This is a genomic window from Pantoea septica (assembly GCF_002095575.1).
Classification (GTDB): domain Bacteria; phylum Pseudomonadota; class Gammaproteobacteria; order Enterobacterales; family Enterobacteriaceae; genus Pantoea; species Pantoea septica.
In genome coordinates, this window is the sequence record NZ_MLJJ01000033.1 from 1 (window position 1) to 45940 (window position 45940).

Sequence of the window (45940 nt, forward strand, 5' to 3'; positions counted from 1 at the left end):
GTTGGGACCATTACCCAAATACTGAACCTGCAACTCACCGGCTTTAAATCAGGCTTTGGCTAAAAATCGCGCCCGCCAGGGCTTAAGTACCCATATGGCAAGTAAAGCACAGGCAATGTCCAGAGTAATGGCGCTACCAAATACTATGCTCCAGTTATGCATATGCTGATAAAGCAATGCCGCTACGGGACCACCGAATATAGAACCAATACCCTGAGAAATATAGAGCCAACCGTAATTCTCCGTAGCGAAGCGAGTGCCAAAGGTGTCCGTTAAGGTTGCCGGGAATAAAGAAAATATCTCTCCCCAGCCAAAGAAAACTACGCCGGAAAGTAAAACAAATAACACAGGATCACTTTTACATAACAGCCACAACGTCATAGCAATGCCTTCAAGACCAAAAGCAAAAAACATCATTTTTTCACGACCAATACGATCGGAAATGTAACCACAAAAGGGCCGTGTAAGGCCATTCATCAAGCGGTCTATGGTCATGGCCAAGGGTAAAGCCGCCATCCCCAAAATTGTTATTGAAGTGATGCCAAAGTCTTCAGCAAATATAGCCATCTGTGACGTAACCATAAGTCCTGATGTAGACATCATGGTCATCATGATAAACATCAGCCAGAATATGGGCTGCCGTAGCATTTCTTTTGAGCTGAAACTTTTGGGAGCGTCAGCTGATCGCTGCCCTGCGCGCGATTCAATACTATCTTTTGGCATCCTTAGCCCCTGGCTGGCAATAAATCCAACGGATGCCATCATAATGCCAAACTGCCAAAACGTCTTTTCCAGTCCTGCTGTAGCGAGCGAGGCGGTGACGGGAAAGGTTGTTAAAATGGCCCCCATTCCATAACCTGCTGCCACCATGCCCGTTGCAAATCCTCTTTTTTCAGGGAACCAGCGAACCATTAATCCGACCACACCGATATAAACGATGCCCGTGCCAAGACCACCAATTACTCCATAATAAAGGTAGAGTTCAAAAAGCGAGTCAAGCCGTGAGACGAGCATCCAGCTAATACCGGCCATCAGCGTCCCGATGGTGATAAGCACGCGCGGGCCAAAACGGTCAATTAATTTTCCCTGAAGCGGGGAGAAAAACGTCTGAAGGATGATTAAAAGTGAAAAGGTGATCTGAATTTCTGCCAGTGGCGCGTGTAATTTTTCCATCAAAGGTCGGGTAAAAAGCGCCCAGACATATTGCGGGCTGGAGATTGAAATCATACACACCAACCCCAAAAAGAGTTGCGCCCATTTCTTTCTGTAGTGGGAAACCTCTACCTCTGATAATACTGAACTTGACATCATCACACTCCGGCTTAAACGCATTTTACTTTTTAAAGCATTTACCGTGCCATGCCTGATCAGAACGCTAATATCGCTGTTTTATAGAAATTTAATATACATGAGGAAGATTCTTGCCCTAAAATGTGGCGTCTCGCATCAAAAATGTGCGAGTGAATATATTTACAGCGTTACCAGAGCTCATCTCCCCAAACAAACTGTTACGCAAAGTGATGGTTTACATGTTTATCTATTTTTTTGCGCGAAAATATTGCACATTTTAGCTAGCAGATTGTGATTTATTTTTTTACAAATACCTTACTTCAGCGTTTAATGTAGTTGTTACAAGGAAAAAATAAATTTCACTTTTGCTGACTTGCTTTTGAACAATTTGCACCCCTCCCAATCCTCTCCTACGCTTTTCCCCCTGAACACATAAAACCTATTGCGACTACGATCGCCTTTTTAAGCTGTAAAGGAGGAAAGTAAATGCAATACCGTAAACTGGGCCACTCGGGCCTGCTGGTCTCGAAATTCGTGCTGGGCACCGTGCCGTTCGGCGGCAAAGCCGGCTTTGAAAAAACCGGCAACGTTAACGCCAGCGAAGCGCGCCGCTTTATCGATATCGCGCTAGATCACGGCGTTAATATGATCGACACCGCCGATCTCTATTCGATGGGCGGCGCGGAAGAGGTGGTCGGCGAAGCGCTCGGCGATAAACGTGACAAGGTCATTCTGGCGAGCAAAGCGCGCAGCCCGCTGGGCGATGGCCCGAATGAGAGCGGCGCCAGCCGTTACCATCTCGTCAAAGCGTGCGAAGCGAGCCTGCGCCGCCTGAAAACCGACCACATCGACCTTTATCAGATCCATAACTGGGATGGCGTCACCTCGGTTGAAGAGACGCTGCGCGCGCTGGAAGATCTGGTGAAAAGCGGCAAAATTCGCTACTTCGGCACCTCCAACTACACCGCTTGGCAGATGATGAAGACGTTAGGCTGCGCCAGCGAACAGCAGCTGCTCAAGCCCGTCAGCCAGCAAATCTACTACACGCCGGAATCGCGCGAAGCGGAGTTCGAGCTGCTGCCGATGGCGATCGACCAGCAGATCGGCACGCTGATCTGGGGGCCGCTGGGCGAAGGCCTGCTGACCGGCGCGGTCAGTCGTCACGGTAAAGCGCCGGAATCCACGCGTCAGGGCAGCGGCTGGCCGGAACCCTACGTGCACGATATGGAGCACGCCTATAACGTTATCGAGGTGCTGGAGCAGGTCGGCAAAGAGATTAACGCCTCTATCGCGCAGGTCTGCCTGGCCTGGCTGGCGGAGCGTCCCGGCGTCAGCGCGCTGATCGTCGGCAACCGCAGCGAAACGCATCTGCGTGAAAACCTCAACGCCTTCGAGCTTACCCTGAGCGATGAGCAGCGCCAGCGCATTGAGCGCGTGACGCGTCCGGCGCCGCGCTATCCCTACTGGCACCGCTTCACCAGCGGCATGGACCGTATCGATCCGGCAGAGCAACCCTTCCTGAACGAGTACCGTCAGACCCTCGACGAACGTAAAGATCAGGCGCAGAAATAAGCCGCACGCTGGCCGCGCGATGTGGCCAGCCTTTATCTTTATGCCGTAAGCACCTCTTTCAGCACAAATAAAAACGGCGGCCCGAAGGCCGCCAAAAACCCTCAACTATGGTTAGTATTGAGGAAGCAGTGGCACTGCAATGATGAAGAGATTAGCCCTTAACGCCGCCCGCCGTCAGGCCGCTGACCAGCCAGCGCTGCGCCAGCAGGAATACCAGCGTGATCGGGATGGCGGAGAGCACGGCGGCGGCGGCAAAGTCGCCCCACAGATAGTTCTGCGGGTTGAGATACTGCTGCATCCCCACCGCCAGGGTATAGCTGTTGACGTCCCGCAGCAGCAGCGAAGCAACCGGCACTTCCGTTACCGCGGCGATAAACGCCAGAATAAACACCACCGCCAGGATCGGCACCGACAGCGGCAAGAGCACCAGCCGGAACGCTTGCCACGGCGTCGCGCCGTCCAGCGCGGCCGCCTCTTCAAGCGAGCCGTCGATGGTTTCGAAATAGCCTTTAATCGTCCAGACGTGCAGCGCGATACCGCCCAGGTAGGCGAAAATCACGCCGCCGTGCGTATTCAGCCCCAGGAAGGGCAGATACTGCCCCAGCCGATCAAATAAAGCATAAAGCGCCACCAGCGAAAGCACAGCCGGGAACATCTGAAAAATCAGCATCCCTTTCAACAGGCTGGCGCGTCCGGCGAAGCGCATGCGAGCAAAAGCATAGGCGCAGGTGGTGGAAAGCGCCACTATGCCGAGCGCGCTGATGCCGGCGATCTTCACCGAGTTCCACAGCCACAGCAGCACCGGGAACGGCGGCGGCGTGACGCGGCCGTCGGCATGGGTCACGCTGATGCCCAGCGCCAGCCGCCAGTGCTCCCAGGAGATTTGCTCCGGGATCAGGCTGCCGGTGGCGAAGTTGCCCGCGCGCAGCGAGATCGCCACCACCATCAGCAGCGGGAAAAGAATCGCGGCGATAAACGCCAGCAGCAGCAGATGGGTCAGCAGCAGACGCAGCTTCTGCGATTTAGGTTGTACTATAGCCATAACGCCTCCTTAGTCGAACTTCATCCGCACGGCTTTCAGGTTAATCACCGCCAGCGCGCCCACCAGCAGGAAGATCAGGGTGGCGATCGCCGCCGCCAGACCAAAGTCCTGTCCGCCGCCGCCCTCGAAGGCGATGCGCCACGTATAGTTCACCAGCAGATCGGTATAGCCCGCCGGCGTGGTGGTGCCAAGGCGATCGGGGCCGCCGTTGGTCAGCAGCTGCACCAGCACGAAGTTGTTAAAGTTAAAGGCGAAGCTGGCGATCATCAGCGGCATCAGCGGCTTCAGCAGCAGCGGCAGGGTAATCAGAAAGAAATTCTGCATCGGCCCCGCGCCATCCATCGCCGAGGCTTCGTAGAGATCGTCTGGAATCGCCTTCAGCAGCCCCATGCAGAGGATCATCATATAGGGATAGCCCAGCCAGGTATTGACGATAACCAGCATGGCGCGCGCCAGCAGCGGGTCGCTGAACCAGGCGGGCTGCAGGCCGAACAGGGCGTTGAGCAGCACGTTGATCTCGCCGAAGCTCTGGTTAAACAGCCCCTTGAAAATCAGTATCGAAATAAAGGCCGGTACGGCGTAGGGCAGGATCAGCATCACGCGATAAATCGCTTTGCCTTTCAGCGCCTCCCACTGCACCAGACAGGCGAGCACCATGCCGACGGCGACGGTCAGCGCCACGGTCAGCAGGGAGAAGAGCAGCGTCCAGCCGAAAATCGCCAGGAAGGGCTTCTGGATGCCTTCGTCGGTGAAGACGCGCACAAAGTTCTTCCAGCCTGCGCCAACCGTAAAGCCCGGGCTGAGCTGCTCGCTGCCCCAGCTGCCGTCGGCGTTGACGCGCTGGAAGAAGCCGGTTTGATCGTTCGCCTGATAGATCTCGCCGCTCTGCTGATTTTTCAGCCGCTGGTCGGCGGTGAGCTGATAGAGCGGCCGCGTGCCGGAGAACTGCCGCAGCGAACTCATCACCAGTTCGCGGCCGTCCGGCAGCCTGGCGCGGAGTTGACTGAGCGCCTGCCGGTTGCCGGTGACGACCTTCAGCGTCGCGCGCTGGCCCGCCGGCGGCGCGGCAGGGGTCATGCTGAGCTGCTGTTCGCCGCCAAAAGCGAACGGCGGCGAGACATAGCTCTCGCTGTCAGCGGAGAGCACCAGCTGCCAGCGATCGCCCGCAGGATAGAGCGCGAAGTTCATTCCCGCGCCGTCCTGATACTGACGGCTCAGCAACACCTGCTGCGCGCGCGCCTGGGTCAGCTGGTTGGTGCTGCTGTAGTTGGTAAAGGCGATCGCCACGGTACAGGCGAGGGGAAAGAGCACAAACAGCGCCATCCCGGCGAGACCGGGATAAACGTAGCGCCAGGCGTAGGCGCGCCGGTTAGCGTAGATCCAGATGCCCGCCGCGCTAACGATCAGCGTCAGCAGCGCAAACAGATATTCGCCCTGCGCATACATCAGCACCAGAAGGTAGCCGACCAGCAGACAGCAGATCCCGACGAGAACGCGCTTCAGCAGCTGGCCCGCGCCTCCTGTTTTCGGTTTTCCTGACATGATTCGGTGTTCCTTAACAACCAGTGGTAAGCCGGCGCGAACCGGCTTTGGGAGAGGCGTTACTTGTTCAGGCGCGCCTGCGCGTCTTTCAGTGCGGCATCGACGCTCTGACGTCCGCTCAGGGCGTTAAGCGTGGCGGTGCGCATCGCATACCAGAAGGCCGCCATCTGCGGGATATTCGGCATGATGTCGCCGCTGCGCGCGTTGTTCATGGTAGCGGCGATGCGCTCATCTTTTTCCAGCGCCTGCTGGAACGACTTCAGCGTGACTGCGCCCAGCGGTTTGTCTTTATTCACCGCGTCCAGACCGGCATCGGTCAGCAGGTAGTTCTCAAGGAACTCTTTCGCCAGCTCTTTATTCGGGCTGGCGGCGTTGATGCCCGCGCTCAGCACGCCGACGAAGGTTTTCGACGGTTTGCCGTTCAGGGTCGGCAGCAGCGTGACGCCGTAGTTGATGCCGCTCTTGTCGATATTGCTCCAGGCCCAGGGACCGTTGATGGTCATCGCGGTCTGGCCTTTATTGAACGCCGCTTCGGCGATGGAGTAGTCGGTGTCGGCGTTGAGGGTTTTGGCTTTAACCTGATCGACCAGGAACTGCATGCCCGCTTTCGCGCCGGCGTTATCTACGCCGGTATCTTTGACGTCGTAGCCGCTGTCGCTCTTTTTAAAGGCGTAAGCGCCGCCTGCAGCCAGCAGCGGCCAGGTGAAGTAGGGTTCCTGCAGGTTGAACATAATGGCGCTCTTGCCTTTGGCGCGCAGCTGTTTGTCGACGGCCGCCATCTCTTCCCAGCTTTTCGGCGGGTTAGGCAGCAGGTCTTTGTTGTAGATCAGCGACAGCGATTCCACTGACACCGGGTAGCCGATCAGCTTGCCGTTAAAGCGCACCGCGTCCCAGGTAAAAGGAAAGAGCTTCTCCTGGAAGCTTTTATCCGGCGAGATCTCCGCCAGCAGCCCCGACTGGGCATAGCCGCCGAAGCGGTCGTGCGCCCAGAAGATAATGTCCGGGCCGTCGCCGGTGGCGGCCACCTGCGGATATTTCTCTTCCATTTTATCCGGATGCTCGACCGTGACTTTAATGCCGGTATCCTGCTCGAACTTCTTACCCACTTCGGCCAGCCCGTTATAGCCTTTATCGCCGTTGATCCAGATAACCAGTTTTCCCTCTTCGATCTTCGCGATTGCCGAGGCCGAAAACAGCATGGCCGTAAGGGCGGAAAGGGCAAAAATGCGTGCGCCGGTTTTCATTGTCATAACTCCATCCTGTTAGCGGAAACGGAAATCGTTTTCCCGCACATTGTGACCATCCGCCGCTGCTTCTCATCCTCCCGCGCTCTACGCCTGCCGACGCTAAGCCGTGATCTCCGTTGCAAAACCGGGCGGTTATCACGGTCTGGCGCACACTCCGGTCGCCGCGACTCTGCGCAGTCGATCACAAAAAACCGCGCGCCGCTGCCGTTGCAGGGAGAGGCGCGGCGATCTCCTCCTCCTCTCTCATCCCCCAGCTAAAGCGCCTGCGGCGGAGGATGCGCGCGCCCGGAACCTTTCCCATAGTGGACGCCGGAGTCTGCCTGCGGCGATGCAGGCAAGAATGAGCAAGCGGAGAGGAAAGCATCATGGCGAGCGTCGCGTTACGCAATGTCACCAAGGCCTGGGGCGACACCCTGGTCTCGAAGGACATCAATCTGGAAATCGGCGAAGGAGAGTTTGTGGTGTTCGTCGGCCCGTCGGGCTGCGGCAAATCCACGCTGCTGCGCATGATCGCCGGTCTGGAGACCATTACCCGCGGCGAGCTGCTGATCGGCGGCCAGCGAATGAACGAGGTGCCGCCCGCCGAGCGCGGCATCGGCATGGTGTTTCAGTCCTATGCCCTCTATCCGCATCTGTCGGTGGCGGAAAATATGTCTTTCGGCCTGAAGCTGGCGGGCGTCAGGCGTGACGAGATCCAGCATCGCGTTAATCAGGTGGCGGAAGTGCTGCAGCTGGCGCATCTGCTCGACCGTCGGCCCAAAGCGCTCTCCGGCGGTCAGCGCCAGCGCGTGGCGATCGGCCGTACGCTGGTCGCCGAGCCGCGCGTCTTTTTACTCGACGAGCCGCTCTCCAACCTGGACGCCGCGCTGCGCGTGCAGATGCGCATCGAGATTTCGCGCCTGCACAAGCGCCTGAAGCGCACCATGATTTACGTCACCCATGATCAGATCGAGGCGATGACCCTGGCGGACAAGATCGTGGTGCTGGATGCCGGGCGCATCGCCCAGGTCGGCAGGCCGCTGGAGCTCTATCACTATCCCGCTAACCGCTTCGTCGCCGGATTTATCGGCTCGCCGCGCATGAATTTTCTGCCCGTCAAAGTGACCGCTACCGCTATCGATCAGGTGCAGGTCCGCCTGCCTAACGATCAGCGCATCTGGCTACCGGTCGAGAGCGCAGGCGTCCAGGTGGGCAGCAATATGTCGTTAGGCATCCGACCTGAACACCTGCTCTCCAGCGATATCGCAGACGTCACGCTCGAGGGCGAGGTGCAGGTGGTCGAGCAGCTCGGCAACGAAACGCAAATCCATATCCAGATCCCCGCTATCCGTCAAAACCTGGTTTACCGCCAGGAGGACGTCGTGCTGGTAGAAGAGGGCGCCCTGATGGGCATTGGCCTGCCACCGGAGCGCTGTCACCTGTTCCGCGAGGACGGGAGCGCCTGTCGCAGGCTGCATCAGGAGCCTGGTGTTTAGCCCTGCAAAACAATAAAAGCAATGATCTCAGGAGATAGAAAATGATAACTCTGCGCAAACTTCCCGTCGCTATCGCCATCGCGGCGGGCACGATCTCTGCCTCGTCGATGGCGGTCGACTTTACCGGCTACGCCCGTTCCGGCATCGGCTGGACCGGCAGCGGCGGCGAACAGCAGTGCTTTCAGGCTACCGGCGCGCAAAGCAAATACCGTCTGGGCAACGAATGCGAAACCTACGCCGAACTGAAGCTGGGCCAGGAAGTGTGGAAAGAGGGCGACAAAAGCTTCTACTTCGACACCAACGTCGCCTATTCAGTGGCGCAACAGAATGACTGGGAGGCGACATCCCCCGCCTTCCGCGAGGCGAACGTCAAAGGCAAAAACCTGATCGACGCCCTGCCGGGCTCCACTATCTGGGCCGGTAAGCGCTTCTACCAGCGTCACGACGTGCATATGATCGACTTCTACTACTGGGATATCTCCGGCCCGGGCGCCGGTCTGGAAGATGTGGATCTCGGCTTCGGCAAGCTCTCTTTCGCGGCGACGCGCTCCTCAGAGGCGGGCGGCTCCTATACCTTCTCCAGCGATCGCATCCGCGATTACGCCACCAGCACCGCCAACGACGTCTTCGACGTGCGCCTGGCCGGACTGGAAACCAACCCGGACGGCGTGCTGGAGCTGGGTGTCGATTATGGCCGCGCCAACGCGCGCGACGGCTACCGTATCGAAGACGGCGCGTCGAAAGATGGCTGGATGTTCACGGCGGAGCATACCCAGAGCATGCTCAAAGGCTACAACAAATTCGTGCTGCAGTACGCCACCGATGCGCTCACCTCGCAGGGCAAAGGGCTGCCGCAGGGCACCAACATCAACAACAACGGCAGCATGTACCGCGTCCTCGATCACGGCGCCATCTCGCTCGCCGATCGCTGGGACCTGATGTACGTGGCGATGTACCAGAACACCGATCTGGACAACAACCGCGGCACCGAGTGGTACACCGTCGGCGTGCGCCCGATGTACAAATGGACGCCGATCATGAGCACCCTGCTGGAAGTGGGCTACGACAACGTGAAGTCGCAGCAGGTCAGCGAACGCAACGGCCAGTACAAAATCACCCTCGCTCAGCAGTGGCAGGCGGGCGACAGCATCTGGTCGCGCCCGGCGCTGCGCCTGTTTGCTACCTACGCCAAATGGGATGAGAAGTGGGGCTACAGCAAAGATGCCTCCGGCGATCTGACCTCGCTGGCTTCCGCAGACAGCACCGGCAACGGTCTCTTCACCAACAGCCGCGGCGACAACGATGAGTGGAGCTTCGGCGCGCAGATGGAAATCTGGTGGTAAACCGTACCGACCTGTAACGCAAACGGCCGCCGTGCGTTCAGCGCACGGCGCTTTCTGAGCAGCCGCGGCCATTGCCTGGCTTCAGCGGCTGTCCGACAGCCTGTTGAGAATATAAAAAATGAAAAAGAAAACGCTTACCGCACTCTGTCTGAGCGCCGCGCTGCTGACGAGCCTCGCCCTGCCAGCGCATGCTGAAATTAACCTGGTGCCGCAGGATCTCTCCGCCGCGCCGACGATCCCGAACGCGAGCCTGCAGCGACTGAGCTGGCAGCCCGTCGACACCTCGCGCCCGCAGAGCATCTCGCTGTCGCAGAGCGGCACGCAGCTTGACGTCAGCGGCATCACCGGTCCGGTCGCCGCGTTTAGCCTGCCTGCCAGCCAGGGCGAGCTGACGGTGACGCTGAGCAGCGAAGTGGCGCACAATCAGGTATTCGCCCCCAATGTGCTTGTGCTCGACGAGAACCTGCGTCCCGCCGCCTGGTTCCCGAGCCGCTTTTTTACCTATCAACAGCCGGGCGTGATGAGCGCCGACCGCCTGGAAGGGGTGATGAAGCTGACGCCGGCGCTGGGCCAGCAAAAAATCTATCTGCTGGTATTCACCACCGCGCAGGATCTCGGCCAGACCACCACGCTGGTGGATCCGGCGAAAGCCTACGCCGGAGGCACCGGCCATGCGGTGCCCGATATTCCCGATCCGGTCGCGCGTCACGGCGTGGACGGCAAAATAAAGCTGAAAGTCTCCACCAGCTCCGCCTCCTCGATTCTGGTCGGCCCGCTGTTCGGCTCCTCAGGTCCGGCGCCGGTTACGGTCGGCAGCACCCAGCCGGTTGCGCAGGCGGCGGCACGCACCGCGCCCGCCGCGCCGTCGGCGCCGCTGGTGGACGATACCGAAAGTTACTTTAATCAGAGCATCCGTCAGGCGGTGGATCAGGGCAATATCGATAAAGCCCTCAAGCTGCTGGACGAGGCGGAACGCCTGGGTTCGACGTCGGCGCGCAAAACCTTTATCAGCAGTGTTAAAGGCAAGGGGTGAAGCTGCCCCGACAGTGCTGAGTTGCCCCACCTGGTGCGCTACGGCGCACCTTTTTTTATGGAAAAATAACGTATGAAGGGCGGTTATACATCACGCCTTCCTCGGCATATACTTGGCATATGTAAGGATGGGAGGACAAAAAAATGCGTACGGTATCGATATTCAAAAACGGTAATAATCGGGCGATTCGCCTGCCGCGCGATCTCGATTTCGACGGCGTAAACGAACTGGAGATTATTCGCGAAGGCGACTCTCTGATCCTGCGGCCAGTCAAGCCGAGCTGGGGGTCATTTCGCGAGCAAGAAAAGGCTGACGCCGATTTTATGACGGAGCGTGCAGACGTTTTCAGCGATGAAGGGCGATTTGAGCTGTGATTAAAACCTATATGCTCGATACAAATATCTGCTCTTTTATTATGCGGGAACAGCCGGAAGCCGTACTCATGCGGCTGGAGCAAGCTGTGCTGCGCCGTCATCGAACTGTTGTGTCAGCGATAACCTATGCGGAAATCCGGTTTGGCGCTGTTGGCAAGAAAGCGTCGCCTCGCCATGTACAGCTGGTTGAAGCGTTCTGCGCGCGCCTGGATGCCATTCTGGCCTGGGATCGCCATGCAGTGGACGCAACCACAGAAATCAAGCGTGCGCTGACCGCTATTGACAGGCCCATTGGCCCGAATGATACCGCCATTGCCGGGCACGCTATTGCGGCTGACGCCATGCTTGTTACCTATAACGTCAAGGAATTTGAGCGCGTCCCAGGGCTTGTTTTTGAAGACTGGAGCAAATGATCGCCTGACGGTGATGGAAATAGCGCAGTCCATAATCGTCAGCCCGCGCGCGGCGGGCTAACGTCTCTCTTCTATTTCATTCCCTTTCTGCCGCGATCCACCGCCGCCAGCAGCGCATCGACCGCCGGATCGCTGAACATCTCCTCCAGCGTCGCGCTGAGCTTGCGCCGCCAGTTAGGCCAGGCGTCGACGGTGCCGGGCACGTTTACCGGCGTCGTCATATCCAGCCACTCTTCCGGCTGCAGCCCGAGCAGGGCGCTTTGCGTGTCGGCCAGATAGCCCAGAATCGCCTGGCTGAGCGCGCGGGTCATACGCGCGCCGCCCCGCTGAAAGCGCCGGCGCGGGGGCAGCGCGCCGCTGCGCAGCAGGGTCTGCAACAGCGCTTTCCTTGCCGCCTGCCTGTCGCGATACAGCCCCGCCAGGACGTCCTTATCGGGATAGAGGCCCAGCTTGCTGCCCAGACGAAGATCGTCGCTGCGCCACCAGCCGCGCAGCGTCGGCATATCGTGCGTGGTGGCGACCGCCATCGCCTGGCGCGGCCACTGCCCCGGCGCGCGGAACGCCTGCTTCGACGCCTGCTCGAAATAGAGCACCTTGTAGGAGTAGACGCCCGCGTCCCGCAGTTTGTCGACGATCGCCGCCGGCACGGTGCCTAAATCCTCGCCGATCACCATACAGCGGTGGCGCTGACTCTCCAGCGCCAGAATTGCCAGCAGCGCGTCCACCGGATAGTGCACATAGGCGCCTTCCGCCGCGCTTTCGCCCTGCGGGATCCACCAGAGGCGCAGCAGCGCCATCACATGATCGATACGCAGCGCGCCGCAATCCTGCATGCTGGCGCGCAACAGGGTGATCCAGGGCTCAAACGCGCGCGCGGCCATCACCTGTGGATCCATCGGCGGCAGCCCCCAGTTTTGCCCCAGCGGACCGAGAATATCGGGCGGCGCGCCGACGCTCGCCTCAAGACAGTAAAGCTCCCGCTCGCGCCAGGTTTCCGCGCCGTCGCGCGCCACGCCTACCGCCAGATCGCGGTACAGGCCGATCGCCATCTCATGCTGCCGACAGCGCTGCCAGCACGCCGCGAACTGCCGGGCTGCCAGCCACTGCAGCCAGAGATAAAAGCGCACCTCATCGCTCTGCTCAATGCGAAATGCCAGCACGGCGGCGCTGTCGGGATGCTGAAAGGCGTCCGGCCAGCTTTGCCAGCCGTGACTGTCACCATCCTGCTTACGTTGCTCGGCATGCAGGGCGTCAAACAGGCCCTGGCAGAGCAGGCTGTCGCCGCCCGCCTCGACAAAATCCTCAAACGCCGCCGCCTCCGCGTCATCCGCGTCGCGCAGTCGAAACGCTTGCCAGGCCAGCCGTAAGCCCTCCAGCTTCAGGCGCGTCACGGCAGGGTAATCTACCCATTCCGTGCGGCGCGCCGCCTGCAACGCCTGCTGGGTCGCCTCAAGACGCCACCAGGCCCGCGCCGCCTCGCTCTGCTGAAAGTCCGGCACCGCGTTGACGTCGATGTAGAGAATATTGAGCCAGCGGCGCGACGAAGGACTGTACGGGCTGGCGCTCTCTGGCTCTGCGGGAAACAGGGCGTGCAGGGGATTCAGCCCGACAAAGGCGCCGCCGCGGCGCGCCGTCTCGTCGATCATCCGCCGCAGATCGCCAAAGTCGCCGATGCCCCAGTTATGTGCCGATCGCAGCGTATAGAGCTGGATGCAGCTGCCCCACAGCGATTCGCCCGCCAGCAGCGCGGGCGGCTCATAGCAGCGCGGCGGCGCGACGATAACGCAGCAGCCGTAGCGCTGCGCCTCATGCTCCAGCGTCAGCTGGTGGTAGCCGTCCGGCAACGGCGGCAGCGTCAGGGTTTCGCCCGCCGCGCAGCGGCCTGACCAGCACGCGCCCCCTTCGCTGGTCAGCTGCCAGCTGGCCGCGCTGAGAAGCACCGGCGAGAGCGTCAGCGGCTCGCCCTGGCGGAAGATGGCCGCAGGCGGCAGCGGAGACGCGCCCGCGTTCTGAGGCTGCATCAGCCCCAGCAGACGCTCGCGGGTCAGCGTGGAGACCTGCTGCGGCCGGCCGTGGGCATCAATGTAATCGGGCGCAATCAGGCCGTCTGCGGCGCGATCAAGATGGTTTTTCGGTTTCATGGCGTTCCTCAGCGCGCGGCCTGCCAGATACGTTGCTGATAATCGAGGATGGCGCGGTCGGCGCTGAACATGCCGCAGCGCGCGGTGTTCAGGATCGCGGCGCGCGTCCAGGTGTCCGGATCGGCCCACAGCGCTTCGACCTGCTGCTGGGCATTGAGATAGTGGCGGAAATCGGCCAGCACCAGGTAGGGATCGCCGCCCGTCGGGCCCAGGCTGCGCACCAGCGCGTCGAAGGCCGTCGTGTCGCCGTCGCTAAAGGTGCCGTCCTCCAGCGCGGTCAGCGCCCGATCCAGCTGCGGATCTTTTTTGCGCCAGGTCGCCGGCGCGTAGCCCGCCTGCTTCAGCGCAGTCACCTGCTCGACGGTATGGCCGAAAATAAAGATATTCTCCTCGCCGACCTGCTGGGCGATCTCCACGTTCGCGCCGTCCAGGGTGCCAATCGTCAGCGCGCCGTTAAGCGCCAGCTTCATGTTGCCGGTTCCGGAAGCCTCTTTGCCCGCCGTCGAGATCTGCTCGGAGAGATCGGCGGCAGGAATGAGCCGCTCCGCCACCGAGACGTTGTAGTCGGGAATAAACACGATTTTAAGGCGGTCGCCGACGCGCGGATCGGCGTTAACCACGGCCGCCACCTTGTTAATGGCGTAAATGATATTTTTCGCCAGCGCGTAGCCCGGCGCCGCTTTGGCGCCGAACAGCATCACGCGCGGCGTCAGATTCGCCTGCGGATCGCTGACCAGCGTTTGCCACAGGGCGATGATATGCAGCAGCATCAGATGCTGGCGCTTATATTCGTGGAGGCGCTTGATCTGCACGTCGAACAGGGCGTCAGGCTGAACGCGGATACCGGTCTTTTCGGCGATCCAGCGCGTTAACGCCGCCTTGTTCTGCTGCTTGATGGCGCGATACTCCGCGCGAAACGCGGCGTCGTCCGCCAGCGGCGCCAGGTCGCTGAGCGCATCCAGATCGTTAACCCAGGGGCGCGACAGCGTATTGTCGATCAGCGTGGCCAGCGCCGGATTGCACTGCTGGATCCAGCGACGCGGCGTAATGCCGTTAGTGACGTTGTGAAACTTCTCCGGCCACAGCGCGTGGTATTCCGGGAAGAGATCCTGCACCACCAGCCGGGAGTGCAGCGCCGCCACGCCGTTGACCGCAAAACCGCTGACCACGCAGAGGTTAGCCATGCGCAGCTGCTGATTGTGCACCACCGCCAGCTTCGCCCAGATCGCCTCGTTGCCGGGCCAGCGCGCCTCGACCTCTTTTTTGAGCTGTGCGTTCAGCGTATTGATAATCATCATATGGCGCGGCAGCAGCGCGCGTACCAGACGCAGGTTCCAGCACTCCAGCGCCTCCGGCATCAGCGTATGGTTGGTGTAGGCGAAGGTGCGCTGCGTAATGCGCCACGCCCGATCCCAGGAGAGCTGATGCTCGTCGATCAGCAGGCGCAGCAGCTCCGGGATCGCCAGCGTCGGATGGGTATCGTTGAGCTGGATCACTTCATAGTCGGGCAGCGTCTCGATGGCGCGGCCCGCCTGATGGTGACGACGCAGGATGTCGGCCAGCGTGCAGGCGCACTGAAAATATTGCTGCATCAGGCGCAGCTTTTTCCCGGCCTGATGATTGTCGTTGGGGTAGAGCACCTTCGTCAGCTTCTCCGCATCGATGCCCTGCTGTTCGGCGCGCAGGAAATCGCCGTCGTTGAAGCGCTGCAGGTTGAACGGACGCGCGTGTTTCGCCTGCCAGAGGCGCAGCGGCTGGGTGACGCCGTTGCCATAGCCGACGACGGGCAGATCCCAGGCCTCGCCCTGCAGCAGGAAAGCGGGCTCCCAGCGCGGGCGCCCCTCTTCCGTCACCACCTTGCCGCCCAGACCGACCTGCACGGTCAGCGCGGCGTTGTGACGAAACCAGGGATAGCGGTCGCGTCCCCAGTCGTCTGGCTGCTCATGCTGCGCGCCTTCGATAAAACGCTGGCGAAACAGGCCATATTGATAGTTCAGGCCGTAGCCGATGGCGGGCTGGCCGGTGGTGGCCATCGCGTCGAGAAAACAGGCCGCCAGCCGTCCCAGGCCGCCGTTGCCGAGCGCCGGATCGGTCTCGCGCTCCAGCACGTCGCTCAGGGCGATGTCCCAGGCGGCGAGCGCGTCGGCGACCGCCTGATACCAGCCCAGGTTGAGCAGGTTATTTCCCGTCAGCCGGCCGGTGAGAAACTCCATGGAGAGATAGTTAACGTGGCGCTGCGGCCCGGATGCGGGCTGCGCAGGCAGTTCGGCCAGCAGTTCGGCCAGCGCGCCGCTCAGCGCCTGCCACCACTGCTGTTGCGTCATCTCCTGCGCGTCGCGCAGGCCGAAGCGTTGCCACTGCCGCGTGAGTGCGGCGGTAAAGCGGGCGTGATCGAAGGGTTGCGAATTCATGTCGTGTGCTTCCTGTCAGAACGAAAAGGGATTGCCTGCCAGTTTGCCTGCCGCCTTTCGGGCGCTCCTCCTCCTGCATGAAATTCAGCAGGGAGGATAACGAGGGCGGAGAGGCCAGGGTAAATCTGAAAGCGGCGCAGGAGTGTGATTGCACTCGCTTTTGTTAAGCCTGCCTTACAGGTTCGCTTGCATTCAGCTAACGGATCCGTGAACGTGTATGAAGATTAATTACGAAGCGTAAAAAAATGATGCGCTGAACGTTAATGGAGAAGCGTGCGCCCATGTTAATTCCCTCGAAGCTCAGTCGTCCCGTACGCCTTGAAAGCACCGTCACGCGCGATCGCCTGCTGCAAAAGCTGGGCGCAGCGGGCAATTACCGGCTGGTGTTGATTACCAGTCCGGCGGGCTACGGCAAAACCACGCTGGTCTCGCAGTGGGCGGCGGATAGAAAGGATCTGGGCTGGTATTCATTAGACGAGGGCGACAATCAGCCGGAGCGCTTCGCCGACTATCTTATCGCGGCGCTGCAGCAGGCGACGCAGGGCGGCTGCAGCCGCAGCGAAACGCTGGCGCAGAAGCGGCAGTACGTCAACCTCAACGCGCTTTTCGCGCAGCTGTTTATCGAACTGGCCGACTGGCGGCAGCCGCTGTGGCTGATCGTGGATGACTATCACCACATTGCCAACCCCGCCATTCATGAGGCGATGCGCTTTTTCCTGCGCCATCAGCCCGACAACCTGACGCTGGTCGTGCTGTCGCGCAATCTGCCGCAGCTCGGCATCGCCAATCTGCGCGTGCGCGAACAGCTGCTGGAGCTGGGCAGCCAGCAGCTGGCGTTTACCCATCACGAGACGAAACAGTTTTTTGACTGTCGCCTGAGCGCGCCGCTCGCCTCTGAAGAGAGCGGGCGCCTGTGCGACGACGTGGCGGGCTGGGCGACGGCGCTTCAGCTGATCGCTATCTCCGCGCGTCAGGGCGCCGGCTCGGCGCAGGACTCCGCGCGGCGGCTCTCCGGCATCAACGCCAGCCACCTTGCCGACTATCTGGTGGAGGAGGTGCTGGACAATATCGACGACGCGACGCGTCATTTCCTGCTGAAAACCGCGCTGCTACGCTCGATGAATGACGCGCTGGTCGCCTGCGTGACCGGCGAGGCGAACGGACGCATGCGGCTGGAGGAGATTGAGCGGCGAGGGCTCTTCCTGCAGCGTATGGATGATTCGGGCCAGTGGTTCAGCTATCACCCGCTGTTTGGATCGTTTTTGCGCCAGCGTTGTCAGTGGGAGCTGGGAGCCGAGCTGCCCGCGGTGCATCGCGCAGCCGCGCAAAGCTGGATGGCGCAGGGATTCCCCGGCGAAGCGATCCATCATGCGCTCGCCTCAGGCGACGTCGAGATGCTGCGCGACGTGCTGCTGGCGCACGCCTGGACGCTGTTCAATCAGAGCGAGCTGGCGCTGCTGGAGAACTCGCTGAGCGCGCTTCCCTGGGCGACGCTGGTGGATAATCCACGCCTGGTGCTGCTACAGGCCTGGCTGATGCAGAGCCAGCATCGCTTTTCCGAGGTTAACCGCCTGCTGGCGAAGTTCGAGCAGGCGTGCAGCTGCGAGATCGACGCCGCGCTACAGGGCGAATTCAACGCCGTGCGTGCGCAGGTGGCGATCAACGACGGCAACACCGAAGAGGCGGAGCAGCTTGCCCGCCTGGCGCTGGAAGCCCTGCCGGAAAGCCGCCGCTACAGCCGCATCGTCGCCACCTCGGTGCATGGCGAAGTGATGCACTGCAAAGGCGAGCTGGCGAGTTCGCTGGCGCTGATGCGTCAGACCGAGCAGATGGCGCGCCGCGACGAAACCTGGCACTACGCGCTCTGGAGCCTGATCCAGCAAAGCGAAATTCTTTTCGCGCAGGGATTTCTGCAGGCCGCCTGGGAGATTCAGGAGAAAGCGTTCGTGCTGGTTGGCGAGCAGCATCTGGCGCAGTTTCCGCTGCACGAGTTTCTGCTGCGCATTCGCGCCCAGCTGATGTGGGCGTGGGGCCGGCTGGACGAGGCGGAGCAGGCGGCGCGCGAAGGTATGAAAGTGTTGAAGGGCTACCCGCCGCAGCAGCAGATCCAGTGTCTGGGCCTGCTGGTGCAGTGCTCGCTGGCGCGCGGCAATCTGGATAACGCGCGCAGCTACCTGAACCGTCTGGAGAATCTGCTCAACAACGGCAGCCTGCACAGCGACTGGATCGCCAACGCCGACAAGGTGAGGGTGATCTACTGGCAGATGACGGGTGACGTCCAGAGCGCCAGCCACTGGATGCGGCACACCGCGAAGCCCGCCTTCGCCAATAACCACTTCCTGCAGGGGCAGTGGCGCAATATCGCGCGGGCGCAGATCCTGCAGGGCGATCTCAGCCAGGCGGAAGTGGTGCTGGAAGAGCTCAACGAAAACGCGCGCGCGCTGCGTCTGATGAGCGATATGAACCGCAACCTGCTGCTGCTCAATCAGATCTACTGGCAGACCGGACGCAAAGCCGAAGCGCAGCGCGCGCTCATCGAGGCGCTGAAGCTGGCGCGCGGCACCGGCTTTATCAGCCATTTCGTGATCGAAGGCGAGATCATGGCGCAGCAGCTGCGCCAGCTTATCCAGCTTAACGCGCTGGAAGAGCTGGATAATCATCGCGCGCGCCGTATCCTGAATGAAATTAACAAATACCATCGCCATAAGTTCGCCCACTTCGACGAGGGATTCGTCAGCCGACTGCTGAATCATCCCGACGTGCCGGAGCTGATCCGCACCAGCCCGCTGACGCAGCGCGAATGGCAGGTGCTGGGCCTGATCTACTCCGGCTACAGCAACGACCAGATCGCCGGGGAGCTGGATGTGGCCGCCACCACCATTAAAACCCATATCCGCAACCTCTATCAGAAGCTGGGCGTCTCGCATCGCGCCGAGGCGATGCATCAGGCGCAGTCGATGCTGAAGCTGATGGGATATGTGTGAAGTTGCCCGTCCTGTGCTCGAGCGCGATAGCCTCATGAAAATGAGCGGGATTTCCGGAAAGGGTCTGGCACAAATCCGCCACTGAGGCTCTTTCCCGCCATCCTGCGGCCAGAAATGCCCCCCTCACAGACACCCCTTTTTTACGGCTGTGAGAGGGTCACACCGCTTTTACTCACTGTACCGGATAGCGCGTCGCGCTCAGCGCACCGCGGCGGTCAAAACGCCGCATCCCCAGCCACAGCAGCGCCGTAGCGAACCAGCCGATAACCCACGAGACGTCATTCCCGGCGAAAATCCAGGTCAGCGAGCCGTGGTGCAGCGGATTATCGATAAAGGGCAGCTGGATCAGCACGCCGATAAAATAGGTGGCGATGCCCGGCCAGTTCCAGCGGCCGTAGCGCCCGTCCGGCTGCGACAGCGCGGGAATGTCGATATGGCCTTTCGTAATAAGGTAAAAATCGGTCAGGCTGATGGCGCTCCAGGGCACGAAAAAGGCCAGCAGGAACAGCAGAAAGTGGGTGAACGATTTAAGAAAAGCGGGCTCGCTGATTAGTGCGATACCGCAGGAGATCGCCACCATCAGCACCACGAAACCAATCCGTCCGCCCCGGCTCAGGGAGGTTTGCCGGCTGAAGCCGGAGACGATGGTGGTCAGCGACATAAAGCTGCCGTAGGCGTTCAGCGTGGTAAAGGTGATCTTGCCGAAGCAAATGGCAAAATAGATCACCATCGCCATGGTGGCGCTGCTGCCTAAGCCAACGATATAGCCCACCTCATTGCCGGAGAAGGCGCTGCCCGCGATAGCCGCGACGATAACGCCCAGCGTCATCGACGCCTGGGTGCCGAACACGGTACCGAAGAACACCGCGCTGAACAGACGTTTGGCGGAGACCTCCTGCGGCAGGTAGCGCGAATAGTCGGAGACATAAGGGCAAAACGCGATCTGCCATGACGAGGAGAGAGAGACGGCGAGTAAAAAGGTTGAGAAAGCGAAGTGGCGATTCTGCCAGAGCGGCGCTAAATCGTGGGTTGAGAGCAGCGTGACGAACAGATAGAAGAACGCCAGCACGCCGATGACGCTGGCTACTTTGCCCAGCTTATGAATAACGCGATATCCCAGCACCGCAATCACGATAATGATCAGGCTGAACAGGATCATCCCGGCGGCGTTATCAATATGCAGCAGCTTCGCCATCGCCTGACCGGCCAGCACCGTGCCGCTGGCGGAGAAGCCGATATACATAATGCATACCAGCACCAGCGGGATCACCGCGCCGAAGACGCCGAACTGAATGCGGCTGGTGATCATCTGCGGCAGGCCCAGTCGCGGTCCCTGCACGGCGTGCAGCGCCATCACCGCTGCGCCGATGATCTGGCCCACGAGCAGGCCGATAATCGACCAGACCACATCGCCGCCCAGCACCACGGCGAGCGCGCCTGTAACGATAGCCGTAATTTGCAGATTGCCGCCGAACCATAGCGTGAACTGGCTGAACGGATGTCCGTGACGTTCGCGGTGGGGAATAAAATCGATCGATCGGGTTTCAGAAAGCCGCTGGCTCTCGCCGTCTGAACGCGCTGATGCAGGAAGTTCCGCTGACATAGGTTCCTCGCCAGGTTGAAGTGTTAATTATTATCTGCCCTTTGTTAACCGTTGCGATGCTACATGTATATACATGTACGGATGTTGTCATGCCGTTTTAAAAGTTACAAGGCAGCGGGTCATTGGAAATTGTGATGGCGCTGGCAAGCCTGGCATGACGAACAGAGAGAAAAGCGCGCAAGAATATGCTACATAAGCGCAGTCTGCCGCCGCGATAAAAACAGCAGATGAGAAGAACGGGCTAACCTGCAGTAAGCGCAGGATTTACCCGCAAGATTATTGTATAGTCCGCGCTTTTTGGAGGTTTCCCTTGCTTAACGCATCCACGCGCCTGAACAAATACATCAGCGAGAGCGGAATCTGTTCGCGCCGCGACGCCGATCGCTACATCGAACAGGGCAACGTGTTTATCAACGGCAAACGCGCTGCCGTCGGCGCGCAGGTCTTTCCGGGTGACAGCGTCAAGGTAAACGGCCAGCTGATTGAGCCCCGCAGCGAAGAAGATCTGGTGTTGATCGCTCTGAACAAGCCGGTCGGTATCATCACCACTATGGAAGAGGGCGAACGCGACAACATTCGCGACTTCGTTAACCACAGCGAGCGCATCTTTCCTATCGGCCGACTGGATAAAGATTCCCAGGGACTGATCTTCCTCACCAACAATGGCGATCTGGTGAATAAAATCCTGCGCGCGGGCAATAACCACGAGAAAGAGTATGTGGTCACCGTTGATAAGCCGATCACCGACGACTTTATCGCCGGTATGGGCGCAGGCGTGCCGATGCTCGGCACCGTCACTAAAAAATGCAAAGTGGTGAAAGAGTCCACGTTTGTCTTCCGCATTACGCTGGTGCAGGGCCTGAACCGTCAGATCCGCCGCATGTGTAAGCATTTTGGCTTTGAGGTCACGAAGCTGGAGCGCACGCGCATTATGAACGTCAGCCTGAAGGGCATTCCGCTGGGCGAATGGCGCGACCTTACCGACGACGAGCTGGCGGAGCTGTTTAAGCTAATCGAAAACTCCTCTTCGGAAGAGAAGCCCGCAAAGAAAAAGACGCCCGCGAAAAGCAGCGCGGTGAAAAAGCCGGTTATCAGCAGCGCGCCGAAGAAAAGCGAAAAGAGCGACGACCGCGCGGGCAACCGCAAACGCTTTGTCCAGCCAGGACGCAAGAAGAAGGGGCGTTAACGCCCGCGCCATAACGGCGGCAGCGCGTTGATAAGCGGTTCGGGCGATATTGACGCGCTGCCAGGCGGGCTGGACGTCGGCGATCTCAATGCCTGAAAAAAGCGCTCTCCGCGAGCGTATCGCAGTCCAGATGAAGATACACCGGCCGTCCAGCACCAGCCGATCGAGGCGAAGCCCGCTTCCCGGCCCGGAGAACCGCAGGTCAGCCAGCGCCGGGTATCGCCAGATCGTTGTGATCGCCGGCGCCGCCTTGGCAAACCGTTACGGCTATTTTCTTTTCATCATGCTGCTTCTTTTATCCCTTTGATTAAAAAGCTTTTTAACGCTTTAGCATAATCCATGATAAAGTAGACGCAAAAAAATCGCGCCCGCGTTTAGACGACCGGTCTAATAAAGGCTATTTTGAATTCATGAACACAGTCGCTCACAAGCACAGAGAAGACATTCGCGAACATATCCTGGACACCGGCCAGCGCATTATGGCCAGCAAAGGATACTCGGCTGTCGGTCTCAACGAAATTCTGACGGAAGCAGGCGTGCCGAAAGGCTCGTTCTATCACTACTTCGGTTCGAAAGATGCCTTTGGCGTCGCTATGCTGGAAAGTTACTTTGACGACTATCTGGCGAATATGGATGAGACGCTGAGCCAGCCCAACTGCACGATGCAGCAAAGGCTGATGCACTACTGGCAGCAGTGGCAGGATACGCAATCTTTTCAGGACTGTCAGGGCAAATGCCTGGCCGTCAAGCTGGGCGCCGAAGTGGCCGATCTCTCGGAAGCGATGCGCCATACGCTGGAAAAGGGCACCGCCGGCATCGTGGCGCGCCTGACGGACGCCATTGAGGCGGGCGTAGCGGAAGGGTCGCTGCGCACTGAAGAGAAGCCGGCCGTGGTGGCGGAAACTCTCTATCAGCTCTGGCTCGGCGCCAGCGTGATGGTCAAGATTGTACGCAACAAGCGGCCGTTTGCATCAGCCATGGCGCTGACGCAGCAAATGCTTAACGCTGCCTCCTGACGGGGCGGCAAAAAAGGTCGGCAACGACTTTTTTTATCAGCAGAATCTAGACGACTGGTCTACTATTTAAATGGCAACTTCATTAAGCGGAGAACAGACATGAAAGTATTAATGGTTTTGACCTCGCACGATCGGCTGGGCGACACCGGACGTAAAACGGGTTTCTGGCTGGAAGAGCTGGCCGCGCCTTACTACGCCTTTAAAGACGCCGGCGCCGAAATTACCCTGGCCTCGCCGCAGGGCGGCAACCCGCCGCTGGATCCGAAAAGCAATGAGCCTGATTTCCAGACCGAGCTGACCCATCGCTTCGAGGCGGATGAAGAAGCCAAAGCGCAGCTGGCGTCAACGGTACGCCTGGAGAGCGTTTCCGCCTCCGACTTCGATACGGTGTTCTACCCAGGCGGCCACGGCCCGTTATGGGATCTGGCGGAAGATCAGCACTCCATCGCCCTGATAGAAAGCTTTATTGCCGCTCAAAAACCGGTTGCGCTGGTTTGTCATGCGCCGGGCGTGCTGCGCCATGTGAAAACCGCAGAGGGGCGTCCGCTGGTCGAAGGTAAAAAAGTGACCGGCTTCGCTAACAGCGAAGAAGAGGGCGTCGGCCTGACCAACATCGTGCCTTTCCTGGTGGAGGATGAGCTGATCGCCAAAGGCGGCCTCTATTCCAAAGGCGAAGACTGGGGCTCCTGGGTAGTGCAGGACGGCCTGCTAATCACCGGACAGAACCCGGGCTCATCGGCGGCAACGGCGGCGCAGCTGCTGAAAGCGCTAGCGAAGTAATCGCTTATTCTGCGGCGGCGCACCTTCGCCCGGACGAGGGTGCGCCGGTCGTCTCCTCGCCGTTTTCGCCTCAGATGCGTCGCCTTTAAATCACTGTAATCTGCTTTTGCGCCAGCAGCCTCTTCATCTCCGCATCCGGCTCGCCGTCGACCACCAGCGTGCTGGCCAGCGTCAAATCGCCGATGGCAAACGCCGAGGCCGAATTCATCTTCTCCTGCGATACCATTACCACGGTTTCCGAGGCGCGCGCCGCCAGCGCCCGTTTAATTCCCGCCTCTTCATAGTCGCCGGTGGTCAATCCTGCGTTCTTATGAACGCCCGTAACGCCCATAAAAAAAAGATCGGCATTGATGCGTGCGATAGCCTCCAGCACCGCTGCACCTACCGCCACGACAGAGTGACGATAGAGCAGTCCGCCAAGCATAATCACCTCGACCTGAGGGAAGTCGACCAGCGCCACGGCAACGCTCGGGCTGTGGGTGACGGCGGTAAACGCCAGATCCGCAGGCAGCTGCCGCACCATCGCTTCGGTGGTGGTGCCGCCGTCGATAATCACGACCTGACCGGGCTGGATAAGTCTGACTGCTTTTTGCGCGATAAGCTGCTTGGAGCCGGTCTGCACGTTTTTGCGTGTTTCAAAAGGGGCCACCGCTGCAGATACCGGCAGCGCGCCGCCGTGTACGCGCTGCAGCAAGCCTTCCGCCGCCAGCTCGCGAAGATCGCGCCGTATCGAGTCCTCTGAGACGCTAAAGCGCTGGCTCAGCTCGCTGGACATCACCTGTTTTTCCTCGGCGAGTATCGCCAGGATCTGCTGCTTGCGCTGTGAACTCAGCATAAAGAAACGCCTTTGTTTTTTCTTGATGTTGCACGATTATGCATGATAGCGTGTTTTTTGTCACCTTCCTGAGGAGAAAACATGCAGCCGAACATACGTCACCTGCGCGAGCAGGTGTTATCCAATAACTGGTACACGCTGAAGAAATATACCTTTGAGCAGCAGCGCGCCGATGGCAGCTGGCAAGAGCAGAGCCGTGAAGCCTACGATCGCGGCAACGGCGCGGTCATTCTGCTTTACAACCGCGCGCGTAAAAGCGTGGTGCTGACCCGCCAGTTTCGCCTGCCGGTCTATATCAACGGCCATAGCGGCTATTTAATCGAGGCGGCGGCTGGCCTGCTCGACAACGCCTCGCCCGAAGCGCGCATCCTCGCGGAGGCGGAAGAGGAGACCGGCTTCCAGGTTACGCATGCGGAGAAAGTGCTGGAGGCTTATATGAGCCCCGGATCCGTTACGGAAAAGCTCTACTTTTTCATCGCCGAATACCATGACGACGATCGGCGCGGCAAGGGCGGCGGGCTGGCGGAAGAGGGCGAGGATATCGAAGTGCTGGAGTGGCCTTTCGCCCGCGCGCTGGCGGCGATCCGCAGCGGCGAGATTGAAGATGCCAAGACCATCATCTTGCTGCAGCACCTGGCGCTCAGCGCCGTTTTCGAGGGGGACAGCCAATGATGATTTTGATCGCGGGCCCGGTTCGCAGCGGCACGAACGGCGATCCGGCGTTGATCGATGCCAACCTGGCGAAGATGAACCGCATGGCGCTGGAGGTTTATCAGCGCGGACATACGCCGGTGATCGGCGAGTGGCTGGCGCTGCCGCTCGCGGCCGCCGCAGGATCGACCCACATCGGCGACGAGATCAGCGAGAGATTTCTCTATCCGGTCGCGCATCGCTTAATCGCCTGCTGCGACGCCATTTTGCGCATGCCGGGCGCGTCGCAGGGCGCCGACAATGACGTGCGCCTTGGCCAATCCCTCGGGCTGACGATCTTCACCTCGCCAGAAAGCCTGCCTGTCATCAAGCCGTAGTAAACAGAGCGAAGCGGGTGACAGCTTAGCCGCCGGAAGGCGCGGCGGCTAAGCGTAATGAGTCAGGCAGGACTTAGTGGCGGATCTGCTGCAGATCTTCTTCGGACAGGCCCGTCACTTTCATCACTGAAGGCACGTCCATACCGTTTTTCAGCAAGTTTCGGGCGATATTGAGGCTGGCTTCACGCTCGCCAAGCTGGCGGCCTTGTTCCAGCCCTTGTTCCAGTCCTTTTTTCAGGCCTATCTGCTCAAGCTGTTGTGCAAGGGTCATCAGTTCATCCTCATGCTGCGGCACGCGCTGTGCCAGTTCACGAATCATCGCTTTCGCGTCCGGCGTTTCGCCGGCCTGAAGCATATAGTTTACCAGCGCCATCACCTGCTGTCCGGTCATAAATTCCGTCAGCATTAGCGTGGCCAGCTGATCGAGCAGTCCTCGAAGATCGCGCTGGCGAATATGCTTTTGCAGCAGGGTCAGAGCCGCCATGCTGCGGTGCTGCATAATCTCTTCATCCGGGATCACGGTCACGTCCACCAGCGGAAAATGTCCGCTATAGAGCGCCGCGGCCCGCTCACGTTCGCTAAACGAATCGAGCCAGTTCATCGAGTAAGGATAAGGGCTGCGCTTGCCCTGGTAAAAAAGTACCGGGATCACCAGCGGCAGGGTTTTATGCCCGGCATCAAGATGACGCTGCATCGCCGCCACGGCATAGCGCATCAGCCGAAACGCCATATGCTTATCCGGCGAGCTCTGATGCTCAATCAGGACGTGCACATAGCCATCCCCGCCGCCGGTTTTCAGCGAGTAAAGCACGTCGCTGTAGTAAGGACGCAGGTCATCCTCGACGAAACTGCCGGATTCCAGCTTCAGCGTCGAGAGATCGCAGATCGCCAGCAGCGCGGGCGGCAGATGCAGCGCCATGAAGTCGCGCGCCGTCTCAGGGTGCGAGAGAAAGGTTTTGAACACCGCGTCGTGCGGGGTCGGCGTACTGTTTTTATGCATCCCGATGCGCCTCATGCGGTCTGAAATCCGTTCGGCGCATAGTATCACAAGGTACCCGCGCCGGTTCAGGAATCGCCCTGCCGCAAAAATATTTTCCGGCAGCGAAACTTTTCCGCAGCGGCTGACGAACCTTTGATTACATCCTCCAGGCATGTCGCCTGATTACCCACGGAGAAGAATGAGATGCCGATGAAAAACAACCTGAAAACGCTGGCGGCCGCCACGCTTCTCGCCCTGAGCCTGCCTGTCGCCTCGGCGTTCGCCGCGCTGCAGGTCGGCGACAAGGCGCCCGATTTCACACTCGACGCGGCGCTGGCCGGTAAAGCGACTACCTTCTCTTTGCAGCAGGCGCTGCAGAAAGGGCCGGTGGTGCTCTATTTCTTCCCGGCGGCCTTCAGTGCGGGCTGCACGCTGGAAGCGCACGATTTCGCCGAGGCGACTGACGAATTCAACAAGCAGGGCGCGACGGTCATTGGCGTGACCGCGGGCAATACCGACCAGATTGCGAAATTCTCGCAGCTCGAGTGCCGCGATAAATTCACCGTTGCGGCCGATCCCGGCGCCAAAGTGGCGGCGGAATACAAAAGCACTATGGATTTTAAAGGGAAAACTTTTTCCGATCGCACCTCTTACGTGATCGCCCCGGACGGCAAAATTCTGCTCAGCTATACCGACAAAAATCCGGATGCGCATATCCAGAAGGCGATGGACGCGGTGAAAAAATATCGTCAGGCCAATCCTGCCTGACCCCTGAACCAGGTGAAATTATCATGCTGACAGCTATCGCCGCCGCGTTTCTCGGCGGCCTGATACTCAATCTTATGCCGTGCGTATTCCCGGTGATTTCGCTGAAGGCGCTGAGTTTGATCCGCCATCATGACAAACCGGCGCACGCCCGCGCCGAGGGGCTGGCGTTTTTACTGGGCGTGGTCGTGACGATGCTGGCGCTGGTGGGGGTACTGCTGCTGGCGCGAGCGGGCGGCGCCTCGGTCGGCTGGGGCTTTCAGCTACAGTCGCCGATGGTCATCGCGCTGCTGATTCTGGTGATGCTGGCCTCGGCGCTTAATCTCTTCGGCCTGTTTGAAATTGGGCTTTCCCTGCAGCGGGCAGGCGAGGTGGGCGGCAATCGTGGCGGCTTAGTGGGGTCGGCGCTCACCGGCGCGCTCGCTATCGTCGTGGCGACCCCGTGCAGCGCGCCCTTTATGGCCAGCGCCGTCGGCTATGCGCTGACGCAGCCGCCCGCCGTCAGCCTGGTGATTTTTATCGCGCTGGCGCTCGGATTCGCCGCGCCCTTTACCCTGATCGCCTTCTTCCCGGTACTGGCGCGCGTGCTGCCGGCACCCGGCGCCTGGATGATGACGCTGAAACACGGGCTGGCTTTCCCGATGCTGGGCGCCGTTGGCTGGCTGATTTGGGTGCTGGAACGCCAGGCGGGTTCGGCGGCGCTGGCGGCGATCCTTGGCTGCTGCCTGCTGCTCAGTTTTGCCGCCTGGCTATATGGCATGGCGCAAAAACGCCGTATGATGGGACGTCGCCACTGGGCGCTGCATCTGACGACGGCGGTTTTCCTGCTGTTGCTGGTGCCGCCGCTGATCAATCTGAAAAGCGTTGCCGCGCCTGAAAAGAACGTCGGGAGCGCCGTGGCGGCAGCGGCCGTCGCCTGGTCGCCGCAGAACGTGGATGCGATTAAAGGCCAGGGCAAGCCGGTACTGGTGAACTTTACCGCCTCCTGGTGCATCACCTGCCAGGTTAACGACCGCACCTCTTTGTCGACTCAGGCGGTGAAAGCGGCGATGGCGCGCACCGACACCATCTATATGGTCGCGGACTCCACGAAATATAATCCGGACGTCGAGCAGGCGCTCAGCGATTTCGGGCGAGGCGGGCTGCCGCTCTATGTGGTTTATCCGGCAAACGGCGGAAAACCGCTGGTGCTGCCGCAGGTCCTGACGCCGGGCATCGTTATTTCGGCGCTTGAGCAGGCCGCTGAAAGCGGAAAGAAAACGTGAACGGGTGAATATTGATTAACCTCTTAGCCGGGCGGATGGTTCAGCCTTTAAGCGCGGGCGATGCCCGCCACTGACGCGCGCGCTCAGCACTGGCCTCTCTTAATGGCCCGCGCGCAGGCTGGCGATAAAGCCGCCTATAACCAGCTTCTGAAAGCGATGGTGCCCGCCATCCGTGCCATGGTGCGCAAAAAAAATCGCCGACGACGCGCTGGTTGAAGATGTGATTCAGGAGACGCTGCTGGCGATACATCGGGTGCGCCACACTTACGATCCGCGCCGTCCCCTGCTGCCCTGGGTGGCGGCTATCGCTTCGGCAAGGGCAATCGACGCCCTGCGTCAGCGTGGCCGCCAGCATGAAGTGCAGGACGAGGACGTCCTTCACCGCCTGACGACGGAAAAGAACGAGGCCGATGCGGGCGAGGATGCGCTAAGCGACTGTTTAGGCGCGCTGCCGGCACGTCAGCGACAGATCGTCGAGTCCGTTCACCTGCGCGAACAGAGCCTGGCCCAGGCGGCGGCTGAGGCCAATCTTTCGCTTTCTGCGGTCAAATCGCTTTTGCACCGCGCAATGCTCAACCTGCGTAAATCTGGAAGTGGCAAGCATGAGAAATCATGACCAACTTATCGAACAGCTCAGCACGTCAGCGCAGCCGGTCAGACGCATCTGGCCAACGGCATGGCGCGTCACTGGCTGGATCGCGGCGGCGCTGCCCTGCGGCGCGCTCGGTAGCTGGGCGCTGCACAGCCGCTACACCGACTGGTCGCAGCCCGGCGCGCCGCTGGCGATAGCGGCCTTGCTGTTGTCTTTTATGCTGGGCGTCGGCGCTATCGCCGGAGCCTTTACCCTTAGCCTGGCGGGACGGAAGCCGCCCGCGCTGCGTTACCTTCTTTTGCCGGCGCTGGCGTGGCTGGCGCTCAATCTCGGCAACATGACCGCCGCGCAGGTGCCCGCTGGCGCAGGACGCTTTGGCGAGGGCATTCACTGCTATCTCTTTATGCTGTGCGCGGGCCTGCCGATGATGGCGATCTCGGTGTTCAGCCTCTATCGTACCCGCTCGCTCTTTCCGGCAAAAAGTCTGGCGCTGGCGGGATGCGGCATCGCTTTTATGTCGTCGATGCTGCTGTCGCTCTGCCACGACACGCAGCTGCATATGATCGATTTTTTAATGCATCTAGCAGCAGGCCTGACGCTGGTTGCGCTCACGGTGGCGACCGGACGTCGCTGGGTCCGTCTGGAAGGCGACGCGCGAATCTGACTCTCGCGGCCCTGCTGCTTGCATCACCGCGCCAGCGCATAAATTGCGTCGAGGCTCTCTTTAAAACGCGCCGGATTATGGTGCGTCTCTATTCGCCGCAGGGCGTTTTGAGAACGGGAGAGAACAGACGCCCGGTCCGCCAGGATCGCCAGCACTTGCGCTTTCAGCTGGGCCACCATCAGACGCCTCAGCGCTATTTTATCCTCAACGGACGCCACGGTGAGTTCAAACATCGCGTTCAGAGGACAGGCGAGGGTCCAGCCCGCGGCGTCTGGATTTATTTCAGGCAGCGCGCGCACGTTGGTGGTGATAACGGGACAGCCGCACGCCTGCATTTCCAGAACGGAAAAGCCATAGGTATCTTGCCAGCTAGGCAGCAGCCCGACATGGGCGCGCTTAAATAACGCGATGAGCTCGCTGTTGGGTCTGGACGTAGCATGAGTAAAAATATTATATCGCGTTAGCGATTGTTCAATTTTACTGTAAAAAGCGGCTTCATCCTGATATTTGCCATGAGCGATGTTATACCTATTGTTAAGATCGCCTGTTATATTCACCTCGACGGTATCGGCATTAATTACCCCTTCTTCGGCCAGCTCGCTAAAAGCGAGCACCACCTCGGCGCCGCCTTTGCGATAAAATTCATTACCAACAAAGGTAAAAATTAGCTTTTTGTCAGGCGTATCGCGCGGCCCGTCATAAAGCACCGGCTGCGGGGGATGCAGCTTATGCATTTTAGGGATGATGGCTGCCGCCTCGTCAGGAAAGGCTTCCAGCAGTTTTAGCTGAATCTGCCTTGCGGCTTCAGACATCGCCACGATCGCCACACACTGCGGCGCGGCGACCAGCCTGAGCGCTTTCTTTAGCGCGGGATTGGCGAGTTTGGGCACGCCCGGCACCGGCAGAACGCGTGGCAGCTCGGTTTCAAAGGTGGCGATCCAGCGCTGCCGGGTCTGAGCCACCTCGTTAAACAGATGGATGACCTGGGTGTCCGCCGGCATAAGGAAACGGAAAGGCCAGAAGATAAAGACCTTATTAGCACGCGCCAGCTTCTGTCTTATTTTATTGATGTAAAGCCATATATTTTTATAACGAAAATCAAGGTAGGTGTACTGCTCGTTGACGATAATGTTTCTTTTTTCCGGGTAGCCGCGCCCGCTCACTATTATTTTCATATAAGCCCCTGATAAAATTTCGGAAGCAACAGGTGACACGCTGAAAAGCACGCTCAGGTGAAGTGATTATATAATCAACATCTTTTTAATTCCGCCACCGAGTAAAGCAAACCGTAATTATAGGAACATTCCCTTTTTCATTTAATTTATTTAATATTTATTCCTTCACTCTCGCCTTATCTCTATTTATTATCAGCTGATCCGGTTTGAGCATTTGTCTTTTTTGGTTACACCGGGACGCTATTTATTACTTCTTTACTTAATGCAAACTGATTTATTTATCAGTTAATTTTTTTATGCGTTATAGACGCGGGTGACAGGGTAGCAGGGCGTTTAGCTGGCCAGTGACCCCTGTTTTTTACGCAACCTCGCTTTCCGTGCCAGGCTTAAACGAAGCGGGGTTTATCCCCGATAATCGTAAACTTATTAACGAGGATGTGTATGACGCTGCGATCGCTTCAGGCGCTCTGTCTGGTAAATTTTTTTATGGCGGACGTGCGGGACGGACTGGGCCCGTTTTTGGGCATCTTCCTCACCGAACATCACTGGCGAGCGGATGATATCGGCTGGGTGATGTCTGCCGGCGGTCTGGCGGGCCTGTTCGCCACGCTTCCCGCCGGACTGATAACGGATGCGACGCGCCATAAGCGCCTGCTGCTGATTGTCGGCTCGCTGATCATTACCGTGTCGACGCTGCTGCTCTGGTATTTTCCCGATTCATGGGTAACGCTTTTTTCGCAGATCCTCACCGGCCTTGCAGCGGCATTTATCGCGCCCGTGCTGACCGGCATCACGCTTGGCCTGACTGGGCCAGATGGATTCAGCCGCCAGATGGGCCATAACGAAGCCTTTAACCACGGCGGCAATATGACCGCGGCCATTATCGCCGGGATTTCCGTCGCCTGGTGGGGAACAGGCGCCGTCTTCGTTTTGATGACCGCCATGGCGCTCTGCGCGGCGCTTTCCGTTTTAGCTATCCGGCATGAAGATATCGATCATCGCCTTGCGCGCGGATTAAGCGGCGATGACCACCGGCTTGCGGTGCCCAGGCTTTCGGTTATTCTGCGCAACCCCGCCATTATCATCACCGGATTGACGCTGCTGCTGTTCCATCTCAGCAATGCCGCGCTGCTGCCCATGCTGAGCATGCGTGCCGCCGCCGCCCATGACGGGACGATGCCTGCCGGCGTTTATGCAGCCGCCACCGTGGTGATTTCGCAGTGCGTGATGATCCCGGTAGCCCTGTTTGCCGCCAGCCGCGCGCAAAAGTCGGGCTATTCACTACTGATTACGGCGGCGCTGCTGGTGTTGCCGCTGCGCGCTGCTATCGCCTCTGCCTGGCCTGGCGCCCTGGGGATGATCCCGGTTCAGATACTGGATGGCCTGGCGGCCGGACTGCTGGGCGTGGCGGTGCCGGGCTATATTGTTAACGTGCTGGCGGGAAGCGGGCATACCAATGCAGGGCAGGGCGCGATTATGCTGATGCAAGGGGCGGGCGCCGCGATGAGTCCGGCGCTGGCGGGCACCATTGCCGCGCGTTACTCCTACAGCACGGCATTCGCGGCGCTGGGCGTTATCGCTCTGACGGCGCTCGCGCTCTGGTGGGTGGGCGGTCGGTTCGAGCGAAGAAGCGATAATGCTGAATTTGAGAGAGGCAAATAATGCGCGTTTTTAAGGGAAACAAACAATCGCTGCCGGTACGCTATTGTAAAAACTGCAAGAAGCCGATGACCTGGCGTAAAAAATGGGAAAAGTGCTGGGATCAGGTGCAGTACTGCTCCGAACGCTGTCGCCGGGAAGCAAAGCGCGGCGCCGACGCTAACCAGGCGTGATGCCGAGAAGCGCAATGGGTGCTCTTCACATAAACATGCAACGATTCCTCAACAGAATGACAACGGTAGTCGTATTACCCTCTACGGGCCTAACATTGCGACTATGCTCATCGGGCTGCTTATCGGCAATGTGCTGTTAATTCTTATGAGGATAGCGTTCAAATGCGTAAACTGTCGTGTTTAGTGATTACCCTGGGCCTGCTGATGTCGGTCGCCTCCCAGGCTGAGGCGAAGGGCTGCCTCAAAGGCGCAGCGGTCGGCGGCGCGGCCGGGCATATCAAAGATCATGCCGTCGCCGGCGCGGCGGCGGGCTGCGCCGTAGGCCATCATATGGCCCATAAAAAAGAGAAAAAGGACGCGGAAAAGAATCAACAGCAGGCGCAGTAAGCTGGGTTTCAGGGCTGCCCGGGCGGCCCTGAGTTCGCCGTGCAGGTGAGGCTGTAAGATCTGAACGGCGCTGTGAGCTATCAGGCGCAGTAAAATAGCGGGTAGCACGGGTTTTGCATAAAGTAGGGTAGCGGACAGAACATCGAGGCGGTATGAATATCGCGATCACATTTAACATAATTATGATTATACGAATCATGATCCAGTGTACACACAAAAGGCAAGCCTCAGATTAATGTTTACCACGTAATTTAACGGTTGCCGGTAATACCGTTTGCTGGTTGGTAGGTTCTTCGCCGCCAATCATCGCAGTCAACAGAGTGAAACATTCTTGGGCCAGTCTGGGAACATCTTGCTCAATAGTATCAATCGCGACAGAGAGCGAGTCATAGAGATAGTGATCGTCGAAGCTGGCCATGCGCATATCGCTACTGAGCAAATGGTGCTGGCTCATATAGCGCAAAACGCCTTCCATCAGCCCGCAGGCGGCAGTGAATATCGCTTTAGGAGGACGGCCCAGTCTGGCACAAAGCGCTGCAAACATTTCGTAACCGCTGCTGGGGTGATAAGTACCATGAATGATCCACTCCGGACGAGGCGTGACGCCTGCACGTTCCAGTCCCGCCATAAAGCCCGCAAGACGGTCTCTGGTAGGAGAAAGGCGCGACTGCCCACCCAAAAAATAAATCTCGTCGGGATTAGCGCGCGCCATCCTTTCAACCAGGTCAGAGGTAGGCGTCACAGAGTCGGTGATCACCAGCGGCAGCCTGGTATCGCTCATGTAGCGGTCAAACAGCACCACCGGCAGTTGTTCGCTCAGCTTCACATAGTCGCTGTCGCTGAGCATGCTTGATGCCACAATTAATCCATCTACCTGACGCGCCACAAGGTTATCCACGACCACCCGCTCCTGCCCGGCATTTTCATCCGTACAGGAGATGAGCAACTGTAAACCCGCCTCGCGGCAGAGATTTTCCAGGGCATGAGAGAAAACTGCGAAACCATAATTAGTGATCTCAGGCACCACCAGACCCAGCGTATGGCTACGATTCTCACGTAACAGGCGCGCATGGATACTCGCCTGGTAGTGATGTTCACGCGCCAGCGTTAGTACTCTTTCGCGCGTCTCTTTAGCTACGCGCAACTCTTTGCCCCGGCCATTCAGTACCAGGCTGGCGGTTGCTTTAGATACGCCTGCCAACGCGGCGATATCGGCAATGGTAACGCGTCTGGTTTTTTTCACATCAATGCGACATTTAATGAAACAATGACTTATTCTACCATGAGGTGACGCAACGGCCAGTAGCGGGCATTCACTTCTTCGTCGCCGATCAGCGTGAGTTGCGCGTGATGCGCCGGAAAATAGCGGCTGCTCATCACGCCTTCACCCTCATTGATAAAAATTTCAACGCTGGAGTGATCGCATAATATATGCAGCTCAGTAACCGCTCCACGCCAGTAGCGATAGTGCCATTCGCCGCTCACCAAACTGCGCCGGGCGAGACGCAATCCTTCTCCATGCCAGTCCAGATACAAAGTTTCAGCAAAATTCAGCGTAATACCGCCCGACCCCGTAAGCACCAGTTCCAGCCGCTGCGCTGCTAACACCGGGGCGCCGCTTGCCCGACCGTAATAACGGTGTTCGTCGCCGCGCAATGCCTGCAATTCAGCGACCGGTCGCTGCAGAAGACGGCCATCACGCGCGTCGAGTTCGCGCACGCAAGTCATCTGGTGGAGCCAGGATTGCGCAATTGTTGGCTGGTACATCTCTTCGCCGTCCGGCACGCCCATCCAGCCAATCAACAGCCGCCGTCCGTCGGCGGTAAGCGTGGTTTGCGGGGCGTAGAACTCAAAGCCAGCATCAAGCTCGTGAAAGGGTCCATGAGCGAAGTCGGCGGTGTCGTAATTAAAATTGCCAGCGAGCCAGGCACTGGCATGTGCGTTGAGAAAGCGCTGCTCTTCATGTGCAATGCCCTGCGGGCAGCAAATCAGGAAAGTCGTCTCCCCAAGAGTAAACAAATCTGGGCATTCCCACATATAGCCAGCGTCGCCCAGCCCGTTCAGACCGCTGCCGGCAATCTCGCCTAAAGGGTGCCAGTGACGCAAATCTGCAGAGCGCAGCAGCAGCACCTTGCCCTGCTTATGGCTGTCTTGTGCCCCGAGCACCATGTACCACTGATCGCCATGCCGCCATACTTTTGGGTCGCGAACATGTCCGGTATATCCCTCCGGCAGCGCGATAACCGGCCCCAGCTTATCGAAACAGCCCGCCTCATTTTGGACGGCCAGACATTGCCAGGCGGTGCGCGATCCGTCGTCAAATTTCACGTTGCCGGTGTAGATCAGCGTCAACACGCCGTTATCATCCACGGCGCTGCCAGAGTAGCAGCCGCTGCGGTCAAAGGCTTCATCAGGCATCAGCGCAATCGGCTCATGCTGCCAGTGGAGCAGATCGGTGGAACTCCAGTGTCCCCAGCATTTAAATTTGTGTTCACAGCCCAACGCATTCCACTGATAGAAGAGATGATAGCGACCAGCGAAATTGATAAAGCCATTGGGATCGTTAAGCAGCCCCGTTACCGGCGCAAGGTGCCAGCCAGGATAGTGGGGATCGCTGAGTGCCTTCGGCTGACCACGCATCACTGCGTTAAGAATTTGGGGTAACAGTGTGGTCGAGCCCATTAGTCTGCATCCGTTTTGTATTTGAGCAAATAAGAGAGAATAAACGCAGCGCTAAATGCGATCACCATGCCAGTCGCATAATTGAGCAGTGAGCTTGCCTGCACGATCGCCATGCCGGGAATACCGGTCAGGCCTACTGCGGTCATTGAAACATGCATTGATACCACCCAGGCCCCGCCTAACGCGCCGCCGACCAGTCCCGCAATGAACGGCTTCATAAAGCGCAGATTAATACCAAAAATAGCCGCTTCCGTAATGCCGAGCAGTGCGGAGAAGCCGGATGGCAGCGAAATCGCCTTGATTTTGACATCTTTGGTTTTGAACCAGACCGCCAGACAGGCGCCGCCCTGCGCCACATTCGCCATTGCCCAGATCGGCAGCAGGAAATTAACGCCAATCGACGGATTGCCAAGCAGCCCTGCCTCTATGGCATGGAAGCTGTGATGCACGCCGGTAATAACAATCACCGAGTACAGGCCGCCGAAGAGTAATCCAGCCAGCCAGCCCGCATGAGCAATGAGTGTGCTGAGCACAAATGAAATGCCGTCACCGAGCATACGGCCTGCCGGACCGATAATAAGTAGCGCAATGAAGCCGGAAATGATTACCGTCAGGAACGGCGTCAGGATCAGATCAAGTGCATCCGGAATCACCCGGCGCAGCTGTTTCTCCAGAATACTCATAAACCACACCGCCAGCAGTACCGGGAATACGGTGCCCTGATAGCCGATCATCGCCACTTCTATGCCGAAGAAGTTCATTGTGTGGTATCCGGCCGCTACGCCCCAAGCATTTGTCAGCGCAGGGTGTGTCAGAATGCCGCCCAGCGTGGCGCCGAGGAATGGGTTACCGCCAAATTCTCGCGCAGCGGTGAAGCCAATCAGGACTGGCAGAATGATGAATGCCGCCGAGCTGCACATATCCAGCATGATATAGAGCGCATTGTCAGGGTTTACCCAGCCGTAAGTTTTTACCATTCCCAGCAGTCCCATCAGCAGGCCGGATGCAACGATGGCCGGAATGATTGGGACAAATATATTCGACAGCAGACGCGCGATGCGCTGGAAGGGGTTGAGCTTGCGCGCGGCGATATCAGCCGCTTCTGACTTACTGGCTTCACTAATGCCGGCTTCGCGAATAAAGGCAGCGTAGACTTTATTAACCACGCCGGTGCCAAAGATCACCTGCAATTGTCCCGCATTGCGAAAACATCCTTTAACTCCCTCAATTTTTCCAATTGCGGCGGTATCCGCTTTGGCATCATCCACCAGCACCAGGCGCAAGCGCGTTGCACAGTGCGCCGCGCTGGCAATATTTTCTCGGCCTCCTAGCAACGGCAGCAGCGCGCGCGAGATGTTCACAAAATCCATAATGACCTCAGTTTTTCATTTTAATGCCAACAAAAGGGAACAGGGCCCCCGTGGGGGGCCGCAATATCAGAACCAGGTTTCCATCTGTACGCCGACATTCCACTCACCACCGGCCTTAAAGCCGCTGCTGCCAAAGGCATCATCTGTGGCGTAGTTATCCAGGCGGTGATCCCAGTCCATCCAGCTGGCGAACAGGCGGATTTCAGGACGTTTTAGAAATTCCCCAACGTCGCTCGCCTTCAGCGTCGGCGCCACGGTTAATTTGTAGAAGTTGCCGCTAACGGCGTTGCGGTTGTTGTAGCCTGCAGGACGCAGATCCATATACTGCCAGGAGCCTTCATACTGCATCTCGAAATTCTGGGTAATTTCCTGAATCAGACGCAGGTTAGCGGTAACCCATTTATAGCTGTCGCTTTTGACGTAACGGTCTTTACTGCTTTGCGCCAGTAGCGCCGGTGCGACATGCCAGCCCTCGCCGAGCGGCGTCATGCCATAACTGGCCAGACGCCAGGTATCAGCTTCCGGCAGCAGTGCGCCATCGGCACCGATGGTTTTCACCTCAGCGCCTAAGCCGTGACCATAGAGCAGCGCGGTTTTCGATGCCCCTTCACGCAGGCCATAGAAGCTATCGCTGTGTAGTCCGATTAGCGCATGCACACCGTTGTTCGCTGCATCGTTTTTAACGCGATTGCCGTCAATATCGGTGCGCTCATTATTATCTTTAGCGCGCATGCCGCTCACCATCAGCTGCAGCGGCCCTACAAAATTATTCAGAGACAGAATGTAATTCTGTGCGGTGTTGTCATTATTCTCGATATCACCGAAGGTACGACCGTAAATCGCCAGGTTGCTGCGCGCTTCGTCGCTCCACTTGACGTCATAGATGCCTGCGCCGGTGCCAGCAAGAAACACCACGTCAGAATCAATCCAGTGAATATCGAAGTTATCGCGATCAAAGCGCTTACCAGCCCAGACGGTACTGTCTTTGAACGCACCAGTGAACGTGGGCAACTGTCCAAGTTCCACGAAAGCCTGACGCAGGTTGAGATCGCTGCTGGCGGCACTCCAGTCATTGTAGGTTCGCTGACCGTCGGCCAGCATCGCCTTGAACCTGGTCGTCGCGCCGTTAGCGAGGATTTGCTTATGTTCGAGATTAAGCTCAACGTAGGTATCGGGTTCGTTGCCGAGTCGGCCAACGTGACCGCCAGTTTCTCCTGCCGGCGTGACGGTCGGGCCGCCCTGCGTTTTTGCTGCGGAGCTATTCATCAGCAGCCCTGAACGCGCGTAGCCATGGAATTCAAATCCATCTGTATTATTCCTGCTACTCTGTTCTGGTTTCTCGGCGCGCGGTTCTCTCTGTTCGTTCACGATCTGGGGCTGCTGTTGCTGCTGTTGCGCGGCAGTCAGCTTCTGTGCCTGATTCTCAGCAGCCAGCGCGCGGTATTCCGCAGCACTGGCCCGCTGTTCAGCTGCAGCCAGGCGTTTTTCCATTGCCGCGAGACGCGCTTCAATACTTTCCATAGAGTTAGCCGCCCAGGCGGGGCCAGAACTCAATAATGTGCCGAGGCTAAGCGCTAAAAGACGTTTTTTCACTGGTTTGCATCCCTGAGGTAAGGCCATCATCAATAAAACGTTATTGCTAAACCGATTTAGGTCAGCATCATAGTTGTGCTGATTTTGAAAGCGCAACGGAATTTGCTAAACCGGTTTAGTTGATGTGAGGCATGTCTCAAAACAGGGAGTAAAAGCGATTACTGATTGAGGTGATCCTGCAGTTGCGGGTAATCAGGCAAAGCTGTCATTGCCCCTTTGGCTGTTGTCGCAAGCGCGCCGCATGCCTGTGCGCACTGCAGATGTGCCGCCAGTTGCGCAGCATCAGCAGGAAGCCCGTTCTGCGCAAGTCCCCATAACAGCCCTGCGACAAAGGCATCGCCAGCACCGGTTGTATCGATGCTGAGTACGGGCTTCGCCGGATAGTGAACAAGCCCGTCGTTATACCAGGCCCATACGCCTGCGCTACCCTGAGTGACCAACAGTAATCTGATCGTAAAATGCTTCGCCAGCTCCTCGATAGCGGCTTCAACGTCGGCGCAATCCGCTATCCATATCAGCTCTTCCTCGGAAAGCTTCACAACATCTGCCAGTTGAAGTGCCTGCCTGATACAGCGATGGAGTTCAGCTTTATCCTGCCAGAGATCGAGTCGAATATTGGGGTCAAAACTGACATAGCCGCCTGCGTCACGCACTGATTTCATTGCCTGTAAGGTGGTGCTTCTAGAGGGTTCCTGAAGCAGTGCAATTGAGCAACAGTGTAACCAGTCGTGAGGGATAAACTGAGGGAGATCATGGCGTTCCAGAAATAAGTCCGCGCCTGGGCGAACCATAAATGTGAAGGTACGTTCACCCTCGGCGTCCAGTGCTACTACCACGGTTGAAGTGCGGTGCGTCTTATCCATCAACATGCAGGAGACATCCACATTTTCCCTCTCAAGCACTTGTCGCAAAAAGCGTCCGAAAGGATCGTCTCCCACACGGCCAATAAATCGACTGTTTCCTCCAAGCCGGGCGATTCCCACCGCCACGTTAGCCGGCGCGCCTCCAGGACATTGCAGGAGACGCCCGTCCTCTTCAGGAAGCAAATCAACCACCGCATCACCTAAACACCAGATTCGATTCATCAGTAAACTCCAGTAAAAAGCTAAACCGATTTAGCTATGTGGCGATAGTATGCATTAAGGATTTGGACATTGTCACGGCTGTTAATAATGCCAGGCAGCAGGTAAAGGCAGATAACAGATTTGGATGGCGCTCTTACAAAGGATGCCCGGTTCCATGATAGTGTCCCCAGCCCCTCCTCCGGCTCAAACAACCGGGATAAAGAGAGAGCCGGGCATGTTGGCGTAGCGGTTATGATTTAGCTGACGTTATTGTCGATGGGCTTCTTGATATCACCCCGTTACTTCTGAGAGCGCTTTACGCACGTCGCCGGTCGCCGCCGCATCAAGCGGCGTGACCAGGGCATAATTGTAATGCTCATCACTCCAGTACTGCGCCATCACATTCTCGGCTTTGCGCTCGCCGTGCGGCAGCTTAACCGGACTGAGCGGCCGGATATACCAGGCGAGGCGGGTGCCGTGCGCATCCTGATACATCACCAGCGCCGCCGGGCCCTGCGCCGTTGCTATCAGGCGCGCGCCGAGCGGTTTAAAGCCATACTGCTCCAGATTAGGCGGCAAATTGCCGTTGATAAAATAGCGCCCGACCCAGCTCGCCAGCTCGTTTTGCTGGCTGGCGACCACGTCCATCGGCGTCAGCGTCGCATTGCCGAACAGCTTATAGGCCTGCACCGCATCTTCCATCGGCAAATGACCGGCCATTTGCGAATCTTTCAGCTGCCAGCCGGTAAAGCCGCCGACGCTAAGGGATAGAACCAATACGCAGGCAAGGGCCAGCTTTCGCTGCCGCTGCTGCCGCGCACGGCGGCGAAAAGCGTGCGGCTCGGGCGTTTCCAGCGTCTGCTTTTGCTGGTGCATCGCCTGCCGCAAAAGCTGCATCTCATAACGCATCTCCGCCACGCGTCCGGCAGCCTGAGGATCCTCCGCCAGATAACGCTCGACGCGTCGTGCGGTAGCGTCATCCGCTTCGCCATCTATCCAGGCGTGCAGATCCTCTTCGTCGGGTTTCATTTCAGTCTCCTTAGGGGTAACGGCTTGACCTTGCCTTCTAATTTCTCATGCAGCAGTTTTCGCGCCCGGGAGAGACGCGACATCACCGTTCCCAGCGGGATATCCAGCGTCTCGGCCGCCTCTTTATAGCTCAGCCCCTCCACGCTCACCAGCAGCAGTATGGCGCGATAATCGGTCGGCAACGTCGCGAACAACGCCAGCGTATCGTCTGCAATCGCCATCGACTCCGTAGAGCTACTCAACGCCTCCTCGCCGGTAAAAAAGGCGAGAAGCGTTCGATAGCGCTTCCGCCGCCGTTCGCCGTCGATAAACTGCCGATAAAGAATGGCAAACAGCCAGGCGCGCAGGCTCTGCTCATCCCGGCTCTGCGGCGTTCGCGTCAATGCCTTGATTAAACAGCTTTGCACTAAATCATCAGCGCTGTGCGGGCTGCGGGTCAGCCACAGCGCGAAGCGTTGCAGATGCGGCATCACGTCCCGGATCTCTTCGTCAGTCAGCTGCGACACAGGCTTTCCTCAGCGTTTGCGGGTTCCCGCCATACTGTTAAACACGCCGTCGCGCAGCACCAGCGCATGCAGTAACGCCGCCGCCAGATGCGCCATGATGGTCAGGAAGAGCAACAGCGCGACGATGGAATGCAGCGGACGCAACAGCGCGTACCAGTCGTTATTCACCGGCACGATGGCCGGCAATACGAATCCGCCACCAAGGGTCACCGGATAGCCCGCCGCCGAAAGCATCGCCCAGCCAATCAGCGGCTGAGCCAGCATCATTGCATACAGTGCCCAGTGCGACAGGTGCGCCAGGGCGCGCTGCCAGGCGGGAATCGAGCCGGGCAGCGGCGGAATGGCGGTATAAAAGCGCAGCCACAGCCGAACCACCACCAGCACGAATATCATCAGGCCCAGCGGCTTGTGAATCGCCACCAGCAGGCCGTGCAGCGAGGAGACGGTCGACACCATCGCCACACCGATAAATAACATAGTCATTATCGCCAGCGCCATTAGCCAGTGCACCAGACGCAGCGCGGGATGAAAATAGGTTACCTGTTTCATAATGGATGACCTGCCTGTTCAGACTGTTCGCGGGTGCGCTGGTTGTAGGATTTGGCATAGGCTGCAGAGCGCGCATTCAGTAAGGGATCGTCGGAGGCGGCGATGCCATCGGGTAGAATCAGCGGATCGTAATTGATATCGTTGCACGGGCCCTGCTGCTGAGGCAGCGAACGGGTCACCACCAGCGTCCCGGCATTAATGGTCTGGCGATCGGCAGGCCAGACTTTCGATGCGTCGTTACCCGCATCGCCCGCGCCAGCCAGGGTTACCATTAGATCCCATTTCAGCGGCCCGTTCGCCAGACGCTGCGCAAGATCCTTTTGCAGGAAATCTTTGTCGGTTTTCTCTTCCGCGGTCTCTGGCTGACGGGGCGTTTGCGCCACCATACTCCAGCGCACCAGATGCGCAGCGCTGGATTTATCGATAAAACGGAAGGCATTCAGGCTGTTGAAGCTGTCGCTGCTCCAGCTGGACGAGGGCACGTACCCTTTTATCCAGGCGAGGAAAGGTTTGATTTCCGGATGCTGAAGCACAAAGGCTTTCATTCTGGCCGGATCGGGTTTGCCGGTAGCCGGATCGGGTCGCGAAGCGACCTGCTGATCGTAGAACCCCTGCACGGTGGCAACCGGAAAGAACGGGATCGCATTCATGCCGGTACGCCACTGCTGTCCGTCCGCCTGTTGAAACAGCAGCGCCATACTGCGCACCGGAACGGCATAATCGGGCGCCCCGGGGTTGCCGCCGGCGATGGCAAAGCGCCCCGTTACCGGCGTCGTCGCGCCCTGCGCGAACAGCGGCGCGCGCGAGAAGACGCTGGCGTTGCCGGTTGCCCTAAACTCGCCGATGACGCAGACCCCTTTGGCGTGATTGCGCCGATACCCAGGATGTTCGCCGCCGGACTGCTGCAATGCCGTAGCCAGCTTATCGGCGGAGAGACGCTGCGGCGCCAGCCAGCCGCCGGCCCATAAAAACACGATGATCAGCGCCAGCGGAACCACGCCGACCAGCGCGAGGCGCGCGACTTTCTGGCCGGTGGAAAGTGGAGAGTTCGTCATAGGATAGGATCGCCTGTTTGCAAAGAGCGCATAAGACGAACCAGCGACAGCTTTATTCCCGAGGCATAAGATTTTTTTTTCGGCTGCGGGGAAACCGCTCAGGCTGTCGGTGACGACGTGGAAAACAAGCGGAGCGGCGTCATGCAGACTCGCGCACGACAAGTTCGCCGCTCAGCAAGATGCGCTGCCTGGGCAAACCTGGATCCCGGATGTTGCTGACGATCAGCTCTACCGCCTGCCGTCCGGTTTCCTCGCTCGCGGATGAGACGTAGGTCAAAGAGGGAGACGTAAGATTGACCTGCAGCATATCCTCAAAGCCGACCAGTGCGACCTGCTGCGTCAGGAAGAGATCCTTGCCCAAAGTGCGCCCGACCTGCTGAATGCCGTTAAGACAGCCAATCAGCGCCGTCGACGAATGACAGAGCAGTGCGGTAAGGGTGTTGTTTTTTTCCAGCAGGTGGCCCGTCGCCAGACTCGCCGCAAAGGTATCGTCGCTGCAGGCAGGCGCGAACTCGTCCTTGTGCGCAATACCGTTTTGCAGCAGGCTGGCCCGCAGCCCCTGCAGCCGCTGCGTGCGCAGCAGCGAATCCGCTTCGCCGCCGATATAGCCGATATTACGATGGCCGCGATCCAGCAGATAGCGCGTCGCCAGCGCCGCAGCCTGTCGATTGTCGCGCATTACCAGATTGCACGTTTCGCTGATTAGCGTCTGCGAGACCACCACGAACGGTAAGGGGCAGCGTCGCAGCCGCTCCGGCACGGTGGGATTAACGGTGTCGGACGTCAGGTAGATAATGCCTGCGACGCCCTGCTGTTTAAACGAAAGCAGGCAGCGTTCCAGGCTCGCCTCGTCATCGTGCGGCTGACCGAGAAACAGCATAAATCCCTTTTTCTCGAGCTCTTTAACCACGCTCGCCATCACCTTAACGGTATAGCTGTCGCTGAAGTCGCAGAGGATAAGCCCTATCAGATTAGAGGTGCTGGCGCGCAGGTTGGCGGCGGCGACGTTATGCACGTACCCCAGCCGCTGGATAGCGGCCTGAACCTTCTCGATAGTCGCATCGGAAATCTTGCCTTTCTGCCGTAAAACCAGCGAAACGGTAGAGACCGATACGCTAGCCTCTTTAGCCACATCGATGATGCTGACTTTTTTCAAACCTGCTCCTGATAACAATCCGATCCATTATTCCAGCGCGCGCTCCCGCCGAAGCCGGAGAGCGCCGCTGCCTGCTATTTGGCCATCATGGTCGACATCGTCTGCGCGATAAACTGCGCGCGGGCGCCGAAAATAACCTGAATGCCCGTATCACCGACAAAGACCACTCCGCGCGCGCCGACGCCGTTAAGGCCATCCTTATCGACCAGTTCGCTTTTCACTACCTCAAGCCGCAAACGGGTGATGCAGGATCCGACAGTATTGATATTTTGCGCCCCGCCAAGCAAGCCGATAATTTCGGTCGCAATCTCGTTATCCGATTTATCGTTCATATTGGCCGTTACAAGGGTGCGGCCTGGCGTTTTGATATCAAAGCGGCGGATAACATAGCGGAACGTAAAGTAGTAAATCAGTCCCATCGGCACGCCGATGATCACGGCGTTGAGGAAGTGGGTCTGATAGCCGTTGAACGAGGGCAGAATGCCGAATGAGAGGTAGTCGATAAATCCGGCGGAAAATGATTTAGCGATATGCGCATGCATCAGATACATCATCATGTAGGCCAGGCCCGCCATGATGGCGTTAAACACGTAGAGGATCGGCGCGACAAAGATAAAGGTGAACTCAACCGGTTCGGTTATCCCCGTCAGGAAGCAGGTGAGCGCGGCGGAGAAGAGGATCCCGGCGGCGATTTTTTTATTGGCCGTTTGCGCTTCGTGATACATCGCCAGGCAGGCGGCAGGCAAAGCAAAGAGCATCAGCGGGAACTCGCCCTGCATGAACTTGCCGGCGTTCCGATAGGAGTCGCTGCTGAAGGATTTAACGCCCTCTTCCAGCATCTTAAACCAGATCGTCTGGTCGCCGTGGATCACCTGGCCGGCGTGCGTGGTGTAGTCGCCGAACGAATACCAGAAAGAGGGATACCAGATATGATGGAGCCCGAGCGGAATCAACGCGCGCTCCACTAACCCGAAAATAAAGGTGGAGGCCGCCTGATTATCGCCGTTCACCACCACAGAAAGCGCATCAATGCCCGACTGGATATGCTGCCAGATATAGGGCAGCAGCAGCCCCATCAGAAATGATAAGCAGGCCGTAGCGATGGCGACGAAGCGCTTGCCCGAAAAGAAGCCGAGGAACTCAGGCAGCTGCAGCGTGTGAAAGCGGTTATAGCACCAGGCGGCCAGGATGCCGCAGAGCAGACCGCCAAACACCCCCATTTGCAGCGTGGGTATGCCGACCACCATCGCATATTTTCCTCCTTGCGACGCCATCTCCGGGGTAATGCCCATTACCGTGCCGATAGTGATATTGGTAATAAAAACCGAGACGGCGGCGGAGAGCGCCGCAATGCCCGACTCAGACGCCAGCCCGACGGCGGAGCCGATGGCGAACAGCATCGGCAGGTTGTCGAAGATGACGCCGCCGGCGTTCATCATCAGCGGCAGATGGAATTTGTCGCCGAATGCCAGCAGCAGACCAGCGGCTGGCAACAGCGAGATAGGCAGCATAAGCGCGCGGCCGATCATCGATAGTTTGGATAACGACTTTATCAATCCTGAGAACAGACTCATGCTGCTTTCCCCGATTTAAGACCCTGGATGACACTTTTTAAGTGCTGTTATAAGTGGTAGAACGTTCTACTAGAACGTTCTACTCATCATTCGAGAAGCCTGTTCAACAGGCAACTGATATTTGGCCTTCAGCCAGAGGATTTACTGATATTTTTGAAGTGGATCGTAAAAGCTGGGCTGCGTACCTGAACGCGCCCGCTTTTTGAGCCAGAGAGTGAAGAGCACGTGCCGAAGGAATGCCTGAGGTCGTCGTCACCCCATGAACGGGGTGGAAAGAGGCAGTGTGAGTCGCTTAGCAGGGTGATACAGCGCGTAAGGTAATGGTCCCAACTTATTGATAGTGTTTTATGTTCAGATAATGCCCGATGACTTTATCATGCAGCTCCAT

The 45940-nt window shown here is 58.6% G+C and carries 39 protein-coding genes and 1 pseudogene; 19 read left to right on the plus strand and 21 right to left on the minus strand.

Annotation, left to right across the window (positions count from 1 at the left end; translation table 11 throughout):
• Nucleotides 1-48: 48 nt before the first annotated feature.
• Entirely contained in the window at nt 49-1332 is a 1284-nt protein-coding gene (gene oxlT / locus HA46_RS16095) for an oxalate/formate MFS antiporter (RefSeq protein WP_084885371.1), read from the minus strand.
• Between the two features lie 444 nt (nt 1333-1776).
• Here oxlT and HA46_RS16100 point away from each other — a divergent pair, with 444 nt between their 5' ends.
• Complete coding sequence (locus HA46_RS16100; protein ID WP_084885373.1) at nt 1777-2862, plus strand: aldo/keto reductase; 1086 nt, start codon at nt 1777-1779, stop codon at nt 2860-2862.
• A gap of 151 nt (nt 2863-3013) precedes the next feature.
• Here the strand turns inward: HA46_RS16100 and malG are convergent, their stop codons facing one another.
• From malG to malE, 3 genes are read right to left on the minus strand one after another with little or no spacing between them, the layout of a single operon-like run.
• A complete protein-coding gene (malG, locus tag HA46_RS16105; RefSeq protein WP_084885375.1) occupies nt 3014-3904 on the minus strand; it encodes a maltose ABC transporter permease MalG in 891 nt (296 codons plus the stop codon).
• A 9-nt stretch (nt 3905-3913) separates the two neighbouring features.
• Nucleotides 3914-5446: a maltose ABC transporter permease MalF gene (gene malF / locus HA46_RS16110; RefSeq protein ID WP_084885377.1), complete on the minus strand. Its 1533-nt coding sequence runs from the start codon at nt 5444-5446 to the stop codon at nt 3914-3916.
• Nucleotides 5447-5505: 59 nt separating this feature from the next.
• On the minus strand, nt 5506-6696 hold the full coding sequence (gene malE / locus HA46_RS16115) for a maltose/maltodextrin ABC transporter substrate-binding protein MalE (protein ID WP_033755649.1): 1191 nt from the start codon (nt 6694-6696) through the stop codon (nt 5506-5508).
• Between the two features lie 362 nt (nt 6697-7058).
• Here malE and malK point away from each other — a divergent pair, with 362 nt between their 5' ends.
• The 5 genes from malK (at nt 7059) to HA46_RS16140 (ending at nt 11331) form a co-directional block, all read left to right on the plus strand.
• Nucleotides 7059-8168, plus strand: a complete 1110-nt coding sequence (malK, locus tag HA46_RS16120; RefSeq protein ID WP_033755647.1) for a maltose/maltodextrin ABC transporter ATP-binding protein MalK — start codon at nt 7059-7061, stop codon at nt 8166-8168.
• 41 nt (nt 8169-8209) lie between these two features.
• Nucleotides 8210-9511, plus strand: a complete 1302-nt coding sequence (locus HA46_RS16125; RefSeq protein ID WP_033755645.1) for a maltoporin — start codon at nt 8210-8212, stop codon at nt 9509-9511.
• 118 nt (nt 9512-9629) lie between these two features.
• Nucleotides 9630-10544: a maltose operon protein MalM gene (gene malM, locus HA46_RS16130; protein WP_084885379.1), complete on the plus strand. Its 915-nt coding sequence runs from the start codon at nt 9630-9632 to the stop codon at nt 10542-10544.
• A 143-nt stretch (nt 10545-10687) separates the two neighbouring features.
• Nucleotides 10688-10918, plus strand: coding sequence for a type II toxin-antitoxin system VapB family antitoxin (gene vapB, locus HA46_RS16135; protein WP_048782087.1), 231 nt, complete (start codon nt 10688-10690; stop codon nt 10916-10918).
• Nucleotides 10915-11331: a type II toxin-antitoxin system VapC family toxin gene (locus HA46_RS16140; RefSeq protein ID WP_084885381.1), complete on the plus strand. Its 417-nt coding sequence runs from the start codon at nt 10915-10917 to the stop codon at nt 11329-11331. Before vapB ends, HA46_RS16140 begins: the two co-directional genes overlap by 4 nt.
• Nucleotides 11332-11402: 71 nt before the next feature.
• Here HA46_RS16140 and malQ read toward each other — a convergent pair whose 3' ends face one another.
• Nucleotides 11403-13472, minus strand: a complete 2070-nt coding sequence (gene malQ, locus HA46_RS16145) for a 4-alpha-glucanotransferase (protein ID WP_084885383.1) — start codon at nt 13470-13472, stop codon at nt 11403-11405.
• Between the two features lie 8 nt (nt 13473-13480).
• Entirely contained in the window at nt 13481-15883 is a 2403-nt protein-coding gene (gene malP / locus HA46_RS16150; protein ID WP_084885385.1) for a maltodextrin phosphorylase, read from the minus strand.
• A gap of 281 nt (nt 15884-16164) precedes the next feature.
• Here malP and malT point away from each other — a divergent pair, with 281 nt between their 5' ends.
• Nucleotides 16165-18867: an HTH-type transcriptional regulator MalT gene (gene malT / locus HA46_RS16155; protein ID WP_084885387.1), complete on the plus strand. Its 2703-nt coding sequence runs from the start codon at nt 16165-16167 to the stop codon at nt 18865-18867.
• A gap of 172 nt (nt 18868-19039) precedes the next feature.
• On the opposite strand, the gene HA46_RS16160 is transcribed toward malT, so the two are convergent.
• Nucleotides 19040-20470, minus strand: a complete 1431-nt coding sequence (locus tag HA46_RS16160; RefSeq protein WP_084885389.1) for a purine-cytosine permease family protein — start codon at nt 20468-20470, stop codon at nt 19040-19042.
• A 310-nt stretch (nt 20471-20780) separates the two neighbouring features.
• Between HA46_RS16160 and rluF the strand changes: the two genes are divergently transcribed.
• The 3 genes from rluF to HA46_RS16180 all read left to right on the plus strand — a co-directional run bounded on the left by rluF (nt 20781) and on the right by HA46_RS16180 (nt 23452).
• Nucleotides 20781-21656, plus strand: coding sequence for a 23S rRNA pseudouridine(2604) synthase RluF (gene rluF / locus HA46_RS16165; RefSeq protein WP_033755631.1), 876 nt, complete (start codon nt 20781-20783; stop codon nt 21654-21656).
• A 410-nt stretch (nt 21657-22066) separates the two neighbouring features.
• Nucleotides 22067-22672, plus strand: coding sequence for a TetR/AcrR family transcriptional regulator (locus HA46_RS16175; protein WP_033755629.1), 606 nt, complete (start codon nt 22067-22069; stop codon nt 22670-22672).
• A gap of 99 nt (nt 22673-22771) precedes the next feature.
• A complete protein-coding gene (locus HA46_RS16180) occupies nt 22772-23452 on the plus strand; it encodes a type 1 glutamine amidotransferase domain-containing protein (protein WP_033755628.1) in 681 nt (226 codons plus the stop codon).
• A gap of 85 nt (nt 23453-23537) precedes the next feature.
• Here HA46_RS16180 and HA46_RS16185 read toward each other — a convergent pair whose 3' ends face one another.
• Nucleotides 23538-24287, minus strand: coding sequence for a DeoR/GlpR family DNA-binding transcription regulator (locus tag HA46_RS16185; protein WP_084885393.1), 750 nt, complete (start codon nt 24285-24287; stop codon nt 23538-23540).
• An 81-nt stretch (nt 24288-24368) separates the two neighbouring features.
• Between HA46_RS16185 and HA46_RS16190 the strand changes: the two genes are divergently transcribed.
• Together HA46_RS16190 and HA46_RS16195 are read left to right on the plus strand one after the other, a co-directional pair.
• Complete coding sequence (locus tag HA46_RS16190) at nt 24369-24959, plus strand: NUDIX hydrolase (RefSeq protein ID WP_084885395.1); 591 nt, start codon at nt 24369-24371, stop codon at nt 24957-24959.
• Nucleotides 24956-25315 carry an NUDIX hydrolase gene (locus tag HA46_RS16195; protein WP_084885398.1) on the plus strand — a complete coding sequence of 120 codons (360 nt, stop codon included), beginning with the start codon at nt 24956-24958 and terminating at the stop codon, nt 25313-25315. Before HA46_RS16190 ends, HA46_RS16195 begins: the two co-directional genes overlap by 4 nt.
• Before the next feature lie 73 nt (nt 25316-25388).
• On the opposite strand, the gene HA46_RS16200 is transcribed toward HA46_RS16195, so the two are convergent.
• Nucleotides 25389-26315 (minus strand): Rpn family recombination-promoting nuclease/putative transposase, encoded by a 927-nt coding sequence (locus HA46_RS16200; RefSeq protein WP_033755621.1) that lies wholly within the window; start codon nt 26313-26315, stop codon nt 25389-25391.
• 183 nt (nt 26316-26498) lie between these two features.
• Between HA46_RS16200 and HA46_RS16205 the strand changes: the two genes are divergently transcribed.
• The 4 genes and pseudogenes from HA46_RS16205 (at nt 26499) to HA46_RS16220 (ending at nt 29580) form a co-directional block, all read left to right on the plus strand.
• Nucleotides 26499-27062 (plus strand): peroxiredoxin, encoded by a 564-nt coding sequence (locus tag HA46_RS16205; protein WP_033755619.1) that lies wholly within the window; start codon nt 26499-26501, stop codon nt 27060-27062.
• Nucleotides 27063-27085: 23 nt separating this feature from the next.
• Nucleotides 27086-28324 carry a protein-disulfide reductase DsbD family protein gene (locus HA46_RS16210; protein ID WP_084885400.1) on the plus strand — a complete coding sequence of 413 codons (1239 nt, stop codon included), beginning with the start codon at nt 27086-27088 and terminating at the stop codon, nt 28322-28324.
• 60 nt (nt 28325-28384) lie between these two features.
• A pseudogene (locus HA46_RS16215) lies at nt 28385-28940 on the plus strand (sigma-70 family RNA polymerase sigma factor).
• Nucleotides 28927-29580 carry a DUF1109 domain-containing protein gene (locus HA46_RS16220; protein WP_084885402.1) on the plus strand — a complete coding sequence of 218 codons (654 nt, stop codon included), beginning with the start codon at nt 28927-28929 and terminating at the stop codon, nt 29578-29580. Before HA46_RS16215 ends, HA46_RS16220 begins: the two are co-directional and overlap by 14 nt.
• A 23-nt stretch (nt 29581-29603) precedes the next feature.
• Here the strand turns inward: HA46_RS16220 and HA46_RS16225 are convergent, their stop codons facing one another.
• On the minus strand, nt 29604-30755 hold the full coding sequence (locus HA46_RS16225; protein WP_084885405.1) for a glycosyltransferase: 1152 nt from the start codon (nt 30753-30755) through the stop codon (nt 29604-29606).
• A gap of 441 nt (nt 30756-31196) precedes the next feature.
• Between HA46_RS16225 and HA46_RS16230 the strand changes: the two genes are divergently transcribed.
• From HA46_RS16230 to HA46_RS16240, 3 genes are all read left to right on the plus strand, one after another.
• On the plus strand, nt 31197-32417 hold the full coding sequence (locus tag HA46_RS16230) for an MFS transporter (RefSeq protein ID WP_084885407.1): 1221 nt from the start codon (nt 31197-31199) through the stop codon (nt 32415-32417).
• Nucleotides 32417-32587 (plus strand): DUF2256 domain-containing protein, encoded by a 171-nt coding sequence (locus tag HA46_RS16235; RefSeq protein WP_071997469.1) that lies wholly within the window; start codon nt 32417-32419, stop codon nt 32585-32587. Before HA46_RS16230 ends, HA46_RS16235 begins: the two co-directional genes overlap by 1 nt.
• Nucleotides 32588-32749: 162 nt before the next feature.
• Nucleotides 32750-32974: a hypothetical protein gene (locus HA46_RS16240; RefSeq protein WP_033755612.1), complete on the plus strand. Its 225-nt coding sequence runs from the start codon at nt 32750-32752 to the stop codon at nt 32972-32974.
• A 232-nt stretch (nt 32975-33206) separates the two neighbouring features.
• Here HA46_RS16240 and HA46_RS16245 read toward each other — a convergent pair whose 3' ends face one another.
• From HA46_RS16245 to HA46_RS16295, 11 genes are all read right to left on the minus strand, one after another.
• Nucleotides 33207-34217 (minus strand): substrate-binding domain-containing protein, encoded by a 1011-nt coding sequence (locus tag HA46_RS16245; protein WP_033755610.1) that lies wholly within the window; start codon nt 34215-34217, stop codon nt 33207-33209.
• Between the two features lie 29 nt (nt 34218-34246).
• Nucleotides 34247-35656 carry a sucrose-6-phosphate hydrolase gene (locus HA46_RS16250; RefSeq protein ID WP_084885410.1) on the minus strand — a complete coding sequence of 470 codons (1410 nt, stop codon included), beginning with the start codon at nt 35654-35656 and terminating at the stop codon, nt 34247-34249.
• Nucleotides 35656-37026, minus strand: coding sequence for a sucrose-specific PTS transporter subunit IIBC (locus HA46_RS16255; RefSeq protein ID WP_033792455.1), 1371 nt, complete (start codon nt 37024-37026; stop codon nt 35656-35658). The genes HA46_RS16250 and HA46_RS16255 overlap by 1 nt, the downstream gene beginning before the upstream one ends.
• A gap of 66 nt (nt 37027-37092) precedes the next feature.
• Nucleotides 37093-38619, minus strand: coding sequence for a carbohydrate porin (locus HA46_RS16260; protein ID WP_084885412.1), 1527 nt, complete (start codon nt 38617-38619; stop codon nt 37093-37095).
• A gap of 158 nt (nt 38620-38777) precedes the next feature.
• The gene (locus tag HA46_RS16265) at nt 38778-39704 is read right to left on the minus strand and encodes an aminoimidazole riboside kinase (RefSeq protein WP_084885414.1); all 927 of its coding nucleotides are present in this window, start codon (nt 39702-39704) and stop codon (nt 38778-38780) included.
• Nucleotides 39705-39974: 270 nt separating this feature from the next.
• On the minus strand, nt 39975-40712 hold the full coding sequence (locus HA46_RS16270) for an anti-sigma factor family protein (protein ID WP_033755601.1): 738 nt from the start codon (nt 40710-40712) through the stop codon (nt 39975-39977).
• On the minus strand, nt 40709-41218 hold the full coding sequence (locus HA46_RS16275; protein WP_227741457.1) for an RNA polymerase sigma factor: 510 nt from the start codon (nt 41216-41218) through the stop codon (nt 40709-40711). Before HA46_RS16275 ends, HA46_RS16270 begins: the two co-directional genes overlap by 4 nt.
• Nucleotides 41219-41227: 9 nt before the next feature.
• The gene (locus HA46_RS16280) at nt 41228-41767 is read right to left on the minus strand and encodes a cytochrome b (protein WP_033755600.1); all 540 of its coding nucleotides are present in this window, start codon (nt 41765-41767) and stop codon (nt 41228-41230) included.
• The gene (locus HA46_RS16285; protein ID WP_084885417.1) at nt 41764-42822 is read right to left on the minus strand and encodes a catalase family peroxidase; all 1059 of its coding nucleotides are present in this window, start codon (nt 42820-42822) and stop codon (nt 41764-41766) included. The genes HA46_RS16280 and HA46_RS16285 overlap by 4 nt, the downstream gene beginning before the upstream one ends.
• A gap of 139 nt (nt 42823-42961) precedes the next feature.
• The gene (locus tag HA46_RS16290) at nt 42962-43978 is read right to left on the minus strand and encodes a substrate-binding domain-containing protein (protein WP_084885419.1); all 1017 of its coding nucleotides are present in this window, start codon (nt 43976-43978) and stop codon (nt 42962-42964) included.
• Nucleotides 43979-44052: 74 nt separating this feature from the next.
• Nucleotides 44053-45552 (minus strand): PTS transporter subunit EIIC, encoded by a 1500-nt coding sequence (locus HA46_RS16295; RefSeq protein WP_084885421.1) that lies wholly within the window; start codon nt 45550-45552, stop codon nt 44053-44055.
• Nucleotides 45553-45940 lie beyond the last annotated feature (388 nt).

Excerpts from the sequence above, each read along its gene's own strand:
- HA46_RS16210 (WP_084885400.1), top strand. The coding sequence starts at position 27,086 with ATGCTGACAGCTATCGCCGCCGCGTTTCTCGGCGGCCTGATACTCAAT.
- HA46_RS16270 (WP_033755601.1), bottom strand. The coding sequence starts at position 40,712 with ATGAAACCCGACGAAGAGGATCTGCACGCCTGGATAGATGGCGAAGCG.
- HA46_RS16285 (WP_084885417.1), bottom strand. The coding sequence starts at position 42,822 with ATGACGAACTCTCCACTTTCCACCGGCCAGAAAGTCGCGCGCCTCGCG.
- malT (WP_084885387.1), top strand. The coding sequence starts at position 16,165 with ATGTTAATTCCCTCGAAGCTCAGTCGTCCCGTACGCCTTGAAAGCACC.
- HA46_RS16225 (WP_084885405.1), bottom strand. The coding sequence starts at position 30,755 with ATGAAAATAATAGTGAGCGGGCGCGGCTACCCGGAAAAAAGAAACATT.
- HA46_RS16200 (WP_033755621.1), bottom strand. The coding sequence starts at position 26,315 with ATGCATAAAAACAGTACGCCGACCCCGCACGACGCGGTGTTCAAAACC.
- HA46_RS16100 (WP_084885373.1), top strand. The coding sequence starts at position 1,777 with ATGCAATACCGTAAACTGGGCCACTCGGGCCTGCTGGTCTCGAAATTC.
- HA46_RS16205 (WP_033755619.1), top strand. The coding sequence starts at position 26,499 with ATGCCGATGAAAAACAACCTGAAAACGCTGGCGGCCGCCACGCTTCTC.
- HA46_RS16265 (WP_084885414.1), bottom strand. The coding sequence starts at position 39,704 with ATGAATCGAATCTGGTGTTTAGGTGATGCGGTGGTTGATTTGCTTCCT.
- HA46_RS16195 (WP_084885398.1), top strand. The coding sequence starts at position 24,956 with ATGATGATTTTGATCGCGGGCCCGGTTCGCAGCGGCACGAACGGCGAT.
- HA46_RS16160 (WP_084885389.1), bottom strand. The coding sequence starts at position 20,470 with ATGTCAGCGGAACTTCCTGCATCAGCGCGTTCAGACGGCGAGAGCCAG.
- malK (WP_033755647.1), top strand. The coding sequence starts at position 7,059 with ATGGCGAGCGTCGCGTTACGCAATGTCACCAAGGCCTGGGGCGACACC.
- malF (WP_084885377.1), bottom strand. The coding sequence starts at position 5,446 with ATGTCAGGAAAACCGAAAACAGGAGGCGCGGGCCAGCTGCTGAAGCGC.
- HA46_RS16235 (WP_071997469.1), top strand. The coding sequence starts at position 32,417 with ATGCGCGTTTTTAAGGGAAACAAACAATCGCTGCCGGTACGCTATTGT.
- HA46_RS16185 (WP_084885393.1), bottom strand. The coding sequence starts at position 24,287 with ATGCTGAGTTCACAGCGCAAGCAGCAGATCCTGGCGATACTCGCCGAG.
- HA46_RS16220 (WP_084885402.1), top strand. The coding sequence starts at position 28,927 with ATGAGAAATCATGACCAACTTATCGAACAGCTCAGCACGTCAGCGCAG.
- malG (WP_084885375.1), bottom strand. The coding sequence starts at position 3,904 with ATGGCTATAGTACAACCTAAATCGCAGAAGCTGCGTCTGCTGCTGACC.
- malQ (WP_084885383.1), bottom strand. The coding sequence starts at position 13,472 with ATGAAACCGAAAAACCATCTTGATCGCGCCGCAGACGGCCTGATTGCG.
- HA46_RS16250 (WP_084885410.1), bottom strand. The coding sequence starts at position 35,656 with ATGGGCTCGACCACACTGTTACCCCAAATTCTTAACGCAGTGATGCGT.
- HA46_RS16295 (WP_084885421.1), bottom strand. The coding sequence starts at position 45,552 with ATGAGTCTGTTCTCAGGATTGATAAAGTCGTTATCCAAACTATCGATG.
- HA46_RS16175 (WP_033755629.1), top strand. The coding sequence starts at position 22,067 with ATGAACACAGTCGCTCACAAGCACAGAGAAGACATTCGCGAACATATC.
- HA46_RS16190 (WP_084885395.1), top strand. The coding sequence starts at position 24,369 with ATGCAGCCGAACATACGTCACCTGCGCGAGCAGGTGTTATCCAATAAC.
- malP (WP_084885385.1), bottom strand. The coding sequence starts at position 15,883 with ATGAATTCGCAACCCTTCGATCACGCCCGCTTTACCGCCGCACTCACG.
- HA46_RS16125 (WP_033755645.1), top strand. The coding sequence starts at position 8,210 with ATGATAACTCTGCGCAAACTTCCCGTCGCTATCGCCATCGCGGCGGGC.
- HA46_RS16255 (WP_033792455.1), bottom strand. The coding sequence starts at position 37,026 with ATGGATTTTGTGAACATCTCGCGCGCGCTGCTGCCGTTGCTAGGAGGC.
- HA46_RS16230 (WP_084885407.1), top strand. The coding sequence starts at position 31,197 with ATGACGCTGCGATCGCTTCAGGCGCTCTGTCTGGTAAATTTTTTTATG.
- HA46_RS16180 (WP_033755628.1), top strand. The coding sequence starts at position 22,772 with ATGAAAGTATTAATGGTTTTGACCTCGCACGATCGGCTGGGCGACACC.
- malE (WP_033755649.1), bottom strand. The coding sequence starts at position 6,696 with ATGACAATGAAAACCGGCGCACGCATTTTTGCCCTTTCCGCCCTTACG.
- malM (WP_084885379.1), top strand. The coding sequence starts at position 9,630 with ATGAAAAAGAAAACGCTTACCGCACTCTGTCTGAGCGCCGCGCTGCTG.
- oxlT (WP_084885371.1), bottom strand. The coding sequence starts at position 1,332 with ATGCGTTTAAGCCGGAGTGTGATGATGTCAAGTTCAGTATTATCAGAG.
- vapB (WP_048782087.1), top strand. The coding sequence starts at position 10,688 with ATGCGTACGGTATCGATATTCAAAAACGGTAATAATCGGGCGATTCGC.
- HA46_RS16240 (WP_033755612.1), top strand. The coding sequence starts at position 32,750 with ATGCGTAAACTGTCGTGTTTAGTGATTACCCTGGGCCTGCTGATGTCG.
- HA46_RS16280 (WP_033755600.1), bottom strand. The coding sequence starts at position 41,767 with ATGAAACAGGTAACCTATTTTCATCCCGCGCTGCGTCTGGTGCACTGG.